The sequence below is a fragment of the Propioniciclava tarda genome, assembly GCF_900182665.1.
In the GTDB taxonomy this organism is placed as follows: Bacteria; Actinomycetota; Actinomycetes; order Propionibacteriales; family Propionibacteriaceae; genus Propioniciclava; species Propioniciclava tarda.
In genome coordinates this window covers 1-56,879 of the sequence record NZ_FXTL01000017.1, presented here as the reverse complement: position 1 = coordinate 56,879, position 56,879 = coordinate 1, and the positions used below count along the sequence as shown (strand labels likewise).

Annotated in this window: 53 protein-coding genes, 2 tRNA genes and 1 pseudogene (1 of these 56 running past the window's edge); 21 read left to right on the top strand and 35 right to left on the bottom strand. The window is 70.0% G+C overall.

Annotated features, from left to right (window positions below; genetic code table 11):
- Nucleotides 1-1,168, top strand: the 3' portion of a protein-coding gene (locus FN821_RS11940) for a N,N-dimethylformamidase beta subunit family domain-containing protein (RefSeq protein ID WP_131172834.1). It extends 482 nt beyond the left edge of the window; 1,168 of the gene's 1,650 nt are visible here — the last part of the coding sequence; the start codon falls outside the window, past its left edge; its stop codon occupies nt 1,166-1,168.
- Complete coding sequence (locus tag FN821_RS11935) at nt 1,165-1,959, top strand: thermonuclease family protein (RefSeq protein WP_131172833.1); 795 nt, start codon at nt 1,165-1,167, stop codon at nt 1,957-1,959. The genes FN821_RS11940 and FN821_RS11935 overlap by 4 nt, the downstream gene beginning before the upstream one ends.
- Nucleotides 1,960-1,965: 6 nt before the next feature.
- On the opposite strand, the gene pip is transcribed toward FN821_RS11935, so the two are convergent.
- Both pip and FN821_RS11925 read right to left on the bottom strand, forming a co-directional pair.
- On the bottom strand, nt 1,966-2,961 hold the full coding sequence (gene pip, locus FN821_RS11930; protein WP_131172832.1) for a prolyl aminopeptidase: 996 nt from the start codon (nt 2,959-2,961) through the stop codon (nt 1,966-1,968).
- Entirely contained in the window at nt 2,948-3,358 is a 411-nt protein-coding gene (locus tag FN821_RS11925; RefSeq protein ID WP_131172831.1) for a DUF5709 domain-containing protein, read from the bottom strand. Before FN821_RS11925 ends, pip begins: the two co-directional genes overlap by 14 nt.
- A gap of 109 nt (nt 3,359-3,467) precedes the next feature.
- Between FN821_RS11925 and FN821_RS11920 the strand changes: the two genes are divergently transcribed.
- A complete protein-coding gene (locus tag FN821_RS11920; RefSeq protein ID WP_241660241.1) occupies nt 3,468-4,196 on the top strand; it encodes a queuosine precursor transporter in 729 nt (242 codons plus the stop codon).
- Nucleotides 4,197-4,214: 18 nt separating this feature from the next.
- Here the strand turns inward: FN821_RS11920 and FN821_RS11915 are convergent, their stop codons facing one another.
- From FN821_RS11915 to FN821_RS11900, 4 genes are read right to left on the bottom strand one after another with little or no spacing between them, the layout of a single operon-like run.
- Nucleotides 4,215-4,610: a DUF4282 domain-containing protein gene (locus FN821_RS11915; RefSeq protein WP_131172829.1), complete on the bottom strand. Its 396-nt coding sequence runs from the start codon at nt 4,608-4,610 to the stop codon at nt 4,215-4,217.
- 34 nt (nt 4,611-4,644) lie between these two features.
- Nucleotides 4,645-5,370, bottom strand: coding sequence for a hypothetical protein (locus tag FN821_RS11910; RefSeq protein WP_131172828.1), 726 nt, complete (start codon nt 5,368-5,370; stop codon nt 4,645-4,647).
- Entirely contained in the window at nt 5,367-6,389 is a 1,023-nt protein-coding gene (locus tag FN821_RS11905) for a serine/threonine-protein kinase (protein WP_131172827.1), read from the bottom strand. The genes FN821_RS11910 and FN821_RS11905 overlap by 4 nt, the downstream gene beginning before the upstream one ends.
- Nucleotides 6,389-7,117 carry a PP2C family protein-serine/threonine phosphatase gene (locus FN821_RS11900; RefSeq protein ID WP_131172826.1) on the bottom strand — a complete coding sequence of 243 codons (729 nt, stop codon included), beginning with the start codon at nt 7,115-7,117 and terminating at the stop codon, nt 6,389-6,391. The genes FN821_RS11905 and FN821_RS11900 overlap by 1 nt, the downstream gene beginning before the upstream one ends.
- Nucleotides 7,118-7,226: 109 nt before the next feature.
- On the opposite strand from FN821_RS11900, the gene FN821_RS14770 reads away from it, so the two are divergent.
- A complete protein-coding gene (locus FN821_RS14770; RefSeq protein ID WP_241660240.1) occupies nt 7,227-7,505 on the top strand; it encodes a winged helix-turn-helix domain-containing protein in 279 nt (92 codons plus the stop codon).
- Nucleotides 7,506-7,735: 230 nt separating this feature from the next.
- Here the strand turns inward: FN821_RS14770 and FN821_RS11890 are convergent, their stop codons facing one another.
- From FN821_RS11890 to gatC, 4 genes are read right to left on the bottom strand one after another with little or no spacing between them, the layout of a single operon-like run.
- Nucleotides 7,736-8,056 (bottom strand): VanZ family protein, encoded by a 321-nt coding sequence (locus FN821_RS11890; protein WP_131172824.1) that lies wholly within the window; start codon nt 8,054-8,056, stop codon nt 7,736-7,738.
- Nucleotides 8,057-8,082: 26 nt separating this feature from the next.
- The gene (gene gatB, locus FN821_RS11885; RefSeq protein ID WP_131172823.1) at nt 8,083-9,567 is read right to left on the bottom strand and encodes an Asp-tRNA(Asn)/Glu-tRNA(Gln) amidotransferase subunit GatB; all 1,485 of its coding nucleotides are present in this window, start codon (nt 9,565-9,567) and stop codon (nt 8,083-8,085) included.
- 1 nt (nt 9,568) lies between these two features.
- Nucleotides 9,569-11,152, bottom strand: coding sequence for an Asp-tRNA(Asn)/Glu-tRNA(Gln) amidotransferase subunit GatA (gene gatA / locus FN821_RS11880; RefSeq protein WP_131172822.1), 1,584 nt, complete (start codon nt 11,150-11,152; stop codon nt 9,569-9,571).
- Complete coding sequence (gatC, locus tag FN821_RS11875) at nt 11,152-11,448, bottom strand: Asp-tRNA(Asn)/Glu-tRNA(Gln) amidotransferase subunit GatC (protein ID WP_131172821.1); 297 nt, start codon at nt 11,446-11,448, stop codon at nt 11,152-11,154. Before gatC ends, gatA begins: the two co-directional genes overlap by 1 nt.
- Before the next feature lie 86 nt (nt 11,449-11,534).
- Here gatC and nadE point away from each other — a divergent pair, with 86 nt between their 5' ends.
- The gene (gene nadE, locus FN821_RS11870; protein ID WP_131172820.1) at nt 11,535-12,389 is read left to right on the top strand and encodes an ammonia-dependent NAD(+) synthetase; all 855 of its coding nucleotides are present in this window, start codon (nt 11,535-11,537) and stop codon (nt 12,387-12,389) included.
- Here the strand turns inward: nadE and FN821_RS11865 are convergent.
- Nucleotides 12,386-13,174 carry a PIG-L family deacetylase gene (locus FN821_RS11865; protein ID WP_131172819.1) on the bottom strand — a complete coding sequence of 263 codons (789 nt, stop codon included), beginning with the start codon at nt 13,172-13,174 and terminating at the stop codon, nt 12,386-12,388. The genes nadE and FN821_RS11865 overlap by 4 nt on opposite strands.
- Before the next feature lie 46 nt (nt 13,175-13,220).
- Between FN821_RS11865 and FN821_RS11860 the strand changes: the two genes are divergently transcribed.
- The 4 genes from FN821_RS11860 (at nt 13,221) to FN821_RS11845 (ending at nt 17,147) form a co-directional block, all read left to right on the top strand.
- Nucleotides 13,221-14,552: a DUF445 domain-containing protein gene (locus FN821_RS11860; RefSeq protein WP_206662107.1), complete on the top strand. Its 1,332-nt coding sequence runs from the start codon at nt 13,221-13,223 to the stop codon at nt 14,550-14,552.
- Between the two features lie 114 nt (nt 14,553-14,666).
- Entirely contained in the window at nt 14,667-15,095 is a 429-nt protein-coding gene (locus tag FN821_RS11855; RefSeq protein ID WP_131172818.1) for a cytochrome b5 domain-containing protein, read from the top strand.
- Between the two features lie 52 nt (nt 15,096-15,147).
- On the top strand, nt 15,148-16,500 hold the full coding sequence (locus FN821_RS11850) for a sensor histidine kinase (protein WP_131172817.1): 1,353 nt from the start codon (nt 15,148-15,150) through the stop codon (nt 16,498-16,500).
- Nucleotides 16,497-17,147: a response regulator gene (locus FN821_RS11845; RefSeq protein ID WP_206662106.1), complete on the top strand. Its 651-nt coding sequence runs from the start codon at nt 16,497-16,499 to the stop codon at nt 17,145-17,147. The genes FN821_RS11850 and FN821_RS11845 overlap by 4 nt, the downstream gene beginning before the upstream one ends.
- A gap of 6 nt (nt 17,148-17,153) precedes the next feature.
- Here the strand turns inward: FN821_RS11845 and FN821_RS11840 are convergent, their stop codons facing one another.
- The 11 genes and pseudogenes from FN821_RS11840 to FN821_RS11790 all read right to left on the bottom strand — a co-directional run bounded on the left by FN821_RS11840 (nt 17,154) and on the right by FN821_RS11790 (nt 30,631).
- On the bottom strand, nt 17,154-18,107 hold the full coding sequence (locus tag FN821_RS11840; protein ID WP_338324591.1) for an aminoglycoside phosphotransferase family protein: 954 nt from the start codon (nt 18,105-18,107) through the stop codon (nt 17,154-17,156).
- A gap of 69 nt (nt 18,108-18,176) precedes the next feature.
- Nucleotides 18,177-19,133 (bottom strand): aminoglycoside phosphotransferase family protein, encoded by a 957-nt coding sequence (locus FN821_RS11835; protein WP_165489359.1) that lies wholly within the window; start codon nt 19,131-19,133, stop codon nt 18,177-18,179.
- Between the two features lie 22 nt (nt 19,134-19,155).
- Nucleotides 19,156-21,756 (bottom strand): Rne/Rng family ribonuclease, encoded by a 2,601-nt coding sequence (locus tag FN821_RS11830; RefSeq protein ID WP_131172813.1) that lies wholly within the window; start codon nt 21,754-21,756, stop codon nt 19,156-19,158.
- Nucleotides 21,757-22,007: 251 nt separating this feature from the next.
- Complete coding sequence (locus FN821_RS11825) at nt 22,008-22,724, bottom strand: TIGR03936 family radical SAM-associated protein (protein ID WP_131172812.1); 717 nt, start codon at nt 22,722-22,724, stop codon at nt 22,008-22,010.
- On the bottom strand, nt 22,711-23,373 hold the full coding sequence (locus tag FN821_RS11820) for an HAD family hydrolase (RefSeq protein ID WP_165489358.1): 663 nt from the start codon (nt 23,371-23,373) through the stop codon (nt 22,711-22,713). Before FN821_RS11820 ends, FN821_RS11825 begins: the two co-directional genes overlap by 14 nt.
- The gene (locus FN821_RS11815; RefSeq protein ID WP_131172810.1) at nt 23,370-25,310 is read right to left on the bottom strand and encodes a TIGR03960 family B12-binding radical SAM protein; all 1,941 of its coding nucleotides are present in this window, start codon (nt 25,308-25,310) and stop codon (nt 23,370-23,372) included. Before FN821_RS11815 ends, FN821_RS11820 begins: the two co-directional genes overlap by 4 nt.
- Nucleotides 25,311-25,482: 172 nt before the next feature.
- Nucleotides 25,483-27,186, bottom strand: a pseudogene (locus FN821_RS11810) (NAD-dependent malic enzyme); the annotation flags it as partial.
- A gap of 99 nt (nt 27,187-27,285) precedes the next feature.
- On the bottom strand, nt 27,286-28,491 hold the full coding sequence (locus FN821_RS11805) for a type II CAAX endopeptidase family protein (protein WP_131172808.1): 1,206 nt from the start codon (nt 28,489-28,491) through the stop codon (nt 27,286-27,288).
- Nucleotides 28,484-28,900, bottom strand: a complete 417-nt coding sequence (gene ndk, locus FN821_RS11800; protein ID WP_131172807.1) for a nucleoside-diphosphate kinase — start codon at nt 28,898-28,900, stop codon at nt 28,484-28,486. Before ndk ends, FN821_RS11805 begins: the two co-directional genes overlap by 8 nt.
- Nucleotides 28,901-28,910: 10 nt before the next feature.
- Nucleotides 28,911-29,246, bottom strand: a complete 336-nt coding sequence (locus FN821_RS11795; protein ID WP_241660239.1) for a DUF4233 domain-containing protein — start codon at nt 29,244-29,246, stop codon at nt 28,911-28,913.
- Nucleotides 29,243-30,631 (bottom strand): bifunctional folylpolyglutamate synthase/dihydrofolate synthase, encoded by a 1,389-nt coding sequence (locus FN821_RS11790; protein ID WP_131172806.1) that lies wholly within the window; start codon nt 30,629-30,631, stop codon nt 29,243-29,245. The genes FN821_RS11795 and FN821_RS11790 overlap by 4 nt, the downstream gene beginning before the upstream one ends.
- Before the next feature lie 46 nt (nt 30,632-30,677).
- On the opposite strand from FN821_RS11790, the gene FN821_RS11785 reads away from it, so the two are divergent.
- The 3 genes from FN821_RS11785 to valS all read left to right on the top strand — a co-directional run bounded on the left by FN821_RS11785 (nt 30,678) and on the right by valS (nt 34,745).
- Nucleotides 30,678-31,196, top strand: coding sequence for a MauE/DoxX family redox-associated membrane protein (locus FN821_RS11785; RefSeq protein ID WP_241660238.1), 519 nt, complete (start codon nt 30,678-30,680; stop codon nt 31,194-31,196).
- A 34-nt stretch (nt 31,197-31,230) separates the two neighbouring features.
- Nucleotides 31,231-32,079, top strand: coding sequence for a DsbA family protein (locus FN821_RS11780; protein ID WP_131172804.1), 849 nt, complete (start codon nt 31,231-31,233; stop codon nt 32,077-32,079).
- A gap of 74 nt (nt 32,080-32,153) precedes the next feature.
- On the top strand, nt 32,154-34,745 hold the full coding sequence (gene valS, locus FN821_RS11775; protein ID WP_131172803.1) for a valine--tRNA ligase: 2,592 nt from the start codon (nt 32,154-32,156) through the stop codon (nt 34,743-34,745).
- 119 nt (nt 34,746-34,864) lie between these two features.
- On the opposite strand, the gene clpX is transcribed toward valS, so the two are convergent.
- From clpX to FN821_RS11730, 9 genes are all read right to left on the bottom strand, one after another.
- Entirely contained in the window at nt 34,865-36,160 is a 1,296-nt protein-coding gene (gene clpX / locus FN821_RS11770) for an ATP-dependent Clp protease ATP-binding subunit ClpX (RefSeq protein ID WP_131172802.1), read from the bottom strand.
- 1 nt (nt 36,161) lies between these two features.
- Nucleotides 36,162-36,815 carry an ATP-dependent Clp protease proteolytic subunit gene (locus tag FN821_RS11765; RefSeq protein ID WP_131172801.1) on the bottom strand — a complete coding sequence of 218 codons (654 nt, stop codon included), beginning with the start codon at nt 36,813-36,815 and terminating at the stop codon, nt 36,162-36,164.
- An 8-nt stretch (nt 36,816-36,823) separates the two neighbouring features.
- The gene (locus FN821_RS11760; RefSeq protein ID WP_131172844.1) at nt 36,824-37,420 is read right to left on the bottom strand and encodes an ATP-dependent Clp protease proteolytic subunit; all 597 of its coding nucleotides are present in this window, start codon (nt 37,418-37,420) and stop codon (nt 36,824-36,826) included.
- A gap of 198 nt (nt 37,421-37,618) precedes the next feature.
- Nucleotides 37,619-39,049: a trigger factor gene (tig, locus tag FN821_RS11755; RefSeq protein ID WP_131172800.1), complete on the bottom strand. Its 1,431-nt coding sequence runs from the start codon at nt 39,047-39,049 to the stop codon at nt 37,619-37,621.
- Between the two features lie 35 nt (nt 39,050-39,084).
- Nucleotides 39,085-39,158, bottom strand: a tRNA-Gly gene (locus tag FN821_RS11750).
- Nucleotides 39,159-39,176: 18 nt separating this feature from the next.
- A complete protein-coding gene (locus tag FN821_RS11745; protein ID WP_131172799.1) occupies nt 39,177-39,941 on the bottom strand; it encodes an HNH endonuclease signature motif containing protein in 765 nt (254 codons plus the stop codon).
- Between the two features lie 41 nt (nt 39,942-39,982).
- Nucleotides 39,983-40,058: transfer RNA gene (locus FN821_RS11740), tRNA-Pro, on the bottom strand.
- A gap of 73 nt (nt 40,059-40,131) precedes the next feature.
- The gene (locus tag FN821_RS11735) at nt 40,132-41,655 is read right to left on the bottom strand and encodes a hypothetical protein (protein ID WP_131172798.1); all 1,524 of its coding nucleotides are present in this window, start codon (nt 41,653-41,655) and stop codon (nt 40,132-40,134) included.
- Complete coding sequence (locus tag FN821_RS11730) at nt 41,610-42,440, bottom strand: Fpg/Nei family DNA glycosylase (protein ID WP_131172797.1); 831 nt, start codon at nt 42,438-42,440, stop codon at nt 41,610-41,612. Before FN821_RS11730 ends, FN821_RS11735 begins: the two co-directional genes overlap by 46 nt.
- A gap of 40 nt (nt 42,441-42,480) precedes the next feature.
- On the opposite strand from FN821_RS11730, the gene FN821_RS11725 reads away from it, so the two are divergent.
- The 4 genes from FN821_RS11725 to FN821_RS11710 are packed head-to-tail and all read left to right on the top strand — an operon-like array spanning nt 42,481 to nt 44,665.
- A complete protein-coding gene (locus FN821_RS11725) occupies nt 42,481-42,693 on the top strand; it encodes a hypothetical protein (RefSeq protein WP_131172796.1) in 213 nt (70 codons plus the stop codon).
- Nucleotides 42,694-42,700: 7 nt separating this feature from the next.
- Nucleotides 42,701-43,399: a hypothetical protein gene (locus FN821_RS11720; RefSeq protein WP_131172795.1), complete on the top strand. Its 699-nt coding sequence runs from the start codon at nt 42,701-42,703 to the stop codon at nt 43,397-43,399.
- Nucleotides 43,396-43,992, top strand: a complete 597-nt coding sequence (locus tag FN821_RS11715) for a hypothetical protein (protein ID WP_131172794.1) — start codon at nt 43,396-43,398, stop codon at nt 43,990-43,992. Before FN821_RS11720 ends, FN821_RS11715 begins: the two co-directional genes overlap by 4 nt.
- A 1-nt stretch (nt 43,993) precedes the next feature.
- Complete coding sequence (locus FN821_RS11710) at nt 43,994-44,665, top strand: hypothetical protein (RefSeq protein WP_131172793.1); 672 nt, start codon at nt 43,994-43,996, stop codon at nt 44,663-44,665.
- Here FN821_RS11710 and FN821_RS11705 read toward each other — a convergent pair.
- Nucleotides 44,638-45,909 carry a hypothetical protein gene (locus tag FN821_RS11705; protein WP_131172792.1) on the bottom strand — a complete coding sequence of 424 codons (1,272 nt, stop codon included), beginning with the start codon at nt 45,907-45,909 and terminating at the stop codon, nt 44,638-44,640. The two genes, FN821_RS11710 and FN821_RS11705, sit on opposite strands and share 28 nt — an antisense overlap.
- Before the next feature lie 121 nt (nt 45,910-46,030).
- Nucleotides 46,031-46,660, bottom strand: a complete 630-nt coding sequence (locus tag FN821_RS11700) for a mycothiol-dependent nitroreductase Rv2466c family protein (RefSeq protein WP_131172791.1) — start codon at nt 46,658-46,660, stop codon at nt 46,031-46,033.
- 158 nt (nt 46,661-46,818) lie between these two features.
- Here FN821_RS11700 and pepN point away from each other — a divergent pair, with 158 nt between their 5' ends.
- Complete coding sequence (gene pepN, locus FN821_RS11695) at nt 46,819-49,401, top strand: aminopeptidase N (protein ID WP_131172790.1); 2,583 nt, start codon at nt 46,819-46,821, stop codon at nt 49,399-49,401.
- Between the two features lie 9 nt (nt 49,402-49,410).
- Here the strand turns inward: pepN and FN821_RS11690 are convergent, their stop codons facing one another.
- Complete coding sequence (locus FN821_RS11690) at nt 49,411-50,952, bottom strand: DHA2 family efflux MFS transporter permease subunit (RefSeq protein ID WP_165489357.1); 1,542 nt, start codon at nt 50,950-50,952, stop codon at nt 49,411-49,413.
- Nucleotides 50,953-51,157: 205 nt separating this feature from the next.
- Here FN821_RS11690 and FN821_RS11685 point away from each other — a divergent pair, with 205 nt between their 5' ends.
- Both FN821_RS11685 and FN821_RS11680 read left to right on the top strand, forming a co-directional pair.
- Nucleotides 51,158-53,365 carry an NADP-dependent isocitrate dehydrogenase gene (locus FN821_RS11685; RefSeq protein WP_131172789.1) on the top strand — a complete coding sequence of 736 codons (2,208 nt, stop codon included), beginning with the start codon at nt 51,158-51,160 and terminating at the stop codon, nt 53,363-53,365.
- Nucleotides 53,366-53,433: 68 nt separating this feature from the next.
- A complete protein-coding gene (locus tag FN821_RS11680; RefSeq protein ID WP_131172788.1) occupies nt 53,434-54,249 on the top strand; it encodes a Nif3-like dinuclear metal center hexameric protein in 816 nt (271 codons plus the stop codon).
- 154 nt (nt 54,250-54,403) lie between these two features.
- On the opposite strand, the gene FN821_RS11675 is transcribed toward FN821_RS11680, so the two are convergent.
- Nucleotides 54,404-54,739, bottom strand: a complete 336-nt coding sequence (locus FN821_RS11675) for a hypothetical protein (RefSeq protein WP_131172787.1) — start codon at nt 54,737-54,739, stop codon at nt 54,404-54,406.
- 121 nt (nt 54,740-54,860) lie between these two features.
- On the opposite strand from FN821_RS11675, the gene FN821_RS11670 reads away from it, so the two are divergent.
- A complete protein-coding gene (locus tag FN821_RS11670; RefSeq protein WP_131172786.1) occupies nt 54,861-56,126 on the top strand; it encodes a dihydroorotase in 1,266 nt (421 codons plus the stop codon).
- Nucleotides 56,123-56,788, top strand: a complete 666-nt coding sequence (locus FN821_RS11665; protein ID WP_131172785.1) for a phosphatase PAP2 family protein — start codon at nt 56,123-56,125, stop codon at nt 56,786-56,788. The genes FN821_RS11670 and FN821_RS11665 overlap by 4 nt, the downstream gene beginning before the upstream one ends.
- The last annotated feature ends 91 nt before the right edge of the window (nt 56,789-56,879 follow it).

Below are 56,879 nucleotides of genomic sequence, written 5' to 3'. Positions count from 1 at the left end.
CACGGCCGGCTGGCCCGAGGGCAGCTATCTCTTCCTCATGACCGCCAAGAAGGGCTCGAAGACCCGCTACGTGCCGCTCGTCGTCCGGACGCCGCAGCACCGCGGACGCCTGGCACTCATGGCGCCGGTCTTGACCAATCAGGCCTACAACGCCTGGGGTGGCTACAGCCTCTACCACGGTCCCGACAACCGATTCACCACCCGCAGCTCTCGGGTCAGCTTCGACCGCCCCTATGACCGCAACGGGGCCATGGAGACGTTCAAGTTCGATCTGCCCATCATCCAGCGGGCCGAGCGGTTGGATCTCGACTACTCGTACACGACGACGTGGGATGTCGACCGCTACCCCGACACGCTCAGGGGCGCCCGTGGCATCGTCAGCCTCGGCCACGACGAGTACTGGACCGTTCCCCTCCGGGACGCCGTCGAGAAGGCACGCGACGCGGGCACCAACCTGGCCTTCCTCGGCGCCAACGCCGTGTACTGGCGGGTTCGGCTCGAATCCGGTGGGCTCGGCGACGGGCGGCTCGTGGCCGGCTACAAGGAAGCCAAGCTGGACCCGGTCGTCGGGCCTACCACCACGGCGCTCTGGCGGCAGCGTCCGGCCCCGCGGCCCGAGAACTCCCTCACCGGGATGCTCTACGAGTGCTATCCGGTGACGGCCGACCTCAGGGTCGAGGAGGAGAACTTCTTCCTGTTCCGCGGCACCGGCGCGACGCGGAAGAAGCCCATTCCGGGGCTCATCGGCCTCGAGATCGACCGCGCCTACCCCATCGTCGGCACACCGGCCAACCTCCAGGTCGTGGCCCACTCCCCCGTCCAGTGCCCGCACGGCGGCCAGACGTTTTCGGACATGACGTACTACACCGCCCCCTCAGGTGCCGGCGTCTTCTCGGTCGGCACGATGGGCTGGGTGAACGCGCTCTCCGAGCGCTTGGCGGGCACAAAGCTCACCCAGGCATCCGTCCAGTTCTCGCGAACCGTCACCGACAACCTGCTCGTCGCGATGGCCGCAGGTCCGATGGGCCGCGAGCATCCGGCCATCGGCAACGTGGCCTCCTTGAAGCTGTCGGCGGCGACCACCACCGGCACCGGGGAGCCGGTTCATTCGGACTCACCCACGGCCTCGCCCTCACCCAGCCCATCGGCGACCCCCACCAAGCGATGAGCAACAGGAGCCTCGCCAGCGCGTTGGCGCTGGCGCTCGTCGTCCTGCTGCTCGGTGGTCTGTGGCTGCTGACCCGCGGCGGCGGGACCGCTACTCCGACGATCTCCCCGGCTCCGCCCTCGGCGTCCGTCAGCCCGCAGGCCGGCGATGCGGTCGTGGTCTGGATTGCGGACGGCGACACTCTGGACGGGCAGATCGACGGCGTCCGGACGAGGATCCGGCTGCTCAACATCGATGCGCCCGAACGTGCCCACGACGGCAGCGCGGCGCAGTGCCTGGCCGACGAGGCGACCCAGGCCCTAGCTCGCCTCGCGCCCGTCGGCACGACCGTCCACCTGGTCACGTACGGCAACGACCGGTACGGACGCCTCCTCGCCGGCGTCCAGGACAACGACGGCCGACTGATCAACGCCGAACTCGTCCGGCTCGGGCTCGCCGCTCCCCTGGTGGTGGGGGGTCAGCGCGCGCTGCTGGAGCCGGTGCGGGCCGCCCAGCGCGAGGCCGCGTCCGGACGTCTCGGCCTGCACGGCCAGGCCCCCTGCTCGCTGCCGGGCCGGATCTCGGTCGCCAGGTCCAACCTGGACGCCGCCGGCGCGGCCCCCCACGACGCGGCCCTGGCGGCCGGCAAGGACGCGTCCGCCGAGGCGTCCGCCGTCAGCGCCGAACTGCACGCGGATGCCCGGGACGCTCTCGTCCAGGGGCTCACCGCCGAGGGCTACGCGGCGACGGACGCGGCGGCGTCCGCCCTTAAGCGGGACGCCGACGCGCTGGTCCGCCGGCTCGGCGGCTAAGGATGGCTAGGACGCGAAGCCGTCCGTCGCCCTGATCAGCGCGTCGGTGATGGCGGGCTCAAAGGAGGCGTGCCCCGCGTGCACCAGCTCGAACCGAGCCTCGGGCCAGGCCCGATGCAGGTCCCAGGCGGTGACCGGCGGGCAGCACAGGTCGTAGGCGCCCTGAACGATGACGCCCGGCAGGTGGCGGACCTTGTGCGCGTCCTCGATCAACTGCCCCTCGCGGAACCAGCCCCCGTTGACGAAAAAGTGGTTCTCGATGCGGGCGAAGGCCAGCGCGAAGCTCGGGTCGGCGAAGTCGGCGACCGCGTCCGGCTTGTAATGCAGGAAGGACGTGGCGGCCTCCCAGGTCGTCCAGGCGACCCCGGCGGGGCCGTGGACCGCCGGGTCCGGGTCGAAGAGGAGGTCGTGGTAGCGGGCGATCGCATCACCGGTGAAGCCGGCGCCGAGCGGGGCGAGGAACGACTCGCGCCACTGCGGCGCGAGGTTGCCGGCGCCGCCGTTGTAGTACCAGTCCAGCTCCGAGCGGCGCAGGGTGAAGATGCCGCGGAGGACCAGCTCGGTGACCCGCTCGGGATGCGTCTCGGCGTAAGCGAGGCCGAGCGAGCTGCCCCACGACCCGCCGAAGACCTGCCAGCGGTCGACTCCGCGGTGCTCGCGGAGCGCCTCCAGGTCGGCGACCAGATGCCACGTCGTGTTGGCGTCCCAGTCGACGCCGTCGGAGGACGCGTGCGGCGTCGAGCGTCCGCAGTTGCGCTGGTCGAACTGGATGATGCGGTAGCGGGCGGGGTCGAAGAATCGCCGCGTCTTGGCCGACACGCCGCCGCCCGGGCCCCCATGGATGAACACGACAGGCTTCCCGTCGGGGTTGCCGCTTTCCTCCCAGTAGAGGGCGTTTCCAGCGTCGACCTGCAGCTGGCCAGTGACGTAGGGCTCGAGTTCGGGGTACAGCGGGCGGGGGGCGTCCGGCACGACGCCCGTCGGGACGCTACTCGTCGTCATCGTCGTCGAGCTCGATGATGTGCATGGCGGCCTCCTCGGCGGACGCTGCACCCCCATCGATACCGACATCCATCCCGAAGGCCGCGCCGGCCACGCGGGCGTCGACGATCCGCCCGGCGCGGCGTCCACCGACCTCGCGCGACTCCCCGTCCGGATTCCACGGACCGGTGGCGCGCACGACCTCCGGCTCTTCCTGAGCCGCCCGCATGTCGATCGTCTCGCGCTGCCGCATCTCGGCGGGGGTGTTGCCGTAGCCCTGCAGCGGCGACCAGTTCTCCGGGGTCGTGTAGCCCTCGTCGAGCACGTCGTCGACGCCGCGGTCGATCAACGTGTCGTCCGGCTGCAGCTGCTCGACGAACTCGCCGTTGCCCGCGTCCATGTCGCTCATCTCGGTCATGTCCCTAGCCTGCCACGCCGTCGCGACAAGGGGGAGGATGCAGCGAGGTTGCTCTCACCGACCCCCGGTGAAACGACGCCGCGGCCTCCGGACGCTACGCTGCACCCTCGTGACAGCAGCCGGAGCCAGCACGCCAGTCAGCCAGGACCAGCCCCGCTTCGCGTCGGGCTCGCGTGGCATGTTCGACATCGTCGTGGCCACCTTCTGTGGACTGCTGCTGATCTCCAACGTCGGGGCGACCAAGCTGATCGAGTTCCAGCCCGTACCCGTCCTGGGCTCGCTGGTGACCGACGGCGGAGCCCTGCTGTTCCCCCTCACCTACGTCATCGGCGACGTCCTGGCGGAGGTCTACGGGATGGCCCGGGCGCGCCGCGCGATCGTCCTGGGCTTCGTCCTCGCGTTCGTGATGTCGGTGAGTTTCCTGATCGTGGACGCCGCACCGCCGGCGTCCGATTGGCCCAATCAGGCGGCGTGGAGTGCCGTGCTGGGCTTCGTTCCGCGGATCGTGATCGCCAGCCTGGCCGGCTATCTGGTGGGCCAGTTGCTGAACGCGTGGGTGCTGGTCCGGATCAAGCAGCGCACAGGTGAGCGGGCGCTCTCGGTGCGGCTGATGACGTCCACCGTGGTTGGTGAGTTTGCCGACACACTCGTCTTCTGCAGCGTCGCCTTCGGGCCGCTGGGAATGTGGCTCGGCGGCGGATCGATTCCGCTCGACACGTTGCTCAACTACACGCTCGTCGGTTGGGTGTACAAGTGCGTCGTCGAGTTCGTCTGCCTTCCGGTGACCCAGGTCGTCATCGCGTCCGTCAAGCGGCGAGAGCCCGGCTACTGGAGGTAGCCGAGCCCTCCCGAGGGGTTAGTTGCCGAGCTTCCTCTTGAGCTGGTCCAGATCTTCCGCGGCTCGGCAGATCGCGACATACATCTCCATGCTCATGCGGCACAGGGCCAAGAACACGACGCTGACGACCGGCGTCGCGATCAGGTACAGCAGCCCCATGAGCGGCGAGAAGCGGAACAGGCCGATGGCCGTCACCAGGCCGCCGATGGCGCCGAGACCGACCAGCACCATGAGCAGGATGTAGACGATGCGCACGATGTGCGGCGTGGCGTAGTGGCGGAACGACAGGTCGAAGAGGCTGCCCAGGAGGCCCTTGGACTGGGCCATCAGATCCGGCTGCGGAGTGGGGGCCGAGGGTCCGCCGGGGCCTGACTGGGGGGCGTCCCACGTGGGGTCGATGGGGTTCGAGGTCATGTGAATCTCCTTGCTTCTGGGGGTTCCAACGCCGTCATTGTGTCGCAGTGTGCTTGCCTTCCGCAGCGCCTTCGTCGTCGAGCAGGGCGAGGTCACTCGGGGTCACGAGACGGGAGGCGAGGGCGTACTCCACGAGTCGCGCCTTGCGGGTGGAGGCGAGGCGATCGGGACCGCCATGGAGACCCCGGACGCCCCACGTCGACAGGCGGTCGCAGACGTTGTCCAGCTTGCGGTTGAACCGCGTGAGAGGCCAGCCGATCCGGGCGGCCGCCGAAGCGGACGTGGGGATGGAACTGGCGCCGCGGTTGCCGCGCCGGAGGGCGTCCTCGCACAGGGCCACGATGATCAGCTTCTGCGCCGGCGTGAGGCTGAGGCGTCCGATCGTCAGCTGCCCGTCGCCCGTGGGCCGGCTGTCGACGGGCTCGAAGACCGACGACTCCAACGACAGCTCCAGCTCGTAGGTCGTGGCGCCGGCGGTGAACCAGACCACCGTCCTGGCGAAGACGAGCGGCAGCGTGGCGCCCGGCGCCAGCCACGCCTGCATCGCACCGGAGGCGTCCGAGATGGTGGCGGACAGCTGCGAGCCGACGTTGGTCACCCACCACAGCTCGCGCGCGTGGGTGATGGTCAGGAAGTGCCGGTGCAGGAACGGGTTGTCGGCGTCCAGGACGAGGTCGCCGCCGCGTCCGATCGTGAAGGTCTCGTCCGTGGCGGGCTCGTGGCATTCGCCGACGAAGTCGACCACCAGCCGCGCGCTCACGGCCGGCCCTGACGGCCGCGCCACCACGGACGCCGCGGCGGCGCCTCGCCCGGCAAGGGCTGCACGACGGGTCCGCCGAGGAGTTCGGACGCCGTCGTTACGGACGCCGGCGGTGCGGCGTCCGGCTCGCTAGCCACGGATGCAGAGCGGTCGGCGTCCGGCTCGAGCCCCGGCTGTGCCACGACGGGCTCGGTGACCGGCAGGCCGAGCGAGCGCTGGACGCCCTGTAGCGCCGCCGCCAGGTCGAGCGCCGAACCGGGCCGCCGGCCGGGGTCCTTGTCCATGGCCTTCATCAAGGCGATGTCGAGGCTGGTCGGGGCCCCCGAGAGCGGCAGCGAGGGGGCGGCCTGCGTCCGGATGCGCCGGAGCAGATCGACCGGCGAGTTCCACGTCGGGTCGATCTCGAAGGGTGAATAGCCCACCAGGAGCGTCCAGAGCGTGGCCGCCAGCGAGTACACGTCGGAGGCCGGCGAGGCGTCCGATGTTCCGAACAGCACCTCAGGCGCGGACCAGGGCACAGAGACCCCCAGCTCGACCGGGTCGTTGTCCGCCCTGACACCGACGAGGCCGAAGTCGGCCAACTGCGGCGTCCCGTACTGGTCGGACAAGACGTTGTCGGGCTTGATGTCGCGGTGCAGCAGGCCCAGCCGATGGGCGGTCTCGACGGCACCCGCGAGCGCGATGCCGACCCGCAGCGTCTCGGCCAGCCCCAGCGGCTTCGCGCGACACCGGGCGGAGAAGTTGGGTCCGGGGCAGTACGCCATCACGAAGTAGGGGCGCCCGTCCTGCGCCACCCCGACCGCGTGCAGCGGCACGATGTTGGGATGCTGCAGGGCGGCCAGCGCGTTCGCCTCGGCCAGGAAACCGCCGACGCCCCCGGGCGACGCGACGTGCTCCCGCAGGACCTTGACCGCGACCCGGCGGGCTGGCAGCTGCTGGTCGTACGCGAACACGTCCGCGAAGCCGCCCGAGCCCAGCTGGCCGACGAACTCCAGTCCGGGCAGCGTCGGCGCGGCCATCACGACGAACCGACGGCCAGCACCACGACCGTGACGTTGTCCTGGCCGCCGTGGTCGACGGCCGCCGCGACGAGGGCGTCCGCGATCTGTGCCGGCGTACCCTCCCCCCGCAGGAGCGCCTCGATCGTCGCGTCGTCCAGTTCGCCGTTCAGCCCGTCCGAGCAGAGCAGGAGTCGCTCCCCCGGCTCCGGATCGATGACCCACAGGTCAGGCTCGGGCGCCGACGGCATGCCGAGGCACCGGGTGACGATGTTGCGCAGCGGATGCGTCCGGGCGGCCTTCGGGGTCAAGAGACCCGCGTTGATGAGTTCCTCGACCTCGGAGTGGTCGACGCTGACCCGTTCCAGCCCAGTCTGGCGCAGCCGGTAGACGCGCGAGTCGCCCAGGTTGAATACGCACAGCTGCTCGGCGTCGTTCTCACCGACCACTGCGACCCCCGCCAGCGTCGTCCCTAGCCCCCAGGCGCGGGGATGCTTGCGACCGTAGGCGAGCACGTCCGAGTTCGCCGTGACGACGGCTGCGCTGAGGGCTTCGTCATCGAGCTGAGCGTCGCCCTGGTCCAGCGTCTGCATCGCCTCGACCGCCAGCCGGGCGGCCACTTCGCCCGCGGCGTGCCCGCCCATGCCGTCGGCCACGGCCCAGATGTGCCGGCCCACGAAGAACGCGTCCTCGTTGCCCTGGCGGACGCGTCCGACGTGCGTCGCGGCGCCCGCGGTGATGCTGATCATGTGCGCTCCGAACGAAAAGGACCGGCTCACCCTAGCAAGCGGCCGGGCACCTGATCCGTGCGGAATCGTGGCACGCCCGTGCCCTGGTCGTCGCCGTCCCTCTGCCAGGGTGGACCGATATCCGGACGCCTTCGCCGCGTCCCGCGCTGGCGTCGCGCTGGCGCTCTCGGCGACGGAGACGAAGCTGCTGATCGAGCTCGAGTCCACCGTCGGACGCGTCACCCGCCGCGAGCTCCTCACTCGCGTCTGGAACGACGGCTACGCGGGCGACTCCCGGCTCGTGGACGCCGCCGTGCAGCGCCTGCGGGCCAAGATCGAGCCCGTCCCGGCCGATCCCACCTACATCCAGACCGTGCGCGGCACGGGCTATCGAATGGATCGGTCCTGATCGGACTGCAGTTCAAAATCGTCGCCGCCGTGTTCGTCTCGGTCGTGGCGATCGTCCTCGTCCTGCCGCTGACCGTCGCGCACTGGACCGGAGACGTGCCGTTCCGGGAGGACCCCACCGACTCCTGGGTGACCGGCGAGGCGACGCGGGTCTCGACCCTGCTGAACGCGGGCACGTTCGTCCTGGCCCTGCCCGCGCCCTCGCCTAGCGCCGAACGTCCCTGGGGAGGGTCAGGAGCGTGGACGCCGCACGAGGGCGTCCGCGATCAGGGCCACCCCGATGCCGACCGCGTCGGCGAGGGCGTCCAGGACGTCTCCGGACCGGTGCGGCAACAGCGCACCCTGCACGAACTCACTGGCGAGGGCCTGGATCAGCATCACGCCCACCACGAGCCTTCGGCGCGCACCGGCGGCGAACAGCACGAAGGTCGGCAGCGCGAACACCAGCACGTGCGCCACCTTGTCGAGCCCCGGGATCTCGCCGCCCGGCACGCCGGACGTGTCGGGCGCGTACAGCGCGAGGCACTGCAGCGCGACCAGGCCAACAGCCAAGACGAGGCGTCCGACGCGTCCCCGGCTCAGGAGAGCTTCTCCAGGATCAGCTCGCGGACGCGTCCGGCATCGGCCTGGCCACGCATGGCCTTCATCACCGATCCGATGAGCGCACCGGCCGCGGCCACCTTGCCGTCGCGGATCTTCGCGGCGGCGTCCGGATCGGCGGCGATCGCGGCGTCGACGGCAGCCGACAGCGCGCCGTCGTCCGAGACGACCTTGAGCCCGCGGCGCTCGACGACCTCGGCTGGGGAACCCTCGCCCGCCAACACGCCCTCGATGACCTGCCGCGCCAGCTTGTCGTTGACGACGCCGCCGTCCACGAGCCCCTGCACCTCGGCGACCTGCGCGGGCGTGAGCCCGACGGCGGCCAGCTCGACGCCCTCGGCGTTCGCCACGCGGGCCAGCTCGCCCAGCCACCACTTCCTGGCGGACGCCGGTGACGCCCCCGCCGCGACGGTCGCCTCGATCAGGTCGAGGGCGTCCGCGGCGAGCACGTCGCCGAACTCGCGCTCGGTCATGCCCCACTCGGCCGCCAGCCGGACGCGCTTGGCGGCCGGGTTCTCGGGCAGCGTCGAGCGCAGCTGTTCGACCCACTCCCGCGACGGCGCGACAGGCACCAGATCGGGCTCGGGGAAGTACCGGTAGTCCTCGGCCTCCTCCTTGGAGCGCCCGGCGGTGGTGTAGCCCTCCTCGTGCCACATCCGGGTCTCCTGCTTGACCCGTCCCCCGCAGGCCAGGATCGCGGCCTGCCGCCGGATCTCGTAGGTCAGGGCCGCCTCGATCGAGCGCAGCGAGTTCACGTTCTTGGTCTCGGTGCGCGTGCCCAGCACGTCCGACCCCTTCGGCATCAGCGACACGTTGGCGTCGCAGCGCAGCGAGCCCTGCTCCATCTTCACGTCCGAGACGCCGAGCGCCCGCATCGTGTCGCGCAGGGCGGCGACGTAGGCCTTGGCGACCTGCGGAGCCATCGAGCCCGTACCCCGGACCGGCTTGGTGACGATCTCGATGAGCGGCGTCCCGGCCCGGTTGTAGTCGACCAGGGAATAGTCGGCGCCGTGGATGCGTCCGGACGCGCCCGCGTGCACGAGCTTGCCGGCGTCCTCCTCCATGTGCGCCCGCTCGACGGCGATCCGGAACGTGCGGCCGTCCACCTCGACGTCGACGTGCCCCTCGAAACACAACGGCTCGTCGTACTGCGACGTCTGGAAGTCCTTCGTCATGTCCGGGTAGAAGTAGTTCTTGCGCGCGAACCGGCACCACGTCGCGATGTCGCAGTTCAGCGACAGCCCGATCCGGATCGCCGACTCGATCGCCGTCGCGTTCACCGCCGGCAGGGCGCCCGGCAGCCCGAGGCAGACCGGGCAGGTGTTGCTGTTCGGCTCGGCGCCGAAGTGGTTGGCGCAGCCGCAGAACATCTTGGACGCCGTGTTGAGTTCGACGTGCACCTCCAGCCCCAGCACGGGGTCGAACAGCGCCATCGCCTCGTCGTAGTCGAGTAGCTCGTCCATGTCAGATCTCCCTCGCATCCGAGGCTTCGACAGGCTCAGCCAGCGGAGGTGTGGCCACGTCAGTTCGCACGCCGAGGTAGGCGCCGGCGTCCGAGTCGGCCAGATGGTCGAGCAGCGAACCGCCCCAGGACGCCTCCAGGCCGCGCTCCAGCGCGGCGCCGACCCGATAGAGCCGGTCGTCGGCCAGCACCGGAGCCATCACCTGGAAGCCGACGGGCAGCCCGTCCTCGGGGGCCAGTCCGCACGGGAAGGACGCCGACGCGTTGCCCGCCATGTTGGACGGGATCGTGCACAGATCCGACATGTACATCGCCAGCGGATCGGCGGTGCGCTCCCCCTGCTTGAACGCCGTGGTCGGAGTCGAGGGCGACACGAGCACGTCCACCTGGGTGAAGGCGGCGTCGAAGTCCTCGGCGATCAGGCGGCGCACCTTCTGCGCCGAACCGTAGTAGGCGTCGTAGTAGCCCGAGCTGAGCGCGTACGTGCCGATGATGATGCGGCGCTTGACCTCGTCGCCGAAGCCGGCGCCGCGGGTGAGGCGCATCACGTCCTCAACCGTGTTGACCCCGTCGTCGCCGACCCGCAGGCCGTAGCGCATCGCGTCGAAGCGGGCCAGGTTCGAGGAGACCTCGCTGGGCATGATCAGGTAGTAGGCCCCGAGTGCGTACTTGAAGTGCGGGCACGAGACCTCGACGATCTCGGCGCCCTGCGCCTTGAGCACGTCGAGAGCCTCGCGGAACCGCTGCTCGACCCCGGGGGCGTAGCCGTTGCCGCCGAGCTCCTTCACCACGCCGATGCGCAGGCCGCGGACGTCGCCCGAGCGGGCGGCGTCCACCACGGCGGGCACGGGCGCATCGATGGACGTGGAGTCCATCGGGTCGTGGCCGCAGATCACCTCGTGCAGCAGGGCGGCGTCCAGGACGGTGCGGGCGCACGGGCCCGGCTGGTCCAGCGAGGACGCCATGGCGATGACCCCGTACCGCGACGTGCCGCCGTAGGTGGGCTTGACGCCGACCGTTGCGGTCACGGCCGCGGGCTGCCGGATCGAGCCGCCCGTGTCCGTGCCCAGGGCCAAGGGCGCCTGGAAGGACGCCAACGCGGCCGAGCTGCCGCCGCCCGAGCCGCCCGGGATGCGCTCCAGGTCCCAGGGGTTGCCCGTGACCTGGAAGGCCGAGTTCTCGGTGGAGCTGCCCATGGCGAACTCGTCCATGTTGGCCTTGCCGATCATCACCAAGCCGGCGTTGCGGACGCGATCGATGACCGTCGCGTTGTACGGCGGCAGCCACCCTTCGAGGATCTTCGAGCCGCACGTGGTCGGCACGCCCTGGGTGCAGAAGATGTCCTTGACCGCGATCGGGACGCCGGCCAGCGGGCCGAGCTTCTCGCCCGCGTCGAGGCGCGCGTCCACGACCCGCGCCTGGTCGAGCGACCACGCGCGGTCGACGTGCAGGAAGGCCTTGACGTCGTCGTCCACACGCTCGATCTGGTCGAGGAACGCGGTGGTGACCTCGACGGCCGTCAGCTCGCGGCGTGCGATCCTCTCCCCCAGCTCGGACGCCGTCGCCCGCAGGATCTCGGCGGACATCACGCCTCCTCGTCCATGATGCGGGGCACGCGGAAGCGTCCGTCTTCTTCGGCCGGCGCCATGGCGAGGGCCTGCGCGGGCGTGAGCGACGGCTTCACGACGTCGGGGCGGAAGACGTTCGTGAGCGGTAGCGCGTGGGTCATCGGGACGACGTCCGGACCGGCCACCTGGGAGACCTCGGCGACGGCGTCCAAAATGACGTCGAGTTGCGGCGCGAGACGCGCCAGCTCGTCGTCGGACAGCTCGATGCGGGCGAGGCGCGCGAGCCGCGCTACGTCCGTGGGGCTCAAGGCCACGATGCGCTCCTTCGTCTGGTCGTTGACCGCCTCATCCTAGAGGTCGGTGAGTTGCCGTCTCGGCCCGGGCCCGGTTGAGTACCCCCATGAACCGTGCACTGCAGCAGCGCATCGCCCGCGAGCTCGAGGTCACCGACGCGGCCACGTTCGACGCGGCCGGGCAGGTCGAGCTGCGGGTCGGCTTCCTCGCCGACTACCTCAAGACCACCGGAGCCAAGGGCTACGTGCTCGGCATCAGCGGCGGCGTCGACTCTTCCTTGGGCGGACGCCTCGCGCAGTTGGCCTGCGAGCGGGTCCGGGCGTCGGGCGGTGACGCGACGTTCATCGCCATGCGGCTGCCCTACCGCGTCCAGGCGGACGAATCCGACGCGCAGCGCGCCCTCGCCTTCATCAAGCCGGACGAGACCCTCACGGTCAACATCGCGCCCGCCGTCGACGGCATGTGGGCCCAGCTCACCGAGGCCGGACTCGTGGTCTCAACCGACAAGGACGACTTCGTCAAGGGCAACGTCAAGGCCCGCCAGCGGATGATCGCGCAGTTCACCGTCGCGGGCGCCCGCGGCATGCTCGTCATCGGCACCGACCAGGCCGCCGAGGCGGTCGTCGGCTTCTTCACCAAGTTCGGCGACGGCGCCGCCGACCTCACCCCCCTCACCGGCCTGCCGAAGCGCCGCGTCAAGGAGCTCGCCCGCTTCCTGGGCGCCGCCGAGTCGGTCGTCGAGAAGGTGCCGACCGCCGACCTCGAAGACGACAAGCCCCTCATCGCGGACGAGGTCGCCCTGGGCGTCCGGTATGCGGCGGTCGACGACTACCTCGAGGGACGCCCCGTGAGCGAGGCCGACGAGAAGGTCATCACCGGCTGGTACGTCCGGACGCAGCACAAGCGCCACGTCCCCGTGACGCCGGGCACGGACGTCGCCGCCTGGCGGTCGACCAGCTAGCTCGCGAAGGGCCAGCCGTCGCGCATCCCGGGCTCGGCCGCGGGGTCGATGTAGTGCTCGGCGCCGAACGCGGCCGCGAAGATCTCGTCCGGCATGGCGAGCATCATCCCGGCGTCGGCCGTCTGCGAGGCGTGGCAGGCCAGCGCGGCCCGCTTGACGTCCAGGACGTCGCGGACGTCGACGCGCCAGGACAGCTCCGCCTCCGGCGTCCCCACCGGCACGCCGTCGTCGGTGCCGTGGTCCGGGTCGAAGCCCTGCACGCCGGCAGCCGTGGCCGCCTCGAACATGCGGCGGGCGGCGTCCCGATTCATCGTGACCTCGAGGTAGGCCGGACGCCGCCGCGCCAGCTCAGTCGCGCGCTTGACGACGCGGTGCAGCATCACGTGATCGGGATGGCCGTAGTTGCCGTGCCAGTCGTAGCCGACGACCACGTCGGCGTCCTCCTCGTCCAGGATGCGCGCCAGCTTGAGACCCGCATTGTCGACGTCAGCCCGGACGAAGGCGGCGGGGGCGTCGTTCTGCGGCCAGCCGGTCAGCCCCGAGTCGTGGTAGCCGAGCCAGGCCACGCGTTGGGTGCCGGTGACCTGCGCGGACGCCTCCGCCTCACGCCGCCGGTACTCGGTGACGGTCGCGTCCCCGAGGTCGTCGGCCGCCATCCCATGCTCGCCGCCCGTGGCGTAGACGCAGACGACCCGGTCCCCGCGCCTGGACGCCAGCGCCATGCTTCCCGAGGTCTGGGACGCCTCGTCGTCGGGGTGGGCGTGCACGAAAACGATGGTGGCCATGCGGGCCATCATCGCGGGTTTGACGGGACGTGGAAACCTAGACCCCGTGGAGACGACGAGCGCGAGCGCCGCAGGACCCCGACACGCCGTGGGCGGCCAGCCGAGCCCGGCGCGCGGCCGCTGGGATCCGTCGGTGATCTCGGACGCCGACGCCGTCCGCCTGGCGCGGCTGCGCAAGATGAAGCGGGTCGCGCTCGGCCTGCTGATCGGGGCCGCCGTGGTGTACCTGCTCACCATGCGCCTCGACCACTCCGGCGTCTGGGGCTTCGTCAACACTGCCGCCGAGGCGGCGATGGTGGGCGGGCTGGCCGACTGGTTCGCCGTCACCGCGCTGTTCCGTCACCCCTTGGGGATTCCGATCCCGCACACGGCGATCATCCCCCGCAAGAAGGACGACCTGGCCACCTCGCTGCAGGACTTCTTCGCCGAGAACTTCCTCACCGAAGACGTCGTCCGCGGACGGATCGCGGACGCCGGCCTGGCCAGCAAGTTCGGCGCTTGGCTGAGTGATCCGGCGCACGCCAATCGCGTGGTGACCGAGGCGACGCGCATCACCCGCGCCGCGCTCGGACGGGTCAAGGACGACGACGTGCGGTCGGTGGCGACCGGGTCAATCGTCCCCCGGCTCCTGCGCGAGCCCATCTCCCCCACGCTCGGACGCCTCCTCGACCGCGTCGTTTCAGACGGCAGTCACCGGGGCGCGGTCGATCTGCTCATCAACCTTTCGGGGCGCTGGCTGCTGGCCAACCCCGAACGGTTCAGCTCGCTCGTCGGCGACAAGGCGCCTCGTTGGGCGCCGCGCCTCGTCAACGACAAGGTCGGCAAGTGGAGCTACCAGCAGGCCGTCGACTGGCTGGTCGAGGTGCGTAACGCCCCGGACCACGCGGCCCGCAAGGCCCTCGACGACCTGCTCCTGCGGGTGGCCGGTGACCTGCAGCGCGACAGCAGCGTCCAGCGGCGCACCGAGGCGCTCAAGGAGCGGCTGCTGCAGCATCCGGCCGTCGCCGACGCGGCCGTCAGCCTGTGGCAGGGGCTCCGCAGCAGCATCGACGGCGCCATGGACGATCACGGCTCCACCCTGTGGACCCGAGCCGAGGACGCCCTCGCCCGCCTGGGTGGCTCGCTGGCCTCCGACCCGGCGACGCAGTCGCGGGTCAACTCGACGATCGCGGACGCGGCGTCCTGGGCGGTCGGGCAGTACGGACGCGAGCTGTCCACCGTGATCTCGCACACGATCAAGAGCTGGGACGGGCAACAGGCGTCCAAGAAGATCGAGCTGCACGTGGGCAGAGACCTCCAGTTCATCCGGATCAACGGAACGATCGTGGGTGCGTTGGCCGGCCTTGCGATCCACACCGTCAGCTTCCTATTCGCCTGATAGCGCCGGGCCTCATGGTCGTAGGCGCATGGTCCAATGGGATCGCGCACAGCGCATGACTAGGCTGATCACGGCCCCTGGGCCCTGTCTGACTCCGAACGAAAGTGTCAACGAATGAAGATCGCGTCTCTTCGCTACGCCGCCGGCATCGCAGCCGTGACCGTGAGCGGAGTGTTGCTCGCCGGCTGCTCCGGGACGACCGCGCCCACGTCCACCACGTCCACCAGTAAGGCCGCGGCGACCACCACGACCACGTCGACCAAGCCCGCTACCACGACGACCACCACCACCAGCCAAGCCGCCACGGCCACGACGTACACGATGGCCCAGGTCGCCGAGCACGCCTCGGCGACGTCGTGCTGGAGCGCCGTCAACGGCTCCGTCTACGACCTCACCGCCTGGATCAGCGCGCACCCGGGCGGCGCACAGCGCATCCAGAACATGTGCGGCAAGGACGCCTCCGCCGCCTTCACGGCTGAGCACGGCAAGGAGTCCCAGCCGAACAGCCGCCTGGCAACGTTCAAGCTGGGCGCCCTGGCCTGAGAACGCTCGCTGGCCCGGCCCCGACCAGGGGCCGGGCCGCTACTGTCTCCTGGTGAGCAATGTCTCCCAGGACGGCTGGGTCGTCCTGGCGGCACCGCAGTCGGGGATCCGGATCGGGCGCATCCCCAGCCCCCGCCAGGTCGTCCTCCGCATGCTGGCCGCGGCGGCCGTGGTCAGCCTCCTGATCGGCGTGATGGGCTTCTACGTGGCGACCCGACTCGCCGAGCACGACACCTTGTCGGAGGGCATCCGCATCACCGACATCTTGGCCAGCGAGATCGCCCCGCGGGTCACGACCGGCCTCGCGCAGGGCAATCAGGACGCCATCCGTGACCTCGACCTCGGGGTCCTGCCCGCGATGAACCACTACGGCGTGATCCGGGTGAAGCTCTTTTCCGACACCGGCAAGGTGCTGTATTCCGACGAGCACCGGTTGATCGGGCAAGAGTTTCCCCTCGGACGCCTCCAGTCGCTCGCCTCCTCCGGCGGCCCGGTCGAGACGATCATCTCGAACCCGACGGGCGATGAGGACGCCTACGAACGGTCGGTCGCGCGCGTGATCGAGGTGCGCCAGGGCCTGGTCGGCGCGTCCGGACGCGCCCTGTTGGAGGTCTACCTCGACTACAACATCGTCGGCGAGCGCGCCCGGGAGATGTGGCGGGCCTTCCTGGTGCTGCTCGTCGGCAGCCTGGCACTGCTCACGGCGATGGTGTTCCCCGTCGCGTTCCAGCTGCTGCGGCGCATCGGAGAAGGGACGCGCCAGCGCGAGGCGCTGCTGCGCAACGCCGTCGAGGCGTCCGATCTGGAGCGACGCCGCATCGCCGCCTCGCTGCACGACGGGCCAGTCCAAGAACTCGTCGGCAACACGCTGGCGCTGTCCACCGCGGCCGCCAGGCTGGCCGGCGCGGGCCAGGCGGACGCCGCGGCCACCGTCGACGGTGCGGCGCAAGCGGTGCGCGGCACGATCGGCTCGCTACGGACGCTGCTGGTCGACCTCTACCCCGCGCCGCTGGACGAGCAGGGCCTGTCCGTGGCGGTGGACGACCTGCTTGCCTCCCTGCGATCGAGGGGTCTCGTCACCACGGCCGCCGTCGACGACGAGGGCCTGTCGGCGGTCGACCGTCGGCTCGCGTTCCGGGTGACCCAGGAGTGCCTGCGGAACGTCGCCAAGCACGCCCGGGCGACGGCCGTGGGCGTCCGGCTGACGCAGGAACCGGGCTCGTGGCAGCTGACGGTCTCGGACAACGGCCACGGCTTCGACGTCAGCCAGACCATGCTGACGCCGACGAAGGGGCACTACGGCGTCCGCATCCTGTCCGACATCGCCGCCGAGGCGGGCGCGACGCTGCGGGTAGCCTCGGGATCAGACGGCACATGCTGGGAACTCAGAAAGGACCACGCGTGAACGCAGGTGCAGAGCCCATCACGGTGGCGATCGCCGACGACCATCCGCTGGTGCGGGCGGGAATCCGAGCGGCCCTCGAGTCGGTCGACGACATCGTCGTCGTCGCTGAGGCGTCCGACGGGGACGAGGTGGTGGACCTGGTGACCGAGCATCACCCGAAGGTGTTGCTGATGGACCTGTCGATGGCGCGGGTCGGCGGCGTCGAGGCGACCCGGTCGCTGCGCGCCCTCGACGTCGACACGCGGGTCGTCGTGCTGTCGTCCTACTCCGATCGCTCCCGCGTCGAGCAGGCGCTCGCGGCCGGCGCGATCGGCTACTTGCTCAAGGACTCCGAACCCCGCGACCTGCTGGCGGGAGTCCGGTCGGCGGCCGAGGGACACGTGCCCATCGACCCCCGCGTGGCCGGCGTCCTGCTCCCCAACGCACCGCAGCCGGGGGCGTCCTCGGTCGACGAGTCGGGGCTCAGCCAGCGCGAACTGCAGGTGCTGGCCGAGGTCGCGCGCGGGCACGCCAACAAGCAGATCGCCAAGCGGCTCGGCATCACCGAGGGCACCGTGAAGGCGCATCTCGGCAACATCTACCGGCAGATCGGCGTCCTGGACCGCACCAGCGCGGCCATGTGGGCGCGCGACCACAACGTGGCCTGAGCGCGCTCAGGCGCGGCGCCGCGCGATCAACCAGGCGGCCGAGTCCAGGAACGGCAGACCCTGCCGCGGGCGTCCCTGATCGATGAGGTAGAGCCCGGTCGTCACCCGCTCGATGAAGGACCACTGCCAGACGGCCTCGCCGTCGGTGCCGGTCGCCTCCGCCAGGGCGGCGCACCAGGCGCGCAGCGTGATCACCGGGTCGTCGGCCGCGAGCACCAGCCGGTTGAAGCCGCGGAGGACCACCCCGAGGTCGTACTCCGCCTCACAGAGGAAGCCGTCCGGGTCGACCCAGACGTAGCCGGTGGGGGCGCCCGGCCGAGGCGACAGGACCTGCAGCAGGTTGCCCGGATGCGGGTCGCCGTGGCACATCACCATCAGCGCGGCCTCGCGGGCGGACAGCCGCTGCTCGGCGTACAACCGGGCCCGGTCGATGGCCTCGGCATGCTCGGGACGCACCTGGGGATGCGTCCGCAGGCCGTCGATGAGGTCGCGCAGGCTCGCGGCCTTATAGGTCGAGTCGTCCGGGAGTTCGGCGAGCTCGTGCGGCAGCGCCCAGACCTGCCGAAGGGTGTCGATCACCGGCTGGCTGAGCTTGGAGTCTTGCAGGAAGGCCAGGGCGCCGGTCGGCAGCAGCGAGTCGTAGAGGGCCTCGCCCTGCTCCTGCAGTGACGGGCCCAGGTGCTCCAGGAGGAGCGCCCCCAGCTCAAGATCCGCGTCGTAGAGGTGGACGTAGCCCTGACCCGCAGCCGCGCGCAGGATGGCAGCTTGCTGGGTCAGGTGGGCACCCGGAACCGCCAGCTTGAGAACCGCCGCGCGCCCCCGGGCTCTCACGTTGAACACCGCGGACGGTGCGCGATGCACGATGGCATCCCCGATCTCGAGACCCCAACGCCGCTGACACTCCCCCTTCAGTTCTGGGAGTCGGTCTTGCCACTGTTGACGCTCGTCCGTCAGCGTCATCAGGTGAGTCCGTGAAGGGGGGTTGAGGTTCATCGCTGGGCACCTCTCGGCAGACCGGTCGTCTTGAGCCTACCCGCGGACGCGGCTGATCAAAGCTGTCGCGGTCTGCAGGTAGGACCGCCCGGCCAGCGGCTCGGGGCCGTTCGACAGCCGAAGCCCCAGCGCGACCCGCTGGACGTAGGACCACTGCCAGATCACTTCCGCGTCGCAGCCGGTTGCCTCGGCCACCTCGGCGCACCACCGACGCGCGAAGACGACGGGATCTTCGGCAGACAACAGAACGCGGTTGGCGTCCCGGAGCAGCACCCCGAGGTCGTACTCGCGGTCGCTGCGGAAGCAGTTCGGCTCGATGAACACGTAGCCGCTCTCGGCGCCCGGCCGGGGCGACTGGACGCTGCGCAGGGTGGCGGGCTTCGGGTCGCCGTGCACCACGACCTCGCGCACGGGGTCGGTGTCGGCGAGCCGCTGATCCGCATAGGCCAGCGCGCGTTCGACGGCTCGTCCGCAGTCGGGAATCCCGTCCGGGGCCGGGTGGGCGAGGATCGTCTGCTTCAGGTCGGACGCCGGCGAGCAGCTCCGCAGGGCGGCGTTCAACGGCACCGTCCAGGCCTGCTGCAGCGTCTTGATGAGGATGTCGGCGACACCCGCAATGCCCTCGCGTGCCTCGACGGCGGCCACGTCCAACTCCTGGCCGAGGCCTTCGAGCAGCAGCGCTCGGCGCGTCTCGTCCACGTCGAGCAGGTGGCTGTAGCCGCGGCCGTGGGCGGCGCTCAGCACGGACGCCTCCGGCGCGAGGTCCGACCACGGCGGACGGATCTTGATCACGACGGGGCCGCTGCGGCCGCGTCCGCGCACGAGCAACACCTCGCCGGGCCGGTCGATGGCGTAGCCGAGGTCGACGTGCCACGCCTCGGCGCACTCCATCACCAGGCCGGGCACCTCGGCCAGCCAGGCTGCGCCCGCCGCCCCATGCGACTCCACGCTCCGGCGCAGGCCGTCCGGAAGCACCGGGAAGGCCGACATCATCGCTGTCCCCCGTCGATCGCGATCAGTCCGCGCTCCCACCGGAGCTGCCGTGGCTGCGGCGGCGTCCACCGTTGTGATGGTCGCGTTCGCCGCCATCGGCGGGCGCCTGCGTGCTCACGGGCGCCTCGTGGATGTGGTAGCCGCGACCCTTGCAGGTCTCGCACGGGACGCTGAACGCCTCGGCCAGCCCGGTGCCGATCTTCTTGCGCGTCATCTGCACCAGACCGAGCGAGGTGACCTCGGCGACTTGGTGGCGCGTCCGGTCGCGGCCCAGGCACTCGACGAGGCGGCGTAGCAGCAGCTCGCGGTTGGCGGGCAGCACCATATCGATGAAGTCGATCACGATGATGCCGCCGATATCGCGGAGTCGAAGCTGCCGCACGATCTCCTCGGCGGCCTCCAGGTTGTTCGACGTCACCGTGGCCTCCAGGTTGCCCTGGGTGCCCGTGAACTTGCCGGTGTTGACGTCGACGACGGTCATGGCCTCCGTGCGGTCGATGATCAGCGAGCCGCCGCTGGGCAGGTGCACCTTGCGCTCGAGGGCCTTCGCCACCTGCTCGTCGACGCGGTGGTGCTCGAACAGGTCACCCTGGGTCCAGCGGTTCCACTTGACCAGGCGCTCCTGCAGGTGCGGGGCGACGTGGGTGACGTAGGCCTGGACCGTCTCGTAGGCGTCCTCGGCCTGGCCGTTGCCGTCGATGACCAGCTCGGCGAAGTCCTCGGTGAACAGGTCACGGACGATGCGGACGGTCAGGTCGGGCTCGCTGTAGAGCAGCTGCGGGCTGTTGCCCTGGGCCACCTTCTTCTCGATGACCTCCCACTGCGCCTTGAGCCGGTTGACGTCGCGCACCAGCTCGTCCTCGGACGCCCCCTCGGCCGCCGTCCGGACGATCACGGACGCGTTCTCTCCGACGAGCTCGTCGAGGATGCCCTTGAGGCGGGCGCGCTCGTTCTCGGGAAGCTTGCGCGAGATGCCCGACAGCTGACCGCCGGGGCTGTAGACCACGTAGCGGCCCGGGATCGAGACGTGGCTGGTCAGGCGCGCGCCCTTGGCTCCGACCGGGTCCTTCGTGACCTGGACGAGGACCGCCTGTCCCGACTTGAGCACCTTCTCGACCTTGCGATCGGCGCCGGTAACGCCGAAGCCGTCCCAGTCGATCTCGCCCGCGTAGATGACGGCGTTGCGGCCGCGTCCGATGTCGACGAACGCCGCCTCCATCGACGGCAGCACGTTCTGGACGCGTCCGAGGTAGATGTTCCCGATCATGGACGCCGAGCTGTCCCGGTCGACGTAGTGCTCGACCAGGATGCCGTCCTCAAGGACCCCGATCTGGGTGTAGTTGTCGCGCTGGCGGATCACCATGCGGCGGTCGACGGCCTCGCGGCGGGCGAGGAACTCGGCCTCGGACAGGATCGGTGCGCGACGGCGTCCGGCTGCGCGGCCCTCGCGGCGGCGCTGCTTCTTCGCCTCCATCCGGGTCGAGCCCTCGATGCCGGTGATCTGGTCGTTCGGCTCGGACGCCCGCGTACGACGCGGCTCGCGGACGCGGACCACCACGTCCACGCCATCCTCGGACGCTTCATCGCCCGCGTCCTCGCCGCGACGGCGACGCCGCCGGCGGCGTCGGCTGGACCCCTCGGCTCCGACGGTCGGGCCGTCGCTCGACTCGGACGCCTCCGCATCGTCGGTGGCCGGGTCGCCTTCCTCGTCGGACGCCTCGTCGTCGTCGGCTGAGTCATCCGCGGAATGCTCGCCCGCGCCACGGCGGCGGCGGCGTCCACCCCGGCGACGACGGCGGCGGGGCGTGGCGTCCGAGCCGTCGGCATCATCGTCGCCCTCGGACTCAGCGTCAGCGGCGGCGTTGTCGTCATCGATGTCGTCGGCGTCGTCCGAGGTATCGGACGCGATGGCCGCGGCGAGGCTGTCCAGCGCCGAGGCGACGTCGTCGGCCGGCGGGGCCTCCTCGACGATCTTCCGGCGGGACGACCGCCGGCGCGGCCGGGACTCCTCCAGGGCCGCCAAGCTGGCGGCGACGGCGTCCGGCTCGGACTCGGTCGCCTCGGCTGTCGCGGCGGCGTCCGAAGCCTCGGGCTCCGCGACGCGGGCGGCAGGGCGGCGGCGGCGACCGCGCTGGGGGGCAGGTGCGTCGGCGGCCTCGCTAGCAGCCTCCGGCGCGGGGTCGGGCAGGGTCGGCTCGGCCAAGGCAACATCGTCGGCTCCGGCGAGCAGGGCAGGCGCCTCCGCGGGTCCAGCGGCGCGGCTCGCCCGGCGGCGGGAGCGAGCCGGCGGGGCGGCCGGTTCGGCTACGGCCTCGACGATGACCGCCTCCGGCACCGCTTGCTCTTCGGCCTGTTCCGCCTCGTCCGTCTCGGCGGCTGCGTCCGCGTCGACCTCGTCGACCGGCTCGGCCTCCTCCTCGACGGCTTCCTCAACCGGCTCAGCCGCGGCCTCCAGCGCAAAGGGCATCGGCACGGCGGGCAGCGCGAGCGGAGCCGCGGCCGCCTCGATCACGGCCGGAGGTCCAGCCGGGCGGCTCGCGGCGCGGCGACGCCTCGGCGGCGTGGCGGGAGCGGCTGACGAGTCCTCAGCCGGGGACTGATCGGGGGTATCGATGTCGAGCATGTGGCTCTCCTTCGGGCAGCCGAGGCCGCCGAATCCGTTGGTCGCCGAGGCGACAAAGCTTTCGGTTACGCCGGTGTCGCTCAACCCCCGCGGTCGGAAACGTCGTCGCGGTTGGGTTCGGCGGCTATGCCCGACTTCACACCCCGGGCTACCTGCGCTTGAGGACTGGCTGTCCTCACCTGGGTGTCAGTATCGCACGATCTCCACCGCACGCCCAGTTGCCGACGCGCGTGCCGCCATCTCGCTGACGATCAGGGCTTCTCGAACGGCGAGACGATCCGGCCGTCTCGGTAGAGGCCCTGGTCCAGCCGCGCGTAGAGGGCGGCGGAGGCCAACACGAAGTCCGGCTCCACCCTCCCCAACGCCTGGACGACGTCGTCGGGGCGCACCAAGGGCACCTCCTGCCGGAGCGTCGCCAAGATCGTGCCGGCTTCGGGCGCCTCCAGGGCGAGGACGGCGGGGCGCGCGTCGAACTGTCGGACGCCGTTCTTGGTCAGCCGTTCGACCGGCAGGGACGCCGCGGCCAGGGCGGCGGCGACGGCCCGCCGCGCGACGTCGTGACTGGGACCGGCGACGGCGATCTGCCACGTCGAGGCCTCGAGCCGGTCGGTGAGGCTCGGTTCGCCGATGCCGCGCTCGACCACCTCGAGCACGTCGATGCCCTCGGGCAAGGCCGCCGACATGGCGTCCCGGACCCAGCCCGGATCGCAGCTGCGCGCCAGACCGAGCTCCAGGTAGTCGGCCTCGGTCGCCGCGCCCGTCGCGGACGCCCCGGCGTACGAGATGCGGGGGTGCGGGTTGAACCCCGAGGAGTACGCCATCGGGATGTCCGCTCGCCGCAACGCCCGTTCCAGGGCGCGGGCGACGTCGCGGTGCGAGGTGAACCTGGCCCGGCCGCGCTTGCAGTAGCGCACCTGAAGCCGTTGGACCGGCGGCGGACTCTGCGGGGGCTGCTCACGCGTCGCCACGGCAGAGCCCCCTCAGGTCGGCGACGGTGAGTCCGGCCAGGGTGCCCAGCACGGTCAGCCGGTCAGCGGGCGGCGGCTGCGGGCCGGACGGGACCCCGAGCACCTGGCAGCCCGCGGCGAGCCCCGAGGCCATGCCGGGCTCCGAGTCCTCGACGACCAGGCAGTCCGTCGCCGCTAGGCCGAGGCGCTGGCAAGCGAGCAGGTAGGACGCCGGATCCGGCTTGTGGCGGTCGGTGTCCTCGAAGGTGACGACCGTGTCGAACAGGCCGGCGGGCAGCAAGGACAGCATCGGGTCGATGAAGGCCCGGCGCGAGGTCGTCACGATCGCTTGCGGCACCGCCTCGGCGGCCAACTCCCGGACCAGGTGCTCGGCGCCGGCGCACCACCGGAAGGGCGGCCGAGCCAGTGTCCTCACGACCCCGTCCGTGATCTCGGCCGCGATCTCGTCCAGCGACGCGGGCGTGCCGGTTAGGTCCTTCAAGATGATCGCGGTGTCGCGCATCGTGCCGCCGATCGTGCGCTCCGAGTAGTCCGCGGGCAGGTCGAACCCGTGCCGAGCCGCGAACCCGCCCTCCATGACCTTCCAGACGCCCTCGGAGTCGACGAGGGTGCCGTCGAAGTCCCAGAGCACGGCCGCCGGACGCCTCACGAGCCCACCACCGTCAACGGCAGCAGGTGCTTGCCGGTCGGGCCGATCTGGGTCTCGGAGCCCAGCGAGGTGCACACCCCGCAGTCGTAGCAGCCATCCCAGCGGCAGTCGTCCTGCCCGCCTTCGACGAGGGCCTCCTGCCACTCATGCCAGAGCCAGTCTCGGTCCAGGCCGACGTCGAGGTGGTCCCAGGGCAGCACCTCGTCGCGCGTCCGTTCACGCGTGGTGTACCAGCCCAGGTCGACCCCGGTGCCGGCTAGGGCGGACGCCGCCGCCTCGGTCCACCGGTCGTAGCTGAAGTGCTCGCTCCACCCGTCGAACGTGCCGCCGCGGGCGTACACCTCCTCGACGACGCGTCCCACCCGACGATCGCCGCGGCTGAGGAGCCCCTCGATCTGGCCGGGCTTGCCGTCGTGGTAACGGACCGTGATCGAGCGCCCGTACCGCTTGTCGTCCCTGACCCGCTGGCGCAGCAGCTGGATGCGCCGGTCGATCGTCTCGACGTCCGCCTGCCCCGCCCACTGGAAGGGCGTGTGCGACTTGGGCACGAAGCCGCCGATGCTCACCGTGCACCGGATGTCGCGCTGGCCGGACGTCTGGCGTCCGGCCTCGATGACCCGTGCGGCCAGGTCGGCGATGCCCAGGACGTCATCATCGGTCTCGGTCGGCAGGCCGCACATGAAGTAGAGCTTCACGTGCCGCCAGCCGCGGCCGAAGGCTGCCGTGACCGTGACAATCAGGTCGTCTTCGTCCACGCCTTTGTTGATGACGCGGCGCAAGCGCGCCGACCCACCCTCGGGAGCAAAGGTGAGGCCCGAGCGTCGTCCGTTGCGCGACAGCTCGTCGGCTAACGAGATGTTGAAGGCGTCCACCCGGGTCGACGGCAGCGAGAGCGACACGTTGGTGCCCTCGTAGCGGTCGCCGAGTTCCTTGGCGATCGTGCCGATCTCGGTGTGATCGGCGGACGACAGGGACAGCAGCCCGACCTCTTCGAGCCCCGTGGCGGCCAGGCCCGCCTCGACCATGCAGCCGATGGTCTCGACGTTGCGCTCGCGCACCGGACGGGTGACCATCCCCGCCTGGCAGAAGCGGCAGCCCCGGGTGCAGCCGCGGAAGATCTCGACCGAGTAGCGCTCGTGCACCGTCTCGGCGATGGGGACGACCGGGGCCTTCGGGTAGGGCCACTCGTCCAGGTGCTGCAGCGTGTTCTTCTCGACGATCCGCGCGACGCCGGGACGGTTCGGCCGGACCGACGCGATCCGGCCGTCCTCGGCGTACGCGACGTCGTAGAACGACGGGACGTAACAGCCGGCGTCCGCCAGCATCGTCAGGACGCCGACACGGCCGTCCGGGCAGCCGGCGGCCTTCCAGCCGCGGACGATCGCGGAGACCCGCAGGGACGCCTCCTCGCCGTCACCCAGGACGACGGCGTCCACGAAGTCGGCGATCGGCTCGGGGTTGAAGGACGCGTGCCCGCCGACGATGACCAGCGGGTCGTCGGGCCCGCGGTCAGCCGAGCGACGCGGGATGGACGCGAGATCGAGCACGGCCAGCAGGTTGGTGTAGCCCAGCTCGGTCGAGAGGCTGACGCCGAGAATGTCGAAGGCTCGTACCGGACGATGGCTCTCGAGTGTGAACTGTCCCACCCCGTGCTCGCGCATGAGGGCGGCCAGGTCCGGCCAGACCGCGTAGCTGCGCTCGGCCATGATCCAGTCGCGCTCGTTGAGCACCTCGTACAGGATCGCGAGTCCCTGGTTGGGCTGGCCGATGGCGTAGGCGTCCGGGTACATGAGCACCCAGCGCACCTCGGCGTCCGACCAGTTCTTGCGGATGGAGTTGACCTCGCCGCCGATGTACTGAATCGGCTTGCTGACCCCCATCAGCAGCGGCTCCAGCCGGTCGTACAACGACCCAGGATCGTCTCGTCGCTCGCTCATAGCGCCCACAGGGTACCTGCCCCGCACCGCGACATCGAGCAGGCAACTACTTCGCGGTCTTCGCCTTGGCCGGCGGGGTCTCGGTCTCCGCTTGGTGTTGGCGCTTCCTCGCCTCGTGCCGCTGGCGCGCCCGCACCTCGTCGTAGTCCTGCCAGTCGCCCTCGGGCAGCAGGATCTCGGGGTAGGCGGGCTGCCACATCGCCTCGAAGACCTCCTGCACCGGATCGGCCAGCTTGACCGTCGAGAGCCCCTCGGCGTGCGCGGCCTGGGCGACCTTGACGGCCACCGTCCCGGACGCCATCCGCAGGTGGTTCACCGACGGCAGCAGCGACTTGCCCCGCGGCACGACGCCCTGGATATCGGCGACCGCCTCGGCCGCCGCGGCGATCATCCGGTCGGAGACCCTGGACGCCTTGCTCACGATGACGCCGAGGCCGAGGCCGGGGAACACCAGCGCGTTGTTCGCCTGGGCGATCTCGTAGCGGACGCCGTTGTAGTCGACCGGCTTGAACGGGGATCCCGTCGCCACCAGGGCGCGGCCCTCGGTCCACTCCAGGATGTCGGCGGGCACGGCCTCCGCGCGCGACGTCGGGTTCGACAGCGGCAGGATGATGGGCCGCTCCACGTGCGCCGCCATCTCGCGGACGATCTCCTCGGTGAAGGCCCCCGACCGCGCGGAGGTGCCGATGAGGATCGTCGGCTGGACGTTGCGCACCACCTCGAGCAGGTCGACGTTGCCGACGTCCTGGACGCCCCAGGTGGTGAGCTCGTTCTCGTTCCGCGCGTACGGGCGCTGGAAGTCGCGCATCTTGTCGCCGAGCCCGGTGTGAATCAGCCCCTTGCTGCCGAGGCACCAGAAGTTCCGGGACGCCTCGTCCTTGCTCAGCCCCTCGCGCACCATCCGATCGCGCAGGAGGTCGGCGATGCCGACGCCCGCGGTGCCGGCGCCGAAGATCACCACCCGCTGCTCGCGCAGCTTGTGACCCACGGTCTTGACGCCGGCCAGGACCGCAGCCATGACCACCGCGGCCGTGCCCTGGATGTCGTCGTTGAACGAGCAGCAGCGGTCCCGGTACTTCTCGAGAACGCGGTGCGCGTTGTCGGCGCCGAAGTCCTCCCAGTGCAGGAGGGCGTTCGGGTACATCCGCGTGACGGTCTCGACGAAGGTCTCCATGAAGTCGTCGTAGGCCTTGCCGCGGATCCGGCTGTGGCGCGCGCCCAGGTAGAACTCGTCGTAGAGCAGGTCCATGTTGTCGGTACCCACGTCGATGACCACCGGGATCACGCGGCGCGGGTCGATGCCCGCCGCGGCCGTGTAGACGGCGAGCTTGCCGAGTGCGATCTGGACGCCACCGATGCCCTGGTCGCCGATGCCCAGGATGCCCTCGGAGTCCGTGACCACGATCAGGTCGCACTCGTCAGACGCGAGGCCGAAGTTCTCGAACGCGATCGGGATCTGGTCCGGGTAGTCGACGGAGGTGAAGACGGCGCGCAGCTTGTTGAAGCCGTGGCTGAACCGCTGGATGACCTCGCCGATGGTCGGGGTGTAGATGATCGGCATCATCTCCTCGATGTGCTCGCTGATGAGGCGGTAGAACAGCACCTCGTTGCGATCGCGCAGGGCCGACAGGTAGGAGTACTTGGCGAGGTTGTCGGACTGGCCGCAGTAGCGCTCGTAGGTGCGGCGTACCTGGGCCTCGATCGTGGTCGTCCCGGGGGGCAGCAGGCCCGTGAGACGCAGCGCGTGCCGCTCGGGCCAGGTGAAGGCGGTGCCCCGGTTCAACATGGGCACGTTCAGGACCTCCTGACCCCGCGCCTCGATGCGCACCTGGGGTCCGGAGGGTCCAGCAATGAACTCGTACAGAGGGTTCGCCATGGTACGAAACGCTACGAGCATTTGGACGCCGCCGCGGGCTTTCCGGCAAAGTTGGCTTAAGTTTCCGATTCTTTAGCCAAGGTAACTCTGATAAGGGGTTCAACCCTGATACTGGCTGGGCGGCTGAGGGAGGTAGCCCCATGACTGCGACGTCCACGCCTGCATCGACGCGTGCGCGGCCTGAAGGTCGACCTGCCCCGGCGCCGAGGCGGTGGCCACCTTGGTCCGTCGGCCCATGAACCACATCAAACCTGCCGCCACGACCAGAACCACGACCTGAATGAGGATGGACGCGTCCGCAGCACCGGCCTCGCGGTCGAACATGTGGCTGAAGTCGGTCCAGGGCATCAGCGCCTCGCTGACCAGGTTGTTCACCACATGGATGGCGACCGCCGCCTCGAGCCCGCCCGTCTTCCAGGTGATCCACGACGCGATCGCACCGAAGCAGAAGTACATGATGTTCAGCCAGATGTCGCCGGCGCCGTGCAAGAGCATGAACGTGACGGACGAGACGATCGTGGCCACGATCCAGCCCAACGTCTGACGCTTGAAGTAGGACGCCACGAGCCGCTGCTCTAGCCCCCGCATGAGGTACTCCTCGCCGGCGGCCTGGAACGGCGTCGTGAGCAGGATCCCGATGATCAGCAGCACCGTGTACGGGCGAACGGAGATGTCCTTCGGCAGGCCCGTGAGGGCGATCTCGATCCCCATCATCACGAGCCAGATCGGCACGGCGACGGCCACGCACCGGGCGAACCATCCCCAGCGGAACCTGCCCAGCACCGACGAGAGCCAGCCCGGACGCTGTCCGAAGAGCAGCCACTGCAGCAGCATCGCGATCGGGATCAGGATGGCCAGACCGATGTTGTTGCCCAGGAAGGCCCAGGGGCCCAGCGTCATCTTGCCGGTCTTGGCGATGGCAGCGAAGTCGACGCGGTCCACCAGCATGCCGATCAGCGCGGGGACGATCATCGCGATGAACGCCAGCACTGTCGCCGCGATGAACGCCAGCAAGGGCTTCCACCAGCGCCAGCGAGGCGTCCGATAGAAGAAGGGGTGCGTGCTGGGCTCGACCGGCAGGCCCGTCACCATGGCCGGATCGAGCTGGTAGGCCGGGTAGACCGCCGGCGGGGGCGGGGTCGGGTTCACCCAGCCAGGCGCCGGCGGAATCGGGTTCACCCAGCCAGGCTCCGGGCCGGCCGGGGGCGGGACAGCGTGGTTCGGCGTCCCGGAGGCTGCGGCATCCGGACGCCACACGCTCGCTCCCCCCAGGGCGCGGCGGGGAGCCTCGGGCTGCTCAGACATCGCTACCGAACCAGAGCGCGATCTCGCGCGCCGCGGACTCCGGCGAGTCGGAGGCGTGCACGACGTTCTCGCGATTCGACAGGCAGAAGTCCCCACGGATCGACCCGGGCGCTGCGGCGATCCCGTCGGTGGCGCCGTTCAGCGAACGGACGGCCTCGATCGCCCGGTCCCCGGACAGGATCATCGCGACCAGCGGGCCGGACGTGACGAAGTCGCGCAGCGGCGGGTACCAAGCCTTGTCGACGTGCTCGGAATAGTGCCGGTCGGCGAAAGCGGCGTCGATTGTCCGGAGCTCGAGGGCCTCCGGGCGCAGCCCCTTGGCCTCGTAGCGGCGGAGGATCTCCCCCACCAGGCCGCGCCGGACGGCGTCCGGCTTGATCAAGACGAGGGTCTGCTGGGTAGCGCTCATGGCGAAAACCCTAGCGGGCCGCATCAATCCTGCGCCCGAGCACGACCGTGGCGATCCAGAGCACGGCGAAGACCCCGCCCATGAAGAACATGGTCGACGTCGCGAAGCCGAGGGCGAGGGCGGCCAGTTGGGTGAGCCAGCCGAGGGCGAACCCCAGCCCGGAGCGCAGGGTGGCGGCGGCCACGAGCGCGAGCAGGATCGCCGCCCCGCCGAGGCCGAGAGCGAGGGGCAGCGCGATGCCTGAGACGGTCACCATCCCGGGCACTGCCAGGCCGAAGACGATGGCCTCCAACACGAGCGTGATCATCAGCACCCGTGTCAGGGGGTTGCCGGGAGCAAGCCTCACGCGTCCTCCTCGACGTCATCGCGGTCGGACTCGCCCCAGGGGTCGGGATCGGGGTCGGCGTCCGGACGCACGAGCAGGGCGCGCGCCTCACCCGCCGCGATCACCGATCCAGCAATCAGGACTCCGGCGCGTCCGCCCGCGTCGTCGGCGAGGGCGATGGCCCGGTCGACGGCGTCCGCCATGGTGGCCGCGGTAAAGACCCGGCCGGGGCCGAAGATCTCCTCGGCGTGCGCGGCGAGGTCGTCCGGGGTCATGCCGCGCGAGGTGGAAGCCACGGTCGTGCAGACGACCGAGTCCATCTTCTCGGCGAAGATCTCGAGGACGCCGTCCACGTCCTTGTCCCGCATCATCGCTGTGATGCCGATCAGCGGATCGAAGTCGAACGCCTCCGTCACGCCGTCGATCGTGGCCCGAGCCCCGTGCGGGTTGTGGCACGTGTCGAGGACGACCGTCGGCGCGCGGTGGATCACTTCGAGGCGGGCCGGCGCCACGACGGCGCCGAGGCCCTCGGCGATCACGTCGGCAGCCAGCGGCTTGCCGCCGAGGAATGCCTCGACCGCCGCGATCGCCAAGGCCGCGTTGTGGGCCATGTGCTCGCCGTGCAACGGGAGGAGGACGTCGTCCACCGGTCCGCCCGCGGCTTCGACCCGGATGACCTGCCCGCCGACGGCCACGCGGCGATCCAGCAGTGCGAAGCCGTCGCCTTCGGTGACGAATCTTGCACCCACGTCTCTGCAGCGACGGGCGATCACCTCGTCGACCTCGGGTCGCTGATGGGCGACGACGGCCACCGAGCCGGGCTTGATGATGCCAGCCTTCTCGCCGGCGATCTCCTCGACCGTGTCGCCCAGCAGGTGCGTGTGGTCGAGGTCGATCGGGCACAGCACGGCGACGGACGCGTCCGCGACGCTGGTGGCGTCCCAGCTGCCGCCCATGCCGACCTCGACGACGGCGACGTCCACCGGGGCCTGCGCGAACGCGGCGTAGGCCAGCCCCGTCATGACCTCGAAGAACGTCATGGGGATGCCGTCGATCGCCTGGGCGTCCACGAGATCGACGAACGGCTGGGTTTCAGCAACGAGCTCGTCGAACGCGTCGGCGTCCATGGGCCGGCCGTCGATCGCGATGCGCTCGGTGAGGTCGACGAGGTGGGGGGAGCTGATGCGTCCGGTGCGCAGGCCCAGGGCTCGCAGCAACGAGTCGATCATCAACGCCGTGCTGCCCTTGCCGTTGGTCCCGGTGATCTGGATGACCGGGTAGGCGTCCTGCGGCGACCCGAGCAGGTCGCACAGCGCCTCGATCCGGGCCAGGCTCGGAGCTGGATGCGACTCGGGCCAGCGGGCCTGCAGCGTCGCGGCGATCTCGGCGTGGGATGGCGTGCTCATGATCGGGACAGCCTACTTGTCAGGGGCTGCCTCTAGACTCGCCGCCGTGAGCGAAACCCCGGATTCACCGATCGTGGCGGCCCCCCAACGCGCCTGGCGCGACTGGGTCGGCCTGGCCGCACGCCTCGTCCTGGGGGTCGTGCTGCTCCTCGCGGGCGGGCTGAAGCTCGGCAACCTGGAGGAGTCGGTGTACGCCGTCCGCTCCTACAGGCTGCTGCCGTACGAGGTTACGGCCCCGCTCGGCTACGGCCTCCCCATCCTCGAAGTGGCCGTCGGGCTGCTGCTGATCGTCGGCCTGTTCACGCGCGTGGCGGCCCTGGTTGGTGCGCTCCTGATGATCGGCTTCATCGTCGCCATCGCCAGCGTGTGGTATCGCGGCATCTCGATCGACTGCGGCTGTTTCGGCGGTGGTGGAGAGGTGGACGCTGCCAAGGCCTTGGCCAGCTACCCCTGGGAAATCCTTCGGGACGTGGGGCTGCTCGCCTGCGCGAGCTGGCTGTTGATCCGACCCCGCTCGGCCCTCGCCCTCGAGGACAGGCTCTTCCCGCCCGTCGACATCCACTAGATTGGGCCGTTCACCGCATCAACAGGAGTTCTTCATGGCCAATCCCAGCACCAGCCGACGCGAGGCCCTCAAGGCCCAGCAGCTCGCCGCGGAGAAGGCGGCTCGCAACCGCAAGATGGTCGGGCTCGGCGCGATCGTCGTCGCCGTGTTGCTGGTCGTGATCCTGGCCGTGGTGCTGATCAGCCAGGGCGGCAAGGGCGGCGGCAGCGTGACCCCGCCCAACGCGGTGGTCAACTCGTACGGCGTCCAGGCCGGGACGAACCCCAACTCGGTCAAGGACGGCATCGGCATCGCCCAGGACAAGGCGAAGCCGGGAGCGCCGGTCGTGCAGCTGTACGCCGACTACCAGTGCCCGGGCTGCAAGGCGTTCGACGAAGCCTTCGGGGTCACCTTGAACGAGCTCGCGCGCTCGGGTGAGATCAAGTACTCGGTGCAGATCGAAACCTTCCTCGACCGCCTCGGCACCAACAAGTCGACCAACCCCGCCATCGGCGCCGCGTGCGCCGACGTCCAGGGCGTCTTCCCCGAATATCACCTGGCCATCTTCAAGGGGCAGCCGACCAAGGAGGGCGCCGGCTACACCACCGAGCAGCTACGCAGCACGTTCCCGGCCGCCGCGGGACTGACGGGCGAGAAGCTGACCCAGTTCCAGTCCTGCTTCGACACCCGCGCCACCGCGACCTTCGTCGACCAGCAAAACAAGTTCAACACCGCGTACACCACCGCCCAGTACACGAAGCTGGGTGGCGAGACGAACCCCGAGGCCAAGGCCTGGGGCTCCACGCCCCTCATGACGGTCAACGGCAAGCGCCTCGACACCACCAAGCTGGACGCCGCCAACCAGGCCTCGCTCCTGGAAGCGATCAAGGCCACGGCCGGCTGATCGCCCCCCACGAACCTGGACGCCGCCGCGCACGATGTGACGTGCGCGGCGGCGTCCTCGTAAAATCGCGGACCATGACCGCGCAACCGCACCAGGCCCCTCCCGCGACGACCTCGTCCGCGTTCGCGGTACCGGACCGCCCCGTCCTCGAGGGACTGGAGGCGACCTGGTCGGCCCGATGGAAGGACGCCGGCACGTACGCCTTTCTGCGTCCGGCGAGCCGCGATCAGGTGTTCAGCATCGACACTCCCCCGCCGACGGTCTCGGGGTCGCTGCACGTCGGTCACGTGTTCAGCTACACCCACACCGACCTCATCGCGCGCTACCAGCGCATGCGCGGCAAGCACGTCTTCTACCCGATGGGCTGGGACGACAACGGGCTGCCGACCGAGCGTCGCGTCCAGAACTTCTACGGCGTCCGCTGCGACCCGTCCGTGCCGTACGACCCCGACTTCGCGCCCCCCACCAACCCGGACCCGAAGCGGCAGGTGCCCATCAGCCGCCGCAACTTCATCGAGCTGTGCCACGAGCTCACCGCCGTCGACGAGCAGGCATTCGAGGACCTGTGGCGGCACCTCGGGCTGTCGGTCGACTGGGACACCCTGTACGAGACGATCTCGACCGAATCCCAGCGCGTGGCGCAGCGTGCCTTCCTGCACAACCACGCCCGCGGCGAGGCGTACCTGTCGGAGGCGCCGACCATGTGGGACGTGACGTTCCAGACGGCGGTGGCGCAGGCCGAGCTGGAGGCGCGCGAGTACCCGGGTGCCTACCACCGCGTGGCTTTCCGTCGGCCGGACGGCTCGCCGGTCTACATCGAGACGACGCGTCCGGAGCTGATCCCGAGCGTGTGCGCCCTGATCGCGCACCCGGACGACGAGCGCTACCAGCCGCTGTTCGGGACGACCGTGACGTCGCCGGTGTTCGGGGTTGAGATCCCGGTGTTGCCGCACGCCGCAGCCGAGAAGGACAAGGGCGCCGGTATCGCGATGTGCTGCACCTTCGGCGACCTGACCGACGTGATCTGGTGGCGCGAGCTGCAGCTGCCCATGCGCACGATCATCGGCCGCGACGGACGCCTCACCTCCGAGACCCCCGAGTGGCTGACTGACGCGTCCTTCTACGCCGAGCTGGCCGGCAAGACGACGTTCTCGGCCCGCGAGGCGATCGTCGCCCGGCTGCGCGAGACGGGCGACCTGGACGGCGAGCCCAAGCCCACCTCGCGCATGGCCAACTTCTACGAGAAGGGCGACAAGCCCCTCGAGATCGTGTCGACGCGCCAGTGGTACATCACCAACGGCGGCCGCGACGACGACCTGCGCGACGCGCTGATGGCGCGCGGCGAGGAGCTGGCGTGGGTGCCCGAGCACATGCGGCACCGCTACCTGAACTGGGTCAACGGCCTCAACGGCGACTGGCTCATCTCGCGGCAGCGCTTCTTCGGCGTTCCCTTCCCCGTCTGGTACCGCCTGGACGCCGACGGCGAGCCCGACTACGCGCGTCCGATCGTGGCCGACGAGGCGTCCCTGCCGGTCGACCCCGCCTCGCAGACCGCGCCAGGCTTCGACGAGGCGTCCAGGGGCAAGCCGGGCGGCTTCATCGGGGACCCGGACGTCATGGACACCTGGGCCACCTCGTCGCTGTCACCCCAGATCGCCTGCGGCTGGGGCCGCGACGAGGAGCTGTGGGGCCTCACCTTCCCCATGGACCTCGCCCCGCAGGCCCACGACATCATCCGGACCTGGCTGTTCAGCCGCGTCGTGCGCTCGCACCTGGAGCACGACTGCCTGCCGTGGCGGCGCGCGTCGATCTCGGGCTTCGTGGTCGACCCCGATCGCAAGAAGATGAGCAAGTCCAAGGGCAACGTGGTGGTGCCGACCGACATCCTGGAGCGGTTCGGGTCGGACGCCGTCCGCTGGCGCGCCGCGATGGCGCGTCCGGGCATGGACTCCCCCTTCGACGAGACCCAGATGAAGGTCGGACGCCGTCTCGCCATGAAGGTCCTCAACGCGTCCAAGTTCGTGCTCGGCCAGGCGGACGCCCGCGTCGCGGCCGACGCGATCACGGCCCCGGTCGATCTCGCGATGCTCGCCGAGCTGCGCTCCGTCGTGGCGACGGCCACGGACGCCTTCGAGTCGTTCGACTACACCCCGGCGCTAGAGGCCGCGGAGCGGTTCTTCTGGACGTTCTGCGACGACTACCTGGAGCTGGTCAAGGAGCGCGCCTACGGGGCCCAGGGGGCCGAGGCGGCGGCGTCCGCGCAGGCGGCGTTGCAGTTGGCGCTCGACGTCCAGCTGCGGCTGTTCGCGCCCTTCCTGCCGTTCGTCACCGAGGAGGTGTGGTCGTGGTGGCGCGAGGGCTCGGTGCACCTGGCGTCCTGGCCTTCGGTCGACGAGTTGCCGGGTTCAGGCGATGCGGCCCTGCTGGGCGACGTGTCTGCGGCCCTGATCGGCATCCGCGGCGTGAAGTCGAACGCGAAGGTCTCGATGAAGACGGAGCTGACGTCGGCGTCCGTGTCGGGTCCGGAAGCGTCGGTGGCGCGGCTGCGTCTCGCCGAGGCGGACCTGCGGGCCGTGGGCCGGATCACCGCGCCCATCGCGTGGGTGCCCGGCGGGGACTCCGTCGCCGTGGCCGCGGACCTGGCCGCGCCCGAGGCGTCCGCCTAGGCCTGTCGGGGGCTCGAGCGCCTATCAAGCGGAACTGACGGGGCTCCAGGCGCCCGTCAGACGGAGCGCACCGGACCTAGGCGCCTGTCAAGGCACATCCGGGGGCCTCCAGGCGGCCGTCAGGCAGACTTGGCGCTGCGGCGCCCGCGCCCGGCGAGCTGGGCCCGCGGCACCAGCTTGGGCTCGGCGCCGCTGCGGACCACGGCTTCGGTGACCTGGACCTGGGCCACGTCGTCCTCGCTGGGCACGTGATACATCACGTTCAGCAGGATCTCTTCGAGGATCGAGCGCAGCCCGCGCGCCCCGATGCCCCGCGCCATGGCCATCTCGGCGATCGCCTCGATGGCTTCGTCCGAGAAGTCGAGGTCGACGCCGTCCAGCTCGAAGAGCTTGCGGAACTGCTTCACCAGCGCGTTGCGCGGCTCCACGAGAATCCGGATGAGGGCCTCGGTGTCCAGCGGGTTGACCGTGGAGATCATCGGGAGGCGTCCAATGAACTCGGGGATCAGACCGAACTTGTGCAGGTCTTCCGGACGCACCTCTTCGAACGGGTTCGTGGAGGCGTCCTTGCGCAGCTCGATGTCGTTGTTGAACCCCAGCGGACGCTTGCCGATGCGCTGGTTGATGATCTCCTCCAGACCGGCGAAGGCACCGCCCACGATGAACAGGATGTTCGTCGTGTCGATCTGGATGAACTCCTGGTGCGGATGCTTGCGCCCACCCTGCGGCGGCACGGACGCCGTCGTGCCCTCCAGGATCTTCAGCAGCGCCTGCTGGACGCCCTCGCCCGACACGTCGCGCGTGATCGACGGGTTCTCGCTCTTGCGGGCCACCTTGTCGATCTCGTCGATGTAGATGATGCCGGTCTCGGCCTTCTTGACGTCGAAGTCGGCGGCCTGGATCAGCTTGAGCAGGATGTTCTCGACGTCTTCCCCGACGTAGCCCGCCTCGGTGAGCGCGGTCGCGTCCGCCATGGCGAACGGCACGTTCAGCATGCGCGCGAGCGTCTGCGCCAGGTAGGTCTTGCCGCAGCCCGTGGGCCCGATCAGCAGGATGTTCGACTTGCCCAGCTCGACCAGGTCGTCGTCCGGCGTCCGGCGTGGGGACGCCGTCGCCTGCGCCTGGACCCGCTTGTAGTGGTTGTAGACGGCGACCGCCAAGGCCTTCTTGGCGGTCTCCTGCCCGATCACGTAGTGGTCGAGGAAGGCGCAGATCTCGCGGGGCTTGGGCAGCTCCTCGATCAGGCCGACGTCGCGCGCCTCGGAGAACTCCTCCTCGATGATCTCGTTGCAGAGCTCGATGCACTCACAGCAGATGTACACCCCAGGCCCGGCAATGAGCTTCTTGACCTGCTTTTGGCTCTTTCCGCAAAAAGAGCACTTCACCAGGTCGGAGGTTTCCCCGATGCGCGCCACGTCAGTTCCTCGGCAGTTCCTTGAGCGACGTCAAGATGTCGTCGATGATGCCGTACTCCTTGGCCTGCTCGGCGGTCAGGTACTTGTCGCGGTCGACGTCGCGGCTGATGCGCTCGACGGGCTGGCCCGTGGCGTCGCTGAGCATCTTCTCCATGAGCGCACGGATCCGCAGGATCTCGTTCGCCTGGATCTCGAGGTCGGAACTCTGGCCGTAGCTGCCCTGGCCCATGGCCGGCTGGTGGATGAGGATCGTCGAGTTCGGCAGCGCCAAGCGCTTGCCCTTCGTGCCCGCCGCCAGCAGGATCGCGGCCGCCGACGCGGCCATGCCGAGGCACACCGTCTCGATCGGGGGCTTGATGTACTGCATCGTGTCGTAGATGGCCGTCATCGCCGAGAACGAGCCGCCGGGCGAGTTGATGTACATCGAGATCGGCCGCTCGGGATCCATCGACTGCAGGCACAGCAGCTGCGCCATCACGGCGTTCGCGATGTCGTCCGTCACCGGGGTGCCGAGGAAGATGATGCGGTCCTCGAACAGCTTCGTGTAGGGGTCGACGCGACGGACGCCGTAGCTCGTGCGCTCTTCCCACTGCGGGATGTAGTAGTCCATGGAGGCGCCCGCGGGCGCCAGGCCGCCGGGCATCAGGTTGCTCATGGGAGTCCTCACTGGTTCGGCGCGTCGGGCGACGTGATGTCGGCAGCGCGCGTGTAGACGTGGTCGATGAAGCCGTACTCCAGGGCCTGCTTCGCGGTGAACCACCGGTCGCGGTCGGAGTCGGCCTCGATCTGCTCGATGGTCTGGCCGGTGTGCTCGGCGATCAGCGCGGCCATCTCCTTCTTGGTGGCGATGATCTGCTCGGCGAGGATCTTGATGTCGGACGCCGTGCCGCCGATGCCGCCGGACGGCTGGTGCATCATGATCTTCGCGTGCGGCAGGGCGTACCGCTTGCCCGGGGTGCCCGCGCTCAGCAGGAACTGCCCCATCGAGGCGGCCAGGCCCATGGCCACGGTCGCAACGTCGTTGCTGATCCACTGCATGGTGTCGAAGATCGCCATGCCGGCGGTCACCGACCCGCCCGGCGAGTTGATGTAGAGGTAGATGTCCTTGGTCGGGTCTTCGGCGTTGAGGAGCAGCATCTGGGCGCAGATGGCGTTGGCGTTGTCGTCGCGCACCTCGTCGCCGAGGAAGATGATGCGGTTCTTCAGCAGCGCCTGGTAGACGGAGTCGCTCATGCCCACGCTGGAACTGGGGCCGGCCATGCGCGGCGCCTGTGCAGGTTCGTATTGAGTCACGGTGGTGAACCTACCTGTGCCGTCCGACAAAACTAAGGAGCGGCGTGCGGTGTTCGCTGACGGCCAAAGGTCGAGGGTGGAGAGTTGCCGCGTCGGCGTCCGATTGGAAAAACGACGGACGCCCCGCGCAGTCTGCGCGAGGCGTCCAGTTCGACCCAGCGGGGACTATTTGTCGGCGTCTGCCTTGGCCTTCTTGGCGGCGGGCTTCTTCGCCGGCTTCGCGGGAGCCTCGGCTTCGACGACCTCGACCGACTCGTCCAGCGTGCCGTCGGGACGGACCGCTGCCACGTTGACGACCTTGCCGTCCTCATCGGTGACCTTCGCCGCAGCCACGATCTTCTTGAGAGCCTTGGAACGGCGGATCTCCTGCATCCACTCGCCCATGTGGTTGTGCTCCATCATGTGCTGCATCTCCTGCTCGGGAGACGAGCCGCTCTGCTGCGCACGGCGGAACAGCATCTCGGTGAGCTCGGTCTGCTCGACGCCGATCTGATCGTCGTCAGCCAGCTTGTCGAGAACGATCTGGGCCTTGAGCGCCTTGAAGGTGTTGGTCTTGACGATCTCCCAGAACTCCTCGGGGGTGTTCGCCTCCTCCTCGGTGTTCTCCTCGAGGTAGCGCTCCAGCGTGAAGCCAGCCTGGGCGAGCTGCGACTCGATCTGCTCGGTACGAGCCGCGATCTGCGCGTCCACCATGCCCTGCGGAACGTCGAAGTCGACCTTGCTGATGAGCTCGTCGAGGACCTTGTCGGACGCCTCCTGCACCTGCTCCAGGCGCGCGATCTGGTCGACGCGGCCGCCCAGGTCCTCACGCATCTCGCCGACGGTGTCGAACTCGGAGATCATCTGTGCGAACTCGTCGTCGACCTCGGGCAGCTTCTCGGCCTGGACCTTGTGGACGACGACGTGAATGTCGGCCTCCTGGCCCTTGAACGGCCCGCCGAGCAGGGTGGACTTGAACGTGGCGTCCTCGCCGGCCTTGAGCCCGGTCACGGCCTCGTCGAGCCCGTCCAACATGCCGTCGGCGCCGACCTTGTACGTGATGCCCTCCGCGGCGGCGTCCACGATCTCCTTGCCGTCCTGACTGGCCTGGATGTCGACGGTCACGACGTCGCCGGCCTCGGCGGCGCGGTCGATGTCGGAGCGGGTGGCGAAGCGCTGGCGCATGACCTTGATGCGCTCGTCGATCTCGGCCTCGCGGTCCGGCACGGACGCGACGGTGGCGGACAGGGACGACAGCTCGGGCAGGTCGAACTCCGGACGCACGTCCACCTCGGCGGTGAACTCGACCAGCTGGCGATCCTCGAGCTTGGTGACGTCGATCTCGGGCTCGCCCAGCGGGACGACGCCGGCCTCTTCGACCGCCTTGCCGTAGGCGCCCGGCAGGGCCGCGTTGATGGCCTCCTGGAGCACGGCGCCGCGGCCGAACCGCTGATCGATGACGCCCGCGGGCACCTTGCCACGGCGGAAGCCGGGGATGTTCACGCTCTGGGCGATCTCCCGGTACGCCTTGTCGAGGTGCGGCTGCAGCTCGGCGAACGGGATCTCGATGGTGAGCTTGACCCGCGACGGGCCGAGCTTCTCAACGGTGCTGGGCACTTGAGGCACTCCTGGGTATCGATGGTGGACGGCAGTGGAGCGGATGACGGGAATCGAACCCGCGTAGCCAGTTTGGAAGACTGGGGCTCTACCATTGAGCTACATCCGCGTGCGACGCCGGCTTAGCCTAGCCGAACGACTCGGGCTGATCACATTCAGGGCCCGTGGACCCACCAGCAACACCATCCACAGCGGTCTGCGCACGCTCGTCGTCCCTGCGACCTCGCCGGCGCACCGCGGTCTCGCTCACGCCCAGGTCACGCGCAACGGCACTGGCACCGACCGTCGCAACGCGTTGACGCAGTTGCTCTGGGTCGGGCCACGCCACCTTGGAGCGGCCACTCGGCGTCCCTCGCCGTCGCGACGCGGAACATTGACGGCAGACCTGTGCCCGGGGCGTGACCCTCACCCCGCAGAGCTCGCAGTACCGATAGCGGTGTGCGTTGTGCCTGCCAAAGGTCTCGGACTGTGCATGACAGTTCGGACAGACCAGCCTCAGGTTCTCGAGCATATTGTCGGTCCGATTGCCGTTGATGTGGTCGACCTGCAAGACGAGCGGCCGGCCATTCCACTCGGGCGCCAGACCACAGACAGAACAGTGGTGATCCCACCCCAGGCGAAGTAGACGTCGACGAATCTTGGAGCCATCCCGGAACACTCCACTGCGGAAGAAGTCCTCATCCGAGATCAGGTTCGCCCTGCGGGCGGCCTCGGTGTTGTAGCGCGCCGGAAACTCCGGCATCGGGATCCCTTCAGACTCCAGCAACCCATGGACCCGTCGATACTGACCCGCGTTCACCTTCAAACCCAAGGCGATCAACACGTCCTTCAACGATCTCGCGCCGAGCAGCGCGGCCAGCAGGTCATCACGAGAGTATGTGGGGCGCCTCACGCCATCGACGGTAGATGGGCCCTCTGACAGAACGGGCCACGTGGTCGGGGCGGCGGGACTCGAACCCGCGATCTCTGCCACCCAAAAGCAGCGCGCTGGCCGCTACGCTACGCCCCGGTCAACGCAGGTGATCCTAGGGGCAGCGACCCGCAGATGCCCATTTGAGGGCTGCCCGCAGCCGGGCACTCCCTCAGTCCAAGTGGCCCATCAGCAGCCAGGCGAGTCCGTCCAGGCCGACCATGGCCGCGCCGTCCTCGGCGCATCCGGCGTAGTCGGCCAGCAGGAGGCGTTCGGTCTTGGCCGCCGTCAACGCGGCCAGCGCGCTCACCTCCCAGGACTCGGGGCAGAGCCTCAATACCGACGCCGCGACAGCCGCGCGGGACGCCGAGAGCCCGATCGGACGCCCCGGCAGGGTTCCGCCGAGCAGCGCGATGAGGCCCTGGACGCCGCCTGTCGCCACGTCTGCCCCCCGGTAGCCGAGCAGGGAGAGCTCCAGCGCGGACGCCTCGTCGGCAGCCGGGCGTGACAGCAGGGCCAGGGCCTCGGGCGGAGGCGTCCCCGATGCGGCGAGGCTTGCGAGCCAAAGCCGCATCACGACGAGCCCGTAGCCGGGCGTCACCGCGCGCCGACCGAGTAGGTTCCAGGTCGCCTGCACCTGCAGCGTTTCCCCTTGCAGGGACGCCGCGAGGCCGGCCGTCGCGTCCCCCAGCAGCGTGTCGCGGTCGAGCCAGTCCACGGCGTCCAGCCAGTCGAAGGCCCGCTCCGGATCCGGCGCCAGGCGCCGAGCGAGCGCGTCGGCGACGACGAACCCGGCGGCCTCACCCAGCCGCTGGGGACGCCGCGTCAGCAACTGTCCGACGAGATCGGCAACGACGTCCTCCAGGGGCGGAGCCGCGTCCAGCGGCAGCACACGACTCCCCCGCGGACCGTGAATGACGAGCTCGCGATGACCCGGGCTGCGCAGCGTCACGACGGACACGGTGTCCACGACGCTGACAGAGACGCCGTCCCCGCCGACCATGGCCTCGTCCGGCAGCGCCACCGTGATGTCATCGCCGACCTGGGCGATCGTCTCCGGCAGCCACGGGGGAAGGGACGCCGCCACGGCGTCCAAATCGTCAACGATGCTGATTTCCAGCAGGACCTCGTGACGCCGATGCGCCCCGAGGAGCGCCCCCGGCGGGCTCAGCAGGAAGGCCGAGCGGTCCGCGGGCGCTGGTTCGAGGAGCGAGCCGGACGCCTCCGCGACGAAGCACGTGTCCTGCGCGACGGGCCGCAGGAAGCCCCGCTTGAGCCGAACGAGGACGCAGGCTCCCGGGCCGCGGGTGGACGCGACCACGACGAAGCCCTCCAGCTCGGTCCCCCACGTCCAGCCGGACCAGCCGGGCTCGACGCTCACGGCGAAGCCCAGGAAGGGCAACTCGACGGGTGCATCGGACGTGTTGTCCACGGTCAGCGAGACCGAGACGGACCCGGGCTCTCGAACCATCCGGACGCGAGACAGCAGGCCCTCTGCCCGGAGCAGCGCGATCTCCTCGTCATCGGGCTCCCACTCCGCGACGGGCGTCCCTGGCACCGCAAACCTGAGTGTCGCCAGACCGGCGCCCGCGGCGTCCGAGATCTCCAGCGCGAGGTCCGGGCCCCACCGCACCGTCGGCGGCTGAGCGCTCACCGCGGGCCCCCGCGCGAGCCCTCCGGCTGGCAGGCCGGGCACCAGTAGAGGTTGCGGCCGTGGAAGGCCGCTCGGGCGACCGGGGTGCCGCAGACCAGGCACGGATCACCGGCCCGGCGGTAGACGTACACCTCTCCCCCGTGGCGGTCGACGCGCGGGGCCCGGCCGGTGGCCTCGGGGGTGTGCGGCTCCTCCACGGTGTCGATGCGAGCATCCCGGACGCCGAGGGGCATCAGTTCGACGAGGTCGGCCCACAGCGAGTCGAAGGTGTCGCGGGCGATGTGCTGGCCGGGCACCTCGGGGTAGATGCGATGCCGAAACAGCAGCTCGGCCCGATAGATGTTGCCGACTCCGGCGAAGATCGACTGGTCCATCATCAGCGCGCCGATCGCCTTCTTTGACCGGTGGACCTTCGCCCAGGCTCGCTCGGCGTCGGCGTCCGCGCGGAGGGGGTCCGGCCCGGAGGCCGCCAGCACGGCGTCCATCTCGGCGGACGTGATCAGCCGGCACCATTGCGGTCCGCGCAGATCGGCCCGGACGCCGCCGGCGGCGATCCGCAGCCGGAGGGTCTCCGGGCTCACCGGGACGTCGTCGGGGCCGATCTGCAGCTTGCCGATCAGGCCGAGGTGGATCCAGACGATGCGGTCGCCCTCGAAACGGACGAACAGATGCTTGCCGACGGCCTCGGCGCCCTCGAGGACGGTCCCGTCCAGCAGGACCGCGGCGTCGGCGAAGCGTCCCTGAGGTGAGCTCACCCGCACCGGACGCCCCCCGAAATCCGCGGTCAGCGTGCGGGCCAGCCGGTGCGTGACGTGGCCCTCAGGCATGCGCGCCCCCTTTCGTGGGTGGTCAGTCTAGGCTGCCCCCGTGGTGGACAGGCAGCTCGAGCCGGGCTTCGGCAGGGACGGGATCTCCGGCATGGTGACCCCTGGCCGGGCCCTGCGGTTGGCCTGCGTTCGGCGTCCGGCCGAGGCCGAGCCCATCCGACCAGACAACCCGCTCGACACCGCCCGCGCCCTCGCCTACGTCGTGGCGCGGGCGTCCGGGCGCCGGCTCCGGCAGCCGCCTGCGACGTTATGATCCGGGCGTGACCCACCCGACCCCCGGTACACCCGAGACCCCCTCGGGAGCCACGCGTGCGCCGTTGGCCGAGGGCGAGGCACCCGAGTCCACCCCGCTGGAGCGGGTCAAGAAGGCCTACGACCTCGTCTCGGACGTCGTCAGCCCCAAGACCATCGGCATCGTGGTGGCCGCCCTCGCGATCATCGTCGCAGGCCTGGTCGGCGGCTGGGACACCGTCGAAGCCGTCGACAAGGACGTTCCCACCGTCGAAGCCGGGACGCCGCTGGCGACCGGTCCCTTCGAGGTGACCCTGCTGCGGGCCTACTCCACCGACGGGATCAAGCCCGCCATCTACCCAGCCCAGGGCAAGCGGTACCTCGTGGTGGTCGCCGCCATCAAGGCCAGCGGCACCGAACCACAGTGGGCCAACCAGCTCCGGGAAGTGATCACGCTGTCCGCGCCCGGCCTCGACCAGAAGGCGATCCAGCCGACCGTCTACCGCCTGTCCGACGGCAAGATCGCCGGGCAGGCTCAGCCGTCGATGACCACCGAGGTGGTGTGCGTCTGGGAACAGCGCTCGTCAGCCCCCATCCCGCCCACGGCTCAACTACGCGTGGACCAGCGCTCGTGGCGGCAGTCGACGCTGGACGGGTCGTTCTACTGGCTCGATCCTGACCCGATCGCTGTCGTCCACCTCCCGATCACCCAGTTGGACCGGCCATGATCCGCGCGTCCCGCGAGACATTGCTCACGATCCTGCTGATCGTGGCGGCGCTCGCGGTCGGCAACGTGATCACCGCCCGCCTGCCGAAGGCCGACGAGGTCGCCAACCTGCCGTTCGTCCACACCGCCGCCCTCGGCGTCCCAGTCACGATGCGCACCGGCACGTTCGCGGTGACGAAGGTGGATGCCAGCCCCATCGTCGGAACACAGCTGGACACCGCGGTCACGGGGGGACTGTTCCTGGTCCTCACCGTCGACGTCACCGCCTCGGGCGAACCGCTCTACCCGGCGAGCGATGACCTGCGCATCGTGGCCTCCGACGGCCGCGAGTTCGGGGGCAGGCCTCCCGTGCGCGAGGTCTGCGGACCGGCCCAGCCCGGACTGACTCTGACCTGCATGCTGCCCGTCGAAATCACGCCTGACGCGCTGGCGGGCTCGCGGCTCAGGCTGCCCGCTGCGAATCGAGACATCGTCGGACCGGGTGAGTCGGAGTACGCGGAGATCGACCTCGGCATCAGCGCGGACGCTGCCGCCGAGCTGGCCGGCCGAACCACCCCGATCCTGCTCGCCAAGCCGACCGTCAAGGGGAAGTGACATGGACGCCGACGCCCCCTCCGTGGCCGACGAGCCGGCCACCCCGCGGCATGCGACAGCAGACAGGCGGTGGTGGGACCGCAACAAACTCTGGCTGTTGCTGCTGGCGCCCTTGCTCGCGCTGGCCCTGGCGGCCAGTGGCTTCCGGTTCGCCCGGCTGTACTTGCCCTGGAATTACACGCGTCCCCAGGTCACCGCGGGCACGACGCTCACCTTCAACCAGGACTGGGCCTACCAGGCCAAGCTCAAGGGCCATCGACAGGCGACGCTGACCGTGGTGAGCGTCCGGACGGCCGAGTCCGAGGACGGCCGCAAGGCTGCCCCGGGGGCGATCCTGTACCGCATCGAGCTGGAGTTCTCCGCAGCTCCCGACGTGCTCATGGAGGGCTGCAAGGTCTTTCTCCTTGGACCCGACGGCACGATGTACGGACGCGGCAGCGGCACGGTCGATCTCCCCGGCGCCATGCCCGGCTTCAGCCTGAGCTGCGTGCCGAGGGATGCCCCCGGTCCGAGCATCGACGCCGTGCATGACGTCATCAAGACCTCAGAGAGGGAACGACCCGCCACGTGGCGGGTGGTGGAGTCGATCGCGCTGCCCGAGGGCGTGAAGCCGACGCAGGTCCGCGTGCAGTGGGACCCGCCGGACTACGCGCTGCTGGGCGTGGGCACCTGAGCCTGCTGGCTCTCCGGGGCGGCGTCCGCCGTCGCCCGCTGCCCCAGGACGACGGCGTTGACCGCCGCGGCCAGCAAGGACAGGGCGATGACGAAGTAGAAGAGCCGCTGGAACATCGTCGAGTAGGGCGCGAGGGAGTAGAGGATCCACGGGTCTCGCGGGCCGACGGCGGTGCGGAACACCCAGGCCACCGCGACCTTGACCTGCGCCGCGATCACGAAGACCAGGCAAAACAGCACCATGGGGATCGTGCCGGCGCTCGCCACCTTGCCGATGGCCGTGACCGTATCCTTGATCGGGCTCGTGACCGGCTCGACAGCATGCGCCACGACCCGACGCACCGGGCTCGGGATGTGGTTGAGCCGCTCCGTGACCTGTTCCGGGGTCTCGAACTCGCGGCGTCCGGCGAGCTTCGCGCCGTAGACGGCGGCCCCGATGGCCAGCCACGCCACGGGCACGACCACGAGATCGCCCATGCTGCTCACGATGCCGCCGACGAACTCGACGAAGGTGCGTCCACCGATGTGCGGCAGGGCGGCCAGGAAGGCGTTCCACCAGTCCAGGAACCCGGAGATGAGGCGACGGGACGTGATCCAGGCGCTGATGGCCTCGATCTGGTTGGTGAGCGCATGCACGAGGGTGACCAGCCACAGCACCTCAAGGTAGGTGGCGATGAACGACCAGATGACTGCCTTCTTGCCCAACTCGGCCAGCATGATCACCTTGCGCAGGATCAGCACGACCACGATCAGCGCGAGGAGCGCGGGCCCTGACGCGTAGTCAGCGGCACGTCCGAAGTCGTAGGACCCCAGTGGCGCGTTCATCCATTCGTCGGCGGTGGCGTCGTAGATGAACGCGCGGGCGTCGTCGGCCAGTAGGCCCTGGGAGGCGTAGACGGCGAGGAACGGCACCAGCACCTGGGCCGTCGCGGCGAGGTTGCTGCGCCACCGCTCGCGGGGTGACACCCCCGTGAAGAGATCGCGGAAGGCCGGCAGCGACTCCGACGTCACCCTGACCATCAGCACCAGCGAGGTGAGCGTGGCCATCGGCGCGAGCGGCAGCAGGAAGATCGCCACCGTCGGGCTGACGTCCGACACCAGGACGACAAGCCACAGCGCCGCCATGCGGGCGGCCCAGCCGGCCAGGAAGAGCCCGACCAGCTGCGGCCAATGAGCGAGCAGCACGCGGAACCCGTCGGCCAGGATCGTCCCGACGCCGCGGAGCGCGCTTGTGAGGGTGGACACGGGCTCAGCGTAGGTGATCGCTTCGCCCCCTCTGAACCGTCCCGCTGAACAGCCACCGCCTCGAATCAGCCGCCGCGCGGGCACCGCTTTGGCGCGTGCCCACCGTCCAGGCGAACCGCAATCAGTCGAAGATCGGGCCGACCGTACGCGTCCGCTTGAGCTCGAAGAACCCGGGGTACGCCGTCATCTTCTCGAAGCCGTCGAACAAGTTGCCGGCCTCTTCACCCTTGGGTGCCGGCGAGATCACCGGTCCGAACATGGCCATGCCGTTCAGGTGCAGAACGGGCGTGCCGACGTCCATGCCGACGGGGTCCATGCCCTCGTGGTGCGAGACTCGCATCGCGGCGTCCATGGCATCGGTGTCGAAGACGTCGATCAACGACGCGAAGTCGGCATCGTCGGCGGCGTTGCCGCCGGCAACCGCCAGGTCAGCCAGCGCCGCCGCCACCGTTTCGCGCGTGCGGGGCTCCTGACCGGGGTGGAAGCGCGTCCCCAGCAGCGTGTAGAAGTCGCGCAGGGCGCCGGGCCCGAACTTCTGCCCCACCGCCACAGCGACGCGGGCCGGGCCCCAGGCCTCGTCCATGTGCTTGCGGTAATCCTCCGGCAGATCGCGGCCCTCGTTCAGCACCGCGAGGCTCATGACGTGGAACACGGTGCGGACGTCGCGCACCTTCTCCACCTCGAGCATCCAGCGCGAGGTCATCCAGGCCCACGGGCAGATCGGATCGAACCAGAAGTCAACAGTCGTCATGGGGCAACCCTAGATCCGCTGGCACATGTGGTCCCCACCAACCGAAACCGAAAAGTGAACCCCGTCCGCGGCGTCCCGCAGCCATCCGGTCTCGTCCGGCGAGCGGTTAGGGTGCTTTGAAAGCCCACCGTGGGCGTCCGTCAACGTCAGGACCTTCGATGTTCGCCGCCAACATTTCCCGCGCCGAGGCGCAGGCCCGCTCGACCCAGGTCCGCGTCGAGTCGTACGACGTCGTCATCGACCTGGACCCGCGGAGCACGGCGACGCCCGAACAGAACTTCCTGAGCTCCACCCGGGTTCGGTTCGAGGCGCTGACGGCCGCCGACACCTGCGTCAACCTCATCGCGGACGCCGTGGCCAACGCCACCCTGGACGGCCAGCCGCTCACCATCGACGACAAGACCTTCGACGGTGAGCACCTCTTCTTCTACGTCGAGCCCGGCGAGCACGAACTGATGGTCGCCTCGACGATGCGTTTCTCCCGCACCGGCGAGGGACTGCACCGGTTCGTCGACCCGGCGGACGATCGTGTCTACCTGTACAGCCAGTTCGAGACCGCGGACGCCCGCCGCGCCTTCGCGACGTTCGAGCAGCCTGACCTCAAGGCCACCTTCCGCTTCACGGTGATCGCCCCCGAGCCCTGGACCGTGATCTCCAACTCCCCCACCCCGGGGCTGCCGGAGGCGACCGACGGCGTCCGGCGCTGGGAGTTCGCGACCACCGAGCGGATGTCGACCTACATCACGGCGATCTGCGCCGGCGACTTCCACGTCGTCCACGACACCTACGACGCCCCGACCGGACGCCGCGACCTCTCGATCGCCTGCCGCGAGTCGCTGGCCTCCGCCCTGGACGCCGAGCGAATCTTCGAGACCACCAAGCGCGGCTTCGCCGTCTTCGAGGATGTCTTCGGCCAGCCGTACCCGTTCGACGACTACGCCCAGGTGTTCGTGCCCGAGTTCAACTTCGGCGCGATGGAGAATGCCGGCTGCGTGACGTTCCGCGATGAGTATCTGTTCCGCAGCCGCGTGACGGCGGCGTCCTACGAGGCGCGCGACAACACGATCCTGCACGAGATGGCGCACATGTGGTTCGGCGATCTCGTGACGATGAAGTGGTGGGACGACCTCTGGCTGAACGAGAGCTTCGCCGAGTGGGCGTCCCACTTCGTCCAGGAGCAGATCGCCGAGCAGTACAACACCGGCGTCGAGGTGTGGGCGACGTTCTGCAACCAGCGCAAAACGTGGGCCTACCGCCAGGACCAGCTGCCCTCGACCCACCCGATCGCCGCCGACATGTACGACCTCGAAGCGGTCGAGCTGAACTTCGACGGCATCACCTACGCCAAGGGCGCGTCCACGCTCCGCCAGCTCGTGGCCTACGTCGGTCTGGAGCCCTTCATCGCGGGCGTACGGGCGTACTTCGTCAAGCACGCCTGGGGCAACACCGAGCTGGCCGACCTCCTGACCGAGCTGGAGGCCTCCTCCGGACGCGACCTCTCCCGGTTCACCACCGAGTGGCTGCAGACGGCCGGCGTCAACACGATGGCCGCCGACTTCGACGTGGACGCCGAGGGCCGGTTCACCCGCTTCGAGGTGCGGCAGAGCGCGCACCCGAGCTGGCCGACGCTGCGCCAGCACCGGATGGCGATCGGCCTCTACAACCTGGCCGGCGACAAGCTGGTCCGCAGCGAGCGCCTGGAACTCGACGTCGACGGCCCGATGACCGACGTGCCCGAGTTCGTCGGCATGTCCCAGCCGGACCTGATCCTGCTCAACGACGACGACCTGACCTACACGAAGATCCGGTTCGACGAGCGCTCGCTGGCGACGCTGGTCGCCCACGCCGCCGGGCTGCCCACCGCGCTTGCGCGCGCCCTGTGCTGGGGCGCCACCTGGGACATGTGCCGCGACGCCCAGCTGTCGGCGTCCGACTACGTCGATCTGGTGCTGCGCGGCGTGGGCGTCGAGACCGACCTGACGGCCGTCTCGTCGCTGCTGATGCAGGCCCGGTCGGCCGTGGACTACTACGCCCCCCGCGAGGAGCGCCGCGCGCTGGCGTCCCACTTCTCGGCCGGACTGGCCGAGTTGCTGGCGGCGGCCCAGCCCGGCTCCGACCACCAGCTAGCCCTGGCCCGCGCGTTCTCCGCGTCAGTTCCGGACGCCGCGGCTGCGGCTCCGCTGCGGGGCTGGCTCGACGGGCACGGCGTCCCGGACGGGCTCGCCGTGGACGCCGACCTGCGGTGGCGTCTGCTGACGGACCTGTGCCGGGTGGGCGCCGCGTCCGAGGCCGACATCGCGGCAGAGCAAGCCCGGGACGCGACCGCCACCGGCGCAGAGAAGGCCGCGGGCGCACTCGCCGCGCTGGCGACACCCGAGGCCAAGGCCGCCTCGTGGCACCGCGCCGTCGACGAGGACACCCCGAACGAGACGCACTCCCAGATCTGCGCCCAGTTCATGCAACTCGACCAGGACGAACTGCTGGCGCCCTACGCCGACCGTTATCTGGAGGTCGCCGAGTGGGTCGCCGACGGTACGCACGGCTGGGGCGGCCGGTCGACGACGATCCGTCAGCACGTGCTGATGCTGCTGTTCCCGCGGCCGCTGGCCGACCGCGCCTACCTCGATCGCGTCCAGGCGTGGCTCGACGCGAAGCAGCCCAACGACTTCGTGCGGCGGCTGGTGTCCGAGCGACTCGACGACGCAGAGCGGGCGCTGCGCTGCCAGGAAGCCGCCCACTAGGACGAACGGCTAAGGCCGAGCGGAACCCGGTGCGGGAGCCCCCGCGCCGGGACGCCGGAACGGCGGAGGCACGAGGAACAGGGCGGCGACCAGGGCGATGCCCAGGACGCCAGCGGGCAGCAGGAGCGACTCGGCCATGGCGGCCGCGAAGGGTGCCCTGATCGGCTCGGGAAGCACCATCCCGGACGCCCCCGCGCTGGGCGCGGCGCCGGGCAGGTGCGCGGCGATCCGCGCCTCCATCAGGGCGGCGATCGACGCGCTGCCGATGACGGCCCCCAGCTGCCGCGTCGTGTTGTAGATCCCCGAGCCCGCGCCGGCCCACTGCGGCGGCAGGCTGCGGTTGGCCGTGGTCGACAACGGACCCCAGACGAACGAGCCGCCGATCCCGAGCAGGGCGGCGGGCAGCAGGAACAGCCAGATCGGTGTGTCGGGACGCATCAGCCAGGCCATCCAGACCATGCCGCCCAGGTAGGCGACGGCCCCCGGCGCGATGAGCACGCGCGGGTTCACGACGCGATCGACGAGGCGTCCGACGAAGCGAGCCAGGATCACCGACATCACGGCCGACGGCGCCAGCACCAGCGCACCCTGGGTCGGCGTCAGCCCGCGCACGGTCTGCAGGAAGAAGATCAGCGGCAGGTTGAACGTGGTCACAGCGAAGCCGGTCGACGTCACTGCGATGTTGGCGAGCGCGAAGTTCCGGTCCCGCATCACCGCCAGCGGCAGCAGGGGTTCCCCGCGCTGAACGCCCTGCCACACCACGAACAGCGCCAGCAGCACGAGGCCCGCGACGATCAGGCCGACGACGCTGATCGGACCCACGATGGGCCCCCAGTCGTAGGTATTGCCCTCCTGGAGCCCGAAGACGATGAGGAACATGCCCGCCACGAAGAGCGCGACGCCCGGCAGGTCGAAGCGGTGCGCGTGGGTCGGGAGCTTGGGCACGAACCGCGACGCCGCGATCAGCGCCGCGATCCCGATGGGGACGTTCACGAAGAAGATCGACTCCCAGCCGAAGGCGTCGACCAGGACGCCGCCGGCGATGGGTCCGACCAAGCCCGCGACACCGGCCACCGAGCCCCAGACGCCCATGGCCACCCCGCGGCGCTGCGGCGGGAAGATGCGGGTGATGATCGCCATCGTCTGCGGGGAGATGAAGGACGCCCCCAGGCCTTGTGCGGCGCGCGCGGCGACGAGCATGCCGAGTCCCCCGCCGGGGAGCATGCCGGCGAGGCCGCACCACGCCGAGGAGAGCGTGAACACCGCGAGGCCCACGAGGAACATCCGGCGCGGGCCGAAGCGGTCGCCGAGGCGTCCGGTCACCAGCAGGGGCACCGCGTAGGCGAGCAGGTAGGCCGACGTCACCCACACCACGCCGCTGTAGTCGCCTCCGAGGCCGAGGCCGCGCATGATGGCCGGATTGGCGACGGAGACGATCGTCGCGTCCAGCATGATCATGAAGAAGCCCACCACGAGCGACCACAGGGCCGCCCAGAGTTGGCGGTCGGTCAGCTGCGCTGGGGCAACACTTGACTGTGGGTGGTGGGTCACGGCGGAACCTTACGCCTCGCTGCTGGGAGGGCCGATCCACCCCCTTGGCAAAGTCTCTCGATTTCGAGATACTTGCCGAGCCGGCCGACGCAGAACGCGAGCGTCGGCGTCCCGACCAAGACCCGTTCGGACGCCGAAGGTGCCGCTTCCGCGATAGCGTCGGCATCAAGCTGCGACGACGCACACAAGGGAGACAACGGCACCGATGGCCAAGATCATGTACACCCGCACGGACGAGGCTCCGCTGCTCGCGACCTACTCCTTCCTCCCCATCGTGGAGGCCTACTGCAAGCCCGCTGGCGTGGAGGTGGAGCTGCGCGACATCTCGCTCGCCGGACGCATCCTCGCTCAGTTCGGCGAGTTCCTGACCGAGGATCAGCGCATCGAGGACGCCCTCGGCTCGCTCGGCGAGCTGGCGAAGTCGCCGGACGCCAACATCATCAAGCTGCCCAACGTGTCGGCGTCCATGCCGCAGTTGGTGGCGGCCATCAAGGAGCTGCAGGCCAAGGGCTACGCGGTGCCCGATTACCCGGAGTCGCCGGCCACGGACGCCGAGCGGGCGATCCAGACGCGCTACGACGCGATCAAGGGCTCGGCCGTGAACCCGGTCCTGCGCGAGGGCAACTCCGACCGCCGCGCGCCGTTGGCGGTCAAGAATTACGCGCGGAAGCACCCCCACTCGATGGGCGCCTGGTCGCCGGACTCGAAGACCAACGTCGCCACCATGGGCCACGACGACTTCCGCTCCAACGAGCAGAGCTACGTGAGCCCCGCCGCCGACGTGCTGAGCGTGAACCTCGTCGCGAACGACGAGACGACGACGCTGAAGCAGATCAAGGTACAGCCGGGCGAGGTCGTGGACGCCACGTTCATGAACGTCAAGGCGCTGGACGAGTTCCTCAAGGCCGCGATCAAGCGCGCCAAGGACGAGGGCGTCCTGTTCTCGGTGCACCTGAAGGCCACGATGATGAAGGTCTCCGACCCGATCATCTTCGGCCACGTCGTGCGCGCGTTCCTGCCGACCACGTTCAAGCAGTACGGCAAGGCCCTCGAGGCCGCCGGACTCAACGGCAACAACGGCCTGGGCGCGATCCTGGACGGCCTGAAGGACGTCCCCTACGGGGACGCCATCGCGGCGTCCATCGACGCCGACATGAAGTCCGGCCCGTGGATCGCCATGGTCAACTCCGACAAGGGCATCACGAACCTGCACGTGCCGTCCGACGTCATCGTGGACGCCTCGATGCCGGCCATGATCCGCACGTCGGGCCACATGTGGAGCCGCGACGGCAAGGAGTACGACGCGCTCGCCGTCATTCCGGACTCGTCCTACGCGGGCGTCTACCAGGCCGTGATCGACGACTGCCGCGCCAACGGCGCGTTCGATCCACGCACGATGGGCACCGTTCCCAACGTCGGCCTGATGGCCCAGAAGGCCGAGGAGTACGGCAGCCACGACAAGACCTTCGAGATTCCGGCCGCCGGGGTCGTCCAGGTCGTCACCGGCGCCGGCGAGGTCGTCATGGAGCACACCGTTGCGAAGGGCGACATCTGGCGCGCCTGCCAGACCAAGGACGCCCCGATCCAGGACTGGGTCAAGCTCGCGGTCAACCGGGCCCGCCTCTCGGGCATGCCCGTGATCTTCTGGCTCGATCCCGAGCGCGCCCACGATCGGGTCATGAAGTCGCTGGTCGAGAAGTACCTGGCCGACCACGACACGACCGGGCTGGACATCACCATCGCGTCGCCCGTCGAGGCCTGCAAGACGTCGATCAAGCGCATCCGCGCCGGTCTTGACACCATCGGCGCCACCGGGAACGTGCTGCGTGACTACAACACCGACCTGTTCCCGATCCTCGAGCTGGGCACCTCGGCCAAGATGCTGTCCGTCGTTCCGCTGATGGCCGGCGGCGGCTTGTTCGAGACGGGCGCCGGCGGCTCTGCCCCGAAGCACGTGCAGCAGCTGGTCGAGGAGAACTACCTGCGTTGGGACTCCCTCGGCGAGTTCCTGGCGCTGGCCGAGTCGCTCGAGCACCTGGCCAACACTGAGCACAACGCGAAGGCGTCCGTGCTGGCGAAGGCTCTCGACCGCGCGACCGGGAAACTGCTGGACGAGAACAAGTCCCCCGCGCGACGCGTCGGTCAGATCGACAACCGCGGCTCGCACTTCTGGGAGGCGCTGTACTGGGCCCAGGAGCTGGCCGCGCAGACCGACGACGCCGAGCTGGCCGCGCTCTTCGCGCCCATCGCGGAGGAACTGACGGCGAAGGCGTCCGAGATCGACGCCGAGCTGATCGCCGTCCAGGGCAAGCCGGTCGACATCGGCGGCTACTACGCCCCGGACGACGCCCTGGCCACCGCGGTCATGCGTCCGTCGGCGACCTTCAACGGGATCATCGCCAAGCTGGGCTGATGCCTCACCGAAGCGCCGGATCCCTACGGGGGTCCGGCGCTTCGTCGTTGTCGGTAGGGTCGGCGTCCATGACGACCGTGCGCGACATCATGGGCTGGCTCGAGGACGCCTATCCCCCGGCCTTGGCCGAATCCTGGGACCGGATCGGGCTGGACTGCGGCGATCCGGACGCCGAGGTCACCACCATCGGCTTCGCCGTCGATCCCACGGACGCGACCGTTGCCGAGGCGGTCGACCGCGGCGCTGAACTGCTCGTCACCCACCACCCGCTGATGCTCCGCGGCGTCACCGCGATCCGGTTCGACGAGCCCAAGGGACGCCTCGTCAAGGCCATGCTGGACGCCGGCCTCTCCCACTTCTGCGGCCACACCAACGTCGATCACGCGGTCAACGGCGCATCGGACGCCCTCGCCGCGGTCCTCGACCTGGGCGACGTCGTGCCGCTGGTGCCGCTAGCGGGTACCGACGCGGTGGGCACCGGACGCGTCGGCGTCCTACCGACACCGCTCACGGGCGAGGCTGTCGCGCGCCGCCTGTCGGAGGCCCTGCCGCGCACCGCGACCGGCATCCGGGTCGGCGGGGACGCGCAGCGGCTGGTGCGGAGGGTCGCCGTCGTCGGGGGCTCTGGAGATTCGTTCCTGGACGCCGCCCGCGCGGCCGGCGTGGATGCCTACGTCACCGCCGACCTGCGCCACCACGTGGCCCAGGACTTCCTCGCCTGGCAGGACGCGCCGTTGCTCATCGACGTCGCACACATGGCGTCCGAGTGGGTGTGGCTCCCGTGGGCCCAACGGCTCGTCCGGGAGCGAGCGGCAGCCGACGGCGTCCGGCTGGACACCTACGTGTCGACGATCGTCACCGATCCGTGGACGCTGCGCGTCTGAGCCACAAGGGCCGCTGGGCGTGGCCCGTTGACACCCCGAATCGGCCTTAACAGCACGTTCCCCCCCGCTGGGTAGGTGAACGTGCTGTTAACGCCGTGTCGTCGGCCCTAGGGACCCTGCAGCGGGCGAACGCGCTGGATCTCGGAGTGCCGGGTCAGGGGTGCAGCGTGTCCGGGTCGTTCTTCACCGGACGCGTCGGCCGGTCGGGACGACCCTCGTTGTGCAGCGCCGCCTGATGCACGAGCTCGCGGCGCGCTTCGAGCTGCTCGGTCGACGGCAGGATCTCGGCGTGCCCCTCGGGCACCTCGACGGGCTTGACCGCGGCGTCCTGGGCGAGCCAGCGGCGCCCCATGCCGAGCGCCATGATCAGGATCGCGATCCCCGCTGGGATGAACAGGATCAGCGTCAGGGTCTCCAGCAGCGTCGGCTCCACAGCCGTGGGGAAACCGGGCAGCGTGCCGCGCAGGACGGGGATCAGCAGAGTCGACATGGCCGCACCCTACCGAACGCCCGACGGGCGGCGCAGCAGGCGTGTCCGCCCCTGCGAACCGATAGATTGAGCGACCGGCGAGCCGACCCGGCCACGGGCCCGATGATCGAACGGAGAAGCGATGTCAGGACTGCTCATCACCGGCGCAACACTGTCCGACGGCACGAGGAGCGACCTGCTGATCCGGGGCGGGGTCTTCGTCGATCCGTCGGACGGCTCCGCGTCCGATCGCCGCCTGGACGCCCATGGCCTGCTCGCCCTACCCGGCTTCGTCGACCCCCACACGCACCTGCGCGAACCCGGCCGCACGGACGCCGAGACCGTCGCCACCGGCACGCGCGCGGCCGCGCGCGGCGGCTTCACCGCGGTCCACGCCATGGCGAACCTGAGCCCGGTCACGGACACCGGCGCGGCGGCGTCCGACCTGATGGCGATCGCCCAACGGGACTCCTCCGCCGAGGTCGTGGTCGTCGGCGCCCTCACGAAAGCCCTGGCCGGCGAGCAGCTGTCCGACATCGACGGCCTGCATGCCGCCGGCGTGACGATGTTCTCCGACGACGGCCGCTGCGTGATGAACGCGCAACTGATGCGCGAGGCGTTCGAGAAGATCAAGGCGTTCGACGGCGTCCTCGCCCAGCACTGTCAGGACCACAACCTGGCCGGCGCGGAGGCGTCCTGCCACGAGTGCGCGATCTCGGCACGGCTGGGCCTGCCCGGCTGGCCCAGCGTGGCGGAGTCGTCCATCATCGCCCGCGACATCGAACTCGCCGCCTACACCGGCGCCCGCTACCACGCCTGCCACATCTCGACCGCCGAGTCCGTCGAGGTGATCCGCTGGGCCAAGGGCCGCGGCTTGCCGGTCACGGCCGAGGTCATGCCGCACCACCTGCTGCTGACCACCGACCTGCTGGCCAGCCTCGACACCACGTTCAAGGTCAATCCCCCGCTGCGCACCGACGAGCACGTCGAGGCCGTGCGCGCGGGCCTCGCCGACGGCACCATCGACATGGTCGGGACGGACCATGCCCCGCACGCGGCGTCCGACAAGGCGAAGCCCTTCGTCCTGGCCCCGCCCGGGATGCTCGCCCTCGAGCAGGCGCTCGCGGTCGTCATGGAGACGATGGTCATCCCCGGACGCCTCACCTGGGAACAAGTCGCCGACCGCATGTCCTACGCCCCGGCGCGGCTCACGCGCCTGGCCCGGCAGGGGCGTCCGATCGCCGTCGGGGAGCCGGCGAACGTCGTCCTCGTCGATCCGGACGCCCGCGCCGCGGTCGACCGCGAGGCCACGGCGTCCAAGTCTCGGAACAACCCCTACCACGGACGCCTGCTGCCGGATCCGGTCGTGGCGACCGTCTGGGCCGGACGCGTCACCTTCGAGCGATGACGGACGCCGCCGCTCCCGGCCCGCTCGGACGCACCCGCCTCGGCCGCTGGGTCTGGAAGCACCGCTACGGGCTGTCGCTGCTCTACATCCCGGCGTTCATCGGCTACTTCCTGACCACGGAGCACCGCGAGCGCGCGCACGAGACCAGCGTCCGTTGCGCCCTGGACGACAAGATTCCCTTCCGCGAGGAGTGGATCCTGGCCTACGGCGCCTGGTTCCCCTACCTGCTGGGCTTCGCGGGCTGGCTGTATGCCAACGACAAGGATCGCTCCGAGTACAAGCGCGCCTATTACCACCTCGTCGCGGGCATGACGATCATCCTCGTCATCTACGAGCTGTGGCCGAACCGCCAGGACCTGCAGCCCGCCACCTATCCGCGCGAGAACCTGTTCACCGAGGTCGTGCGGCGCCTCCAGACGTTCGACAGCCAGAGCAACGTCTGCCCGAGCCTGCACGTGTACACGACGCTGTGCGTCAACGACGCCCTGCAGAGCTCGAAGCTCCTCAAACACCCGGAGATCGTGCGGCCGGCATCCTGGGTGCTCACCGGGCTCATCTCGGCGTCCACGTGCTTCCTCAAGCAACACTCGGTGCTGGACGGCATCGCCGCGGCCGGCCTGTTCGGCGTCCTCAAGGCGGCACCGCGCCTGCTGCGCCCCTAGGAGCCTGCTGAACAATCCGTCCGCGAGTCCGCCGCGTTGATCGGTTCTGGGCTGGAATTGTTGGGTTGTGCAGGGTGAGTCGAGTCCGCAG

Bases quoted from the DNA above. Each gene is read 5' to 3' on its own strand.
- pip (WP_131172832.1), bottom strand. From the start codon at position 2,961: ATGACGACGAGTAGCGTCCCGACGGGCGTCGTGCCGGACGCCCCCCGC.
- FN821_RS11760 (WP_131172844.1), bottom strand. From the start codon at position 37,420: ATGGCCGGCCCCAGTTCCAGCGTGGGCATGAGCGACTCCGTCTACCAG.
- FN821_RS11680 (WP_131172788.1), top strand. From the start codon at position 53,434: ATGACGACCGTGCGCGACATCATGGGCTGGCTCGAGGACGCCTATCCC.
- gatA (WP_131172822.1), bottom strand. From the start codon at position 11,152: ATGTCCGCCGAGATCCTGCGGGCGACGGCGTCCGAGCTGGGGGAGAGG.
- FN821_RS11790 (WP_131172806.1), bottom strand. From the start codon at position 30,631: ATGAGCACGCCATCCCACGCCGAGATCGCCGCGACGCTGCAGGCCCGC.
- FN821_RS11780 (WP_131172804.1), top strand. From the start codon at position 31,231: ATGGCCAATCCCAGCACCAGCCGACGCGAGGCCCTCAAGGCCCAGCAG.
- FN821_RS11835 (WP_165489359.1), bottom strand. From the start codon at position 19,133: ATGATGTCGGCCTTCCCGGTGCTTCCGGACGGCCTGCGCCGGAGCGTG.
- FN821_RS11865 (WP_131172819.1), bottom strand. From the start codon at position 13,174: ATGGCCACCATCGTTTTCGTGCACGCCCACCCCGACGACGAGGCGTCC.
- FN821_RS11730 (WP_131172797.1), bottom strand. From the start codon at position 42,440: ATGCCTGAGGGCCACGTCACGCACCGGCTGGCCCGCACGCTGACCGCG.
- FN821_RS11765 (WP_131172801.1), bottom strand. From the start codon at position 36,815: ATGAGCAACCTGATGCCCGGCGGCCTGGCGCCCGCGGGCGCCTCCATG.
- nadE (WP_131172820.1), top strand. From the start codon at position 11,535: ATGAACCGTGCACTGCAGCAGCGCATCGCCCGCGAGCTCGAGGTCACC.
- gatB (WP_131172823.1), bottom strand. From the start codon at position 9,567: ATGGACGAGCTACTCGACTACGACGAGGCGATGGCGCTGTTCGACCCC.
- FN821_RS11700 (WP_131172791.1), bottom strand. From the start codon at position 46,660: ATGACGACTGTTGACTTCTGGTTCGATCCGATCTGCCCGTGGGCCTGG.
- FN821_RS11685 (WP_131172789.1), top strand. From the start codon at position 51,158: ATGGCCAAGATCATGTACACCCGCACGGACGAGGCTCCGCTGCTCGCG.
- valS (WP_131172803.1), top strand. From the start codon at position 32,154: ATGACCGCGCAACCGCACCAGGCCCCTCCCGCGACGACCTCGTCCGCG.
- FN821_RS11830 (WP_131172813.1), bottom strand. From the start codon at position 21,756: ATGCTCGACATCGATACCCCCGATCAGTCCCCGGCTGAGGACTCGTCA.
- ndk (WP_131172807.1), bottom strand. From the start codon at position 28,900: ATGAGCGCTACCCAGCAGACCCTCGTCTTGATCAAGCCGGACGCCGTC.
- FN821_RS11855 (WP_131172818.1), top strand. From the start codon at position 14,667: ATGAAGATCGCGTCTCTTCGCTACGCCGCCGGCATCGCAGCCGTGACC.
- FN821_RS11925 (WP_131172831.1), bottom strand. From the start codon at position 3,358: ATGACCGAGATGAGCGACATGGACGCGGGCAACGGCGAGTTCGTCGAG.
- FN821_RS11665 (WP_131172785.1), top strand. From the start codon at position 56,123: ATGACGGACGCCGCCGCTCCCGGCCCGCTCGGACGCACCCGCCTCGGC.
- FN821_RS11670 (WP_131172786.1), top strand. From the start codon at position 54,861: ATGTCAGGACTGCTCATCACCGGCGCAACACTGTCCGACGGCACGAGG.
- FN821_RS11815 (WP_131172810.1), bottom strand. From the start codon at position 25,310: ATGAGCGAGCGACGAGACGATCCTGGGTCGTTGTACGACCGGCTGGAG.
- pepN (WP_131172790.1), top strand. From the start codon at position 46,819: ATGTTCGCCGCCAACATTTCCCGCGCCGAGGCGCAGGCCCGCTCGACC.
- FN821_RS11710 (WP_131172793.1), top strand. From the start codon at position 43,994: ATGGACGCCGACGCCCCCTCCGTGGCCGACGAGCCGGCCACCCCGCGG.
- FN821_RS11840 (WP_338324591.1), bottom strand. From the start codon at position 18,107: ATGACGCTGACGGACGAGCGTCAACAGTGGCAAGACCGACTCCCAGAA.
- FN821_RS11905 (WP_131172827.1), bottom strand. From the start codon at position 6,389: ATGGCCGCGCCGACGCTGCCCGGACTGGAGTTCGTCGGCCAGCTGGGC.
- FN821_RS11900 (WP_131172826.1), bottom strand. From the start codon at position 7,117: ATGATCAGCATCACCGCGGGCGCCGCGACGCACGTCGGACGCGTCCGC.
- FN821_RS11715 (WP_131172794.1), top strand. From the start codon at position 43,396: ATGATCCGCGCGTCCCGCGAGACATTGCTCACGATCCTGCTGATCGTG.
- FN821_RS11675 (WP_131172787.1), bottom strand. From the start codon at position 54,739: ATGTCGACTCTGCTGATCCCCGTCCTGCGCGGCACGCTGCCCGGTTTC.
- FN821_RS11935 (WP_131172833.1), top strand. From the start codon at position 1,165: ATGAGCAACAGGAGCCTCGCCAGCGCGTTGGCGCTGGCGCTCGTCGTC.
- FN821_RS11915 (WP_131172829.1), bottom strand. From the start codon at position 4,610: ATGACCTCGAACCCCATCGACCCCACGTGGGACGCCCCCCAGTCAGGC.
- FN821_RS11805 (WP_131172808.1), bottom strand. From the start codon at position 28,491: ATGTCTGAGCAGCCCGAGGCTCCCCGCCGCGCCCTGGGGGGAGCGAGC.